Genomic DNA, 55623 nt, shown 5'->3' with positions numbered 1-55623 from the left:
TCTCCGAGCGCGGCGTCATGCGCACCTACACCGTGCGCGCCCTGCGCGAGGAGGGCGGCGAGCGGCTGCTCGACGTGGACCTCGTGCTGCACGGCGTGGGCCCGGATGGCTCGCTCGGTGAGGGCTGCGGGCCCGCCGCCGCGTGGGCCGCCTCGGCCGCGGTGGGCGACGTGCTCCACCTCCTGGGACCCAACCGCGCGCTCACGGCCGTCGGCTACGGCGGGATCGACTACCGCCCGGGCGCCGCCTCGCACCTGCTGCTGGCCGGCGACGAGACCGCAGCGCCCGCGCTGTGCTCCGTGCTCGATGCGCTGCCGCGCTCCGCGCGCGGCGTGGCGCTCATCGAGGTGCCGGACGCCGGGCAGGTTCAGCCGGTCTCGGCGCCCGACGGCGTGAGCGTGAGCTGGCTGGTTCGCTCGCCCGGGCAGGGCGTGGGTTCGCTGCTGTTGCCGGCGGTGCGCGCGGAGGCGGCGGCGTGGGTGGCCGACTCCGAGGGGTGCACGGCGGGGGCCCCGGCGGCGCGCGGCGCCGAGCCGGAGGACGTGGACGTGGACGAGGTCACGCTGTGGGAGGCGCCCGTGGACAACGCCTCGGACGACTACGCCTGGATCGCCGGCGAGGCAGGAGTCATCAAGGAGATCCGCCGTCACCTCGTGCGCAACCTCGGCGTGGACCGCACGCGGATCGCGTTCATGGGGTACTGGCGCCAGGGCCGCGCGGGGCACTGAGGGGCTGCTCTCCGGCTTTGCCCGCCGTTGTGGTGCGCTGCCCCGAGGAACCCTCGCGGTCAAGCGCGACAACCGGGGGCACGCCGTGGTGGCTACGCGGGGCCGAGCGGGCGGCCAGGCACGGGGCTCGAGTACACCACGTTGGTGGTGATCCCGCCGAGCGTCGCGAGCCGTCCCGTGATGCGCTCGAGGTCAGCCATGGAGCGCGCGTGCGTCTTAATGATGAAGCAATCGGCGCCCGTGACGTGGTGCGCCTCGACGATCTCCGGGGTCACCGCCACGAGGTCGTGGAAGGGCTTGTAGTTCCCCGAGGGGTAGGCCAGGCGCACGAACGCCGTGATGGGGTAGCCCAGCGCCTGCGGGTCCACCGTCACCGTGTGGCCCGTGACGACGCCGGCCTCGACGAGCCGGCGCAGCCGCTCCGAGACGGCGCTCGGGGAGAGCGAGACCTCGCGGCCGAGTGCGGCGATGCTGGCCCGGCCATCGGCCTGGAGCGCGCGGATCAGGGCCTGATCGGTCGCGTCGAGCTCCGGCGGTTGATTCGTTGGCATGGGACAGAGATTACCGCTGAATGCTCGGCCTGGGCGGCCGAACGGCGCGGATGAGGCCTTCTGAGACGCCGCCGGTGCCGGTGGAATGGAGGCATGACAGAACCGCTTTCAGCCGCCGCCTTCTACGCCGCCAAGCTCGCCTACGAGACCGATCCGGCCGACCTTGCCGCCGCCCGCGCCGCGGGCGCGGCCCCGCTCGTGATCGACGTCCGCAACGCCGTCGAGTGGGAGCAAGGCCATCTTCCGCAGGCCCACCACGTGCCCCTCGCCGAGCTGGCCGGGCGCATCGGCGACCTCGCCCCCGATCCGGCCACCGCCGTCGTCGTCTATTGCTGGGGGCCGGGCTGCAACGGCAGCACGCGGGGGGCCCTCGCGCTCGCCGAGCTCGGTTACACCAACGTGCGCGAGCTGATCGGCGGCTACGAGTACTGGGTCCGCGAGGGCTTTGACGTGGTGGGGGCCGAGGGGCGCCGCCGCTCGGCGCCGGACCCGCTCGCGGCCCCCGTGGGCTGAGGGCGGGGCGGAGGGGCCTCGCGCCCGGCCGGAGCCGTGAGATATTTCAAGGGCGTCGTCCGCGCCGAATCCCTGGAGGACCCCCTGATCCGCACGCTGCTCTCCATGGGCACCTCGCTCGTGCTCTCCGCGATCGCCCTGCTCCTCGCGGGGTGGCTCATCGAAGGCGTGCGGCTCGAACCCGCCGGCTTCGTGATCGCCGTGGTGATCTTCACCGTGATGCAGGCGATCGCCGCACCGATCGTCACCAAGCTCGCGCAGAAGTACGCGCAGGCGATCGTGGGCGGCGTGGGACTGGTGTCCACGCTCGTGGCCCTCATCGTCGCCACGCTCTTCCCCGGCGGGCTGCACATCTCGGGCGTCGCCTCGTGGATCGCGACCCCCGTGCTGGTGTGGCTCGTGTGCGCCGTGGGCGCGCTGCTCGTCGAGAAGTTTGTGCTCAAGGGCTGGTGGGACCGCCGGGCCGCCGCCAAGAAGCTGGCCTGATCGAGGCGGGGCGGTTAGGCGGCGGGGCACGACGGCGCGTGGTCACCACGCGCCGTCGGCCGGCCGGGGGCGGCGGGGGCTAATCGCCCCCGCCGCCGCCTCCGCCACCATCTCCGCCGCCTCCGCTGTCTCCACCACCGCCGGAGTCTCCCCAGCCGCCGTCTCCGGAGCCACCGCCGAAGTCGCCGTGGCTTCCGAAACCGCCGAGATCGCCCGTCCCAGCGAAGGATCCGGCGTCGCCGCCCCACGCACCCGTGTCGCACCACGCGTCCGCGCTGCCGCCCGAGGGCGTCCCTGCGGGGCCGCACCCCGGGTCCTGGGGCACTCCGTCGTCGAACCAATGCGCACCGCCAAGCACCACGGTGTCGCCTCCGCCCGTGTCGCGGCGGGCCGGCTTGGTCTCCGTGGGGTCGAGCGCCTCGCGCCAGCGGTTGATGGCCAGGCGGAGCGGAGGGGCGTAGTCCTCGCGGCTCACCGCACGCAGGCCGCCCGCGGCGCGAAGGGCAGCAAGCAGATCGTCGATGCTGTCCAAGGTGCCGCGCGCGATGAGCAGGCCGGCACGCGTGCGGGCCCGGCGCCAGCCGCGCCGGCTCCCGTCCAGGGCACTCTCCCAGTCCTCGCGGGCCAGGCGCAGGGTCTGGCGAGGCGGCGCAGGAGGAAGGCGAAGCTGAGGAGGAAGAGCGCAAGAACGGGGATCGTGAAGTACGGCATCCAGGCCGGCGCGGGGCGGGGGCCCCAGAAGGTGGTGAGGGAAACGAAACCAAAGATCGATGTGGGGATCATGCCCGCAACGGGGCCGGTCAGGGAGATTGAGCCGATCTTCTCCGGAGCCTGGCCGTCCACAGGCGTGTTCACCGGCGCGCTCACAGCAGCAGATCGGCGAAGCGGAACATGGGCTGCTCCAGCGTCACGAGTTCCCCGAACTCGACGGTGGGCGGCTTCATGAAGCTGCGCTTGACCTCGTAGGGGAGGGCGAAGGCGAGCGTGCGCCCCTCGGCGTGCTCACCCTCGAGGATCACCACGGTGCCGAGGCTCTGGTGGCGCGCGGCGTGGAACACCACCCCGCCCACGAGCCCCTCGAGCTCCGCCGCCACGACGTCGAAGAGCCGCTCGGCCGTGTCGGCGTCGCCGGAGCCGGCCAGCTCCGGGGCCACGAAGGGTTCAAGCGAGGTGGTGTTGCCCGCGTGCTCGCGCAGGATCAGGCCGCCCGGGATGAGCGGCTCCTTCGCCGCGACGGCCGCCGGAAGGGCTTGAGAGAGCATGTCGAGGCACTGCGAGAAGAGTCCGCCGAGCTGTTCGGCGCTGTGGTCCTGGCTCATGCATCACACGCTAACGGCGTTCGCGTTGCGCCGGGCATAGTGCACCAAAGGTATGTGCGCGGGGCGAGCGGCGCCGGGCGCGCGGGCGGCGCCTCACCACCCCTCGTCCTCCTCGGGATCCAGCGCGGTGAGGATCGCCTCGGTGTCGACCTCCTCGGCCGTGGCCGGGTTCCAGGCCGGGGCGTCGTCCTTGTCGATGATGCGGGCGCGGATGCCCTCGGCGAGGTCGGGGTTCTCCATCATGAAGGCGGCTGCCCGGTGCTCGCGCTCGAGGGCGCCGCGCAGCTCGTCCTCGTCGCGGGCGGCGCGGACGAGCTCGATGGCCGTGGCGGCGGCGAGCGGTGAGTTGGCCAGGATGCGCTCGCGCGCCGCCTGGGCGGCGGGCCAGGCGGAGTCGCCGAGCTCGCTCAGGATGTCGGCGAGCTCCGGGGCCGCGTAGCAATGGTCGATCCAGGCGCGCGATCCGCTCAGCGGCCGCGTGGTCGCCGGGGCCTGCACGCCGTGCAGCACCTCGAGGCCCACGCCGATCTCGCCTGCCCCGAGCTGGGCCAGGTCGGCCAGCGTGGCCAGGACCTCGGCCTCGGCGTCCGGGGCCATGCAGAAGTCGGCCAGACCGAACTCGACGGCGTCTCCCGCCCCGACCGTGTCGCCCGTGGCGGCCAGGTGCTCGGCCACGCGCCCGGGCGCGCGGCCCAGGAGGAGGCTCCCGCCGACGTCGGGCACATAGCCGATGCGCGCCTCCGGCATGCCGAGCCGGGAATCCGGCGTCACGATGCGCACGGAGGCCTGGCCTGCCAGGCCGAGCCCGGCGCCGAGCGTGAGGCCGCGCATGATCGAGACGATGGGCTTGGGGTAGGAACCGATCTCGGCGGCGAGCTCAAATTCGGTGGCGAGGACGTCGAGGAAGGCGTCCTCACGGCCGTCCACCAGCGCCTCGTGGAAGCCTGCCAGGTCGCCGCCGGCGCAGAAGCCGCGCTCGCCCTCGCCGCGCAGCACCACGGCGTTGACCTCGGCGGCGTAGCGCCAGGCGCGCAGCGTCTGGCCGATGGCCTCCACCATGCCGGGCGTGAGCGCGTTGATCTTGGCCGGCCGGTTGAGCGTGATGAGGCCGAGGCCGTCCGCGATCTCGCTGTGAACGTGGGTCTCCACCGGGGCCTCCTGCGCCAAAGAAAAGGATGAGTCGACCGTACCGCAGGCGGGGGCTTGCCCTAGCGCCGCGGCGGGTGAATGATCTACCATGTTCATTAAGAGAACACGCGTTCGCACAGCGAACAAACGACGCGAGGAGTTCCCGTGGCAGAGGCCTTTGTGTACGACGCCGTCCGCACCCCCTTTGGGAAGATCGGCGGCGCCCTGTCCGGGCACCGCTCGGACGACCTCGCGGCGCACGTGGTGCGCACCCTCGTGGGGCGCGCACCGGGGCTGGACGCCGCGGCGATCGATGAGGTCACCTTCGGCAACGCGAACGGAGCGGGCGAGGAGAACCGCAACGTGGCGCGCATGGCCTCGCTCCTGGCCGGCCTGCCCGTCTCGATCCCGGGCTCCACGATCAACCGCCTCTGCGGCTCCTCGCTCGACGCCGCCATAGCGGCCTCGCGCCAGGTGGCCGTCGGCGACGCGGACCTCGTCTTGGTGGGCGGCGTGGAGTCCATGTCCCGCGCGCCCTGGGTGTTGCCCAAGACCGAGCGGCCCTTCCCCATGCAGGACCTACAGCTGGCCAACACCACCCTCGGCTGGCGGCTCGTCAACCCGCAGATGCCGGCCGCCTGGACCGTCTCCCTCGGCGAGGCGACGGAACAGCTGCGCGAGAAGCACGGGATCTCCCGCGAGCGCCAGGACGCGTTTGCCGCGCGCAGCCACCGGCTCGCCGCCGCCGCCTGGGACGAGGGCAACTACGCCGGCCTGGTGAGTCCCGTGGCGCCCGTGGGGCGCGGCGCGCTCCTCGAACGCGACGAGACCATCCGCCCGGAATCCACGCCGGAGTCCCTGGCCGGGCTGCGCACGGTCTTCCGCGGCGCGGAGGACGGCACCGTCACGGCGGGCAACGCCTCGCCCATGAGCGACGGCGCCTCGGCCGCCTGGATCGGCTCGGAACACGCAGCCACGCTGCTCGGGCGCGAGCCGCTCGCGCGCATCGTCTCGCGCGGCGCGCACGGCAACGAGCCCCAGTACTTCGGCGAGGCCCCGGTCGAGGCGGCCAACCGCGCGCTGGCCAGGGCGGGTCTGAGCTGGAACCAGATCGACGCGGTGGAGCTCAACGAGGCGTTTGCCGCCCAGGCCCTGGCCTGCGTGGACGCCTGGGGCATCGACGAGGAGAGCGTCAACGCGTGGGGCGGCGCCATCGCGATCGGGCACCCGCTCGGCGCCTCCGGGCTGCGCGTGCTCGGCACGCTTGCCGCGCGCCTGAAGGCCAGCGGCGGCCGCTACGGCGTGGCCTCCCTCTGCATCGGCGTGGGCCAAGGCCTCGCCGTCGTTCTCGAAAACACCGACGCCGCCTAGGCGGCCCCGCACCCCTCAGGAGGAACCCCGTGGCACCTCGCATCGCGTCCAGCCCGGCCGAGGCCGTCGCCGGCATCGCCGACGGCTCCACCGTCATGATCGGCGGCTTCGGCAACGCCGGTCAGCCCATGGAACTCATCGACGCCCTGCTGCAGGGCGGGGCCACGGGCCTCACGGTGGTCAACAACAACGCCGGCCAGGCGGACGAGGGTCTCGCGCTGCTCATCAAGGAGCGCCGGGTCGCCAAGATCGTCTGCTCCTTCCCGCGGCAGTCGGACTCCTGGCACTTCGACGCCGCCTACCGGGCGGGGGAGATCGAGCTGGAGCTCGTGCCCCAGGGAAATCTCGCCGAGCGCATCCGCGCCGCCGGGGCCGGGATCGGCGCCTTCTTCACGCCCACGGGCTACGGCACGCAGCTGGCCGAGGGCAAGGAAACGCGCACGATCGACGGCGTGAACTACGTCCTGGAGCACGCGCTCAAGGCGGACGTGGCGCTCATCAAGGCGCTGCACGCCGACGACAAGGGCAACCTGGTCTACCGCAAGACGGCGCGGAACTTCGGCCCCATCATGGCCACGGCGGCCAGCCGCACCATCGCCCAGGTCGAGGAGATCCTGCCCGTGGGCTCCCTGGATCCCGAGCACGTCGTCACGCCGGGCATTTTCGTCGACACCCTCATCCGCGTGCACGCCGCGGCGACGGCTGTGTCCCAGCAGAAGGAATCGGCATGAACACCGCAGCGCCCCTGTCCAAGCATGAGATCGCCGCGCTGGTGGCGGCCGACATCGAGGCCGGATCCTTCGTGAACCTGGGGATCGGCCAGCCCACGCTCGTGGCCGACCACCTCACCCCGGAACAGGACGTCACCCTCCACACCGAGAACGGCATGCTCGGCATGGGCCCGGCCGCGCACGGCGACGAGGTGGACCCGGACCTCATCAACGCCGGCAAGATTCCCGTGACCGAGCTGCCGGGCGCCGCGTACTTCCACCACGCCGATTCCTTCGGGATGATGCGCGGCGGCCACCTCGACGTCTGCGTGCTCGGGGCCTTCCAGGTCTCCGCCGCCGGCGACCTCGCAAACTGGTCGACGGGCGCACCGGACGCGATCCCCGCCGTGGGCGGGGCCATGGACCTGGCCATCGGCGCCAAGCAGACCTGGGTCATGATGAGCCTCTTCGCGAAGGACGGGGCGGCCAAACTCGTGGAGACGCTGGCCTACCCCGTCACGGGACTGGGCTGCGTCACGCGCGTCTACACCGAGTCCGCCGTCTTCCTGCTGGGCCCGGACGGGGTGAGCGTCCGCTCGACGCACGGCATCACGCTCGAGGAACTGCGCGCCCGCGTGCCCGTCCCGCTCGCTACGATCGAGGCATGAGCACAGCTTCGCCTCAGCCCGGTGCCGCGGCGCCAGGGGAGGGGGCGGCGGCCGCCGACTCCTCCCTCTTTGTCCAGTCCCTGGCGCGCGGCCTCGCCGTCATGGCGGCCTTCGACGCCGAGCACCGTGAGCTCACGCTCTCGCAGGCCGCCGCGCGCGCCGGGCTCTCACGGGCGAGCGCCCGCCGCCTCCTGCACACGCTCGTGGAGCTGGGCTACGCGTGCACCGACGGCTCCAGCTTTGCGCTGACCCCCAGCGTGCTTCGCTTCGGCTGGGCCTACCTTTCAGGCCAGCCCTTCGCCGAGCTCGCGCGGCCCGTGCTGCAGCGGCTCTCCGACTCCCTCGGGGAATCGGCCTCGGCCGCCGAACTGGACGGCACGGAGGTGGTCTACGTGCAGCGCGTCGAAACCAAGCGGATCATGCGCGTGGACATCCGGCTCGGTACCCGATTCCCGGCCGCATGGACGAGCATGGGCCGGGTGCTCCTGGCCGGCACCGAGCCGGCCGCGTGGCCGGCCCTCGTGGAGGCCTCCCTGCCCGCGGCGCCCCCGAGCGCCAGGGTCACCGAGGTCGGTGCCCTCATCGCGCTGCTCGAGGACGTGCGCGAACGCGGCTATTGCATCATCGATCAGGAGCTCGAGCCCGGGCTGCGCTCGGTCGCCGTGCCCGTGCGCGGGCCGTCCGGCCGCGTGGAGCACGCCCTCAACGTCTCCCTGCGTTCGGCCCAGGACGAGAGCGCCGAGCGCGCTGGCGAGCGGGTCCTGCCGGCCCTGCTCGCCGCGGCGGCCGAGCTGGAGGCCGCCCTCGGGCTGAGCTGAGCCCTCACGCAAGGCGAGGCTGGGTGGTGCACGACGACGTCGTGCACCACCCAGCCTCGCCTCCCCTGAGGGGCGGGGCGCCGCAGGGGCGCCCTGGCCTCACCACTCCGGGTCGTCGTCGTCCTCGCCGAGCACCTCGATGTGGGAGCCGGAGCCGGCCAGATCGCCGATGTCCTCGCCCGCGAGGCGCTCGCGTCGGCGCAGCGGATCGTATTCGTCCATGGACTCCGGGGAGTCGGAGGATCCGGCGGCCGGCGAGCCGTCGCGGCCGTCGTCCTCGCCCTCCCAGATCTCCTCGCGGATCATGGCGTCCTCGCCCTCCGGGGCGATCTCGTCCTCCCAGAGTTCCTCGTCCTCGTGCTGGGACATGGCGCACCTCCCGTGGCGTTCGTGGCCGCCCCCAGTGGCGGCCGGTGCGTCCATCCTTGCACCGGCGGGCGTCGACGCGCCATGCCTGCGCCCGGCGGGTTGCGCCCGCCCGGGGAAGGACGCGGACGCGCTACGCGGCCGGCTGCTCCCGGTGCCGCCAGGCCTCGGCCGTGAGGCGCAGGGACTCGAGGCGCGTGGCCTGATCGAGGGCATGGTGCACCGTGATGAGTTCGGCCGCGCCCGTCGAGGCGGCCATGCGGCCCAGCTCGGCCGCCACGCGCTCCGGGGTGCCCACGGCGCTGAAGCGGATCGAGGAGAGGATGCCGCGGCCCTGGGGCGTGTCGAGGATGAGGTCCACCTCGTCCTCCGTGAAGGGGGTGTCGCGGCCCCGGCCCAGCATGTCGCGCACGCGGGCGCGGCCCACGGCCTCGAAGCGGCGCACCGCCTCGGCCGGGTCCTCGGCCGCGACGACGCCCACCGCCACGATGGGGCGCGGGGCCTCCAAGCGGGCCGAGGGGCGGAACTCGCGCGTGTAGACGTCCAGGGCCTGCTCCAGCGCGTCGGGGGCGAAGTGGGAGGCGAAAGCGAAGGGAAGACCCATGCGGGCCGCGAGCGTGGCGCCGAAGAGGCTCGAGCCCAGGATGGTCACCGGCACGCGGGAGCCGCGGCCGGGGTAGGCGTGGACGCCCGGGATGCGGCCCTCGTCATCGAGGTAGCCGAGCAGCTCGGCCACGTCGGAGGGGAAGTGCTCCGCGGCGTCGGGGGAGCGGCGCAGCGCGCGCACGGTGGCCTGGTCGGTGCCGGGAGCCCGGCCCAGGCCCAGATCGATGCGGCCGGGGTGCATGGCCTCGAGCATGCCGAACTGCTCGGCGATGATGAGCGGCGCGTGGTTGCTGAGCATGACCCCGCCGGCGCCCACGCGGATGGTCTCGGTGTGCGCCGCCACGTGGGCCATGAGCACCGCCGTGGCGGAGGAGGCGATGACCGGCATGTTGTGGTGCTCGGCGTACCAGAGGCCGCGGTAGTCGGCGGCCTCGGCGGCCCGGGCCAGCTCCACGGCGTCGGCAAAGGGCTGGCCGGCCGGCTGCCCGGGGCGGGTGGGGGCGAGGTCGAGGACGGAGAGTTCGGGGGAGGTGCTCACCCAGAGGGCAACCCCGCGCGGCCGCGAGCTATTCCGCGGCGGCGTCCCCCACCGGAGAACGAGCGACGCCGCCGTTCCCGCCCGGAGGCGGGTACGGCGGCGTCGGCCCTTGCCTAGGGGAGATCAGGCGACGGGGCGGATCTCCGTGGCCTGCAGGCCCTTGGGGCCCTCGGCGACCTCGAACTCGACGCGCTGGCCCTCTTCGAGCGTGCGGAAGCCGTTCGACTGGATGGCGGAGTAGTGGGCAAAGAGATCCTCGGAGGAATCATCCGGAGCGATGAAACCGAAACCCTTGTCGGGGTTGAACCACTTCACGATGCCAGAAGCCATGGGGCATTTCCTTCTCTTTTGGCCTCCCGGGTGCGGGAGGAGCCGGTGACCACCCGGCGGGATGCGGGGCGGGTGTTCGGTCCTTTGTGCTGCGTAGGACCGGTGCCCCGGGCCACTTTTCGCTAAGAACTAGGAACTACGGCACCCAAGCTACGTGATCACCTTCACAAGTGAAAGGGATTTGTGCACCCAAACGCGCAAATTTACTCAAACGACAAGTGCACTTGGGCTCGCGTGAACTCAGTCGTCCGATCCGGGATTCCACGACGAACGCAGGCGGTCGAGTTCGCGGCGATCCTTCTTGGTGGGGCGGCCGGCGCCGCGGTCGCGGATCGGGACCTGCGGGATGAGCACCTTGGGCTTGGGCGGGGTGCGATCCAGGTAGGCGGCCTGGGCCAGCGGCGCGGAGACGCGCTTGGAGAGCAGACCGGCAACCTCGAGATCGCGCTCCTCGCCGTTCTTGCGCACTCGGAGGCGATCGCCGGGCACCACGGTCTGCGCGGCCTTGGCCGGGGAACCGTTCAGCCGGACGTGTCCGGCGCGGCATGCGGCCGTGGCCTCCGAACGGGTCTTGTAGACCCGCACGGCCCACAGCCACGCGTCAACGCGGACGCGGGCCTTCTCAGGCATGCGCCCCGCGGGAGGGGGCCGGGACCTCGAGGCCGGCGATGAGGCGGCCCAACGCGTCCTCGAAGAAGCGATCGGCGCCGGCGTCTCCGCCGAGGCGGGCGAGCGTGGGGTCGAGGACGCCCACGAGCTCGAGCGACACGATGCCGTGCAGGGAGGCCCAGACGGTGACCGCGAGCGCGGCGGCGTCGGAGGCCGGGCCGGAGAACGTGCCGTCGGCCAGGCCGGCCTCGAAGGCCTCGCTCAGCGGGGCGAGCGAGACGTGCCAGGCCTCGTCGACCGAGTCGAGGAAGACGTCGGGGGCCGTGATCGGCACGGTGGGCGCGGCGGCCGCGGCGCGCGGGGCACCGGCGGGGGCGCGGCGCACGGCCAGGCCGAGGGCGTCGGAGAGGATCGAACGGTACTCGTTCGGGTGCTCGAGGGCCCAGGTGCGGTAGGCGTGGGCCAGCGCGAGCAGGCGATCGGCGGGGTTGCCGTCCTTGGCCACGGCCTCGAGCGAGGAGCCCAGGTCCTGCAGGGCCTGCGCCGTCAGGGCCGCTCTCAGGGAGTCCATGCCGCCGAAGAGCGTGTAAATGGCCGCCGTGGTGGTGCCCGACTGCGTCGCGAGTCGGCGGGCGGACAGGGCCAGGGGCCCCTCGGTGGCGGCGATCATCGCGGCGTCCTTCAGGAGGCGTTCCCGGACTGCTGCGTCATATCGGCGTGGTCGTGGCATGACCTCAGTGTTCCAGCCGAAGGCACCGCGTGCCAGTTGACACAGCGGTAAACCCTCAAGGTGTTATTTGTTCATGTCGCGAACGCCGCTAGAAAATCAGGCCAGCCTTGCCTGCATTTGCACGAAAAGCCAGGCGTGAGCGTGATCGCCGGGGCCCGGGCAGGGCAGGCTTTCCTTGGATGCGCGGCCGGAAATATGCCCTTAGTGTTCTGGACATGGAACTCACTGGAAAGCTCGAAGAGGCCTTCAACCGCCAGGTCACCCTGGAACTTGAGGCCGCCATTACCTACCGCCAGCTCGCCATCGACATGGACCTCATGGACCTCCCCGGCCTCGCCGGCTGGTTCAAGGCCCAGGCCGAGGAGGAGCTGGAGCATCGCGACAAGTTCATCACCCACATGGTGGACCGCGGTTCCCGCCCCGTCTTCCAGGCCATCCCGGCGCAGGGCCTGGAGATCACCACCGTCCTCGAGGCCTTCGAGGCGTCCCTGGCCCACGAGGTCAAGGTCTCCGAGGCCATCCGCGACCTCTACCGCCTGGCGCTGGAGACCGGCGACATCGACTCGCTGCCGCTCCTGAACTGGTTCGTGGACGAGCAGGTCGAGGAGGAGGCCACCGTCGGCGGCATCATCGGCCGCATCAAGCGCGTCGGCGGCGACGGCTCCGGCCTGCTGGCCCTGGACCGCGAGCTCGGCGCCCGCGGCCCCGAGGACGAGCACTGACCCCAGCCCCCACCGGGCGCGCAAGCACCCCGCCTCCCTGACAGGGAGGCGGGGTGTTTTTGCGCGCTGTGGCGGCCGGACACCGCCGTGCCTTCTTCGAGTTGAGGCGCGTTGTGCGCTGTGAGGCCCGAAAACCCGGCCTCAATGCGCGTGTCTCGCCTCAAAGCTCAGGGGGAAAGCACCGGGCAAGGCACGACGGCGCGTGGCCGGGCGTCGCCGCCCGCCTCGCCTTAGGAGGCGAGGGCCTTGGCGCGCGCCTTGGCGAGCTTGCGGACCTTGCGGCGGCGCTTGCGCTCGGCCGGATCGTCGTCGGGGGTTTCGCGCCCGGAAAAGACCTTGACGATGGCCCAGGCGGCGGCCACGAGCGGGACCGAGATGAGCGCGCCCACGATGCCGCCGAGGATGGAGCCACCGGTCAGCGTGATGAGGATGACGAGGCCGTGCAGGTGCAGGGTGTTGCCCATGACCACGGGCTGGAGCAGATTGCCCTCGAGCTGCTGGATCACGACCGTGGCGATCGCGACCACGAGCGCCTGCCACACGCCGGAGCTGACGAGCGTGACGAGGACCGAGAGCACGCCGGCCACTGCGGCGCCGACCATGGGGATGTAGGCGCCGAGGAAGACGAGGATCGCGAGCGGGAAGGCCAGGGGCACGCCGATGATGACCATGACCAGGCCGATGCCGATGGCGTCAACGGCCGCCACGATCGTGGTGCCGCGCAGGTAGCCGCCGAAGACGTCGCGGGCCCGGGCGCCGGCGCGGTCCCACGTGGGGCGCACGCGCTCGGGGACCCAGCTCATGAAGAACTTCCAGATGGTGTCGCCGTCCTTCAGGAAGAAGAACAGGGTGACGAGGAGCGTGCCCGCCCCAACAAAGAAGTTGCCGGCCGCCGAGAGCCCGGAGAGCGCTCCGGCACCGAACTGCGAGCTGGTGAGGAACTCGGTGGCCTTGCCGATCCACTCGTTGAGCTGGTTCTGATCGATCTGGATGGGCAGGTCCTTGAGCCAGCCCTGCACCTGCGAGAAGCCCTGCTGGGCCTTCTCGGACAGCGTTCCCCACTGCGAAACCACCGAGATCACGATGCCCGTCACGATGCCGCCCAGGATGAGGAAGGCGCCCAGCAACACGATCCAGGCGGCCAGCATGGGCGAGAGCCAGCGGCGCAGCAGTCGGATGAGCGGCCACAGGGCGCAGGCGAGGATGACGCCGAGCAACAGCGGCAGGATCACGAGGGAGAGCCGCGTCATCGCGAAGACCACCGCGGCGGCGAGGACGATCACGAGGATCACCTGCAGCGAGCGCGTCCCGGCGGTGCCGAGCCCGTCGCTCCACAGGTGCACCAGGCGGGAGGAGCCCGGGTCCCTGGGGACCGGGTCGTTGGCGCCGAGGACGGGCTGCGGCGTGCGAGCGGCCTGGGGCCGGTTCGTCCCGCCGGCTCGCGCGGCGTCCGGCTGCGTGCGCGGCTGCTTGTTTCCGGTGGTCGGCTTCTTGCCGAAGATCACTGCTTCCCCCTTGGGTGGCGGTTCCGGCGGGTTCCCCCGCCCGGCACGTTGGCGCCCATTGTGTCAGGTGCCGGGGCCGCCCGGCGCTGCTGGGCGGCTCAGCCGATGGGGTCGCTGCCCCCGGCACGGATCCGCTTGGCCAGCCACGCGTAGGCCCACGTGAAGAAGCCCACCGCGAGGGCGCCGATCAGCACGGGGGCGATGAGGTAGCTCCAGTGCTCCTGCGCCAGCACGATCGCGAGCGGGTTGCCGCCGGCCGGAGGGTGAAGCACGCCCAGCAGGGCCATGACGAGCATGGAGAGCAGCACGGCGAGGATGGCGCTGAACCAGCCCGCCGGGAGGAGGAAGCGGACGGTCAGCCCGCAGACGCCGGCCACGAGGTGCCCGCCCATGACGTTGATGGGATGGGCGAGCGGGGCGCCCGGGAGCATGAACGCCAGCACGCACGAGGAGGCGAAGCCGGCCACGAGCAGCTGTGATCCCGTCAGCGCGCCCACGACGCCGAGGAAGCCGAGCGTGGCCAGCGTGGCCAGGGCCCCCAGCAGAGCGGTGCGCAGCGTGATCTTCGGCTGGCCGGGGCGGCGGAACGCCCTTCTGCACAGGGCGGCGAGGCGGGAGGTGGGGCCGTTGTCTGGCGAGGGGGACAGCACAGGGTCCTTGGGTGGGAGGAGAGGAAGTGCCCGACGGCGCGGGGCCGCCCGGGTGCCCCAGTTTAGTTTTGCGCCGGGTGGGCCCGCGAGTTCGCGTCGAGCGCAGGGGCTTGCCCCGGGGCGGGCCGCGCGGCAAGGGTAGGGGCATGCGTATCACCTTCATCGGAGGCCACGGCAAGGTGGCCCTCTTGACCCTTCCGCTCCTGACCCAGGCGGGCCACGAGGTCACGGCCTGGATCCGCAACCCGGAGCACGCCGCGGACGTCGAGGCGACGGGAGCAAAGGCACTCGTGCTCTCCATCGAGGAAGCAACCACCGAGTCCATGGCGGCCGCCCTCGAGGGCTCCGAGGCAGTGGTGTTCTCCGCCGGCGCGGGCGGCGGCAACCAGGCGCGCACCGCCGCGGTGGACCGGGACGCCGCGATCCGTTCGGTGCACGCGGCCGAGGAGGCGGGCGTGCGGCGCTACGTCATGGTGTCCTATCACGGCGCCGGGCGCGTGCGCCGAGTCGATCCGGACCACGGCTTCTACCCATATCAGGAGGCCAAGCTCGCGGCCGACAAGGTTCTCGCCTCCTCGGCGCTCGAGTGGACCATCCTGGGTCCGGGGACGCTGAGCCTCGAGCCCTCGCCGGGCGGCGTGAGCCCCGCGGCGGAGGGAGCGGAGCACGCCCCCACGAGCCGCGAGCTCGTGGCCCACGTCATCGCCGAGGTGTTGGGTGGGCCGGCAGCAGAGGACTCGGTCCGCCGCACCCTGGACTTCCACGACGGCACGTTGCCGATCCCCGCGTGGATCGAGGCCGTCGCCGCGGGGGAGCTGCCAGGCGCCGAGGGCTGAGCCTGCCGGTCACCGCGGCGCGGCGCGGGGCGGACGGCGCCTGGCCCGCGCCCGAGGTGGCCCGCGCCCGGCGTGAGCCGGGGCACCCGCGGCACCGATCGCCGTCGGGCAGGTCCTAGAGTTGAAAGCATGGCCGATGCTTTCAATCCCGTGGACGGGACCCGGATCTCCTACGACGTGGCGGGGGAGGGCCCGGCGCTCGTGTTCCTGCACGGCTCGGCGCTCTCGCGCGTGGTGTGGCGCGGGCTCGGTTACCTGAAGGGCCTGCCCGGCTACACGCACATCCGCATCGACGCGCGCGGCCACGGCCGCAGCGAGAAGCCCCACGATCCGCAGGCCTACCGCCCCGAGCTCATGGTCGGGGACGTCCTCGCCGTGCTGGACGAGCTCGGTATCCGGCGCGCCGGCGTGGTCGGCTACTCCATGGGCGCGCGCACGGGCTGGCAGCTCGTGACCTCCCACCCCGAGCGGGTCTCGGCGTTCGTGGCGATGGGCGGCACGCACCGCGCGCAACACGGCGAGATCTCGCGCATCTTCTTCCCCGGCTACCTGGAGACCCTGCGCGCCGGCGACATCCAGGCGTTCGTTGAGGGCTTTGGCCCGGGGCTGGATCCCAACACCCGCGCGGCGTTCAGCAACAACGACGCCCTGGCACTCGGCGCCTTCTTCGAGCTCACGGAGTCCGAGGACACGGGCCTGCCGGACCTCGCGGTGCGCGGCGTGCGCGTGCCAACCCTGCTGGTCGCCGGCACGGCCGACGAGCGCCGTTACGCCGACGCCCTGGACGAGGCCCGCATGCTGCCGAAGGGCCGCTTTGTTGGCCTGCCGGGCCGCGGCCACGCCGGGACGCTGGCCTCGGCAGGCGACGTGCTGGCGGCCGTGAAGCCCTTCCTCGACGAGGTCTACCCACCGCAGGCCTGAGGCTCTCCCGCACAACAGAATCGGAGTGGGTTTCGTCCGGTTTTCTGCCGAAAAGCGGACGAAACCCACTCCGATTCTGGGGAGGCGGGGCAAGCGCGCGGGTCAGCCCCTACGCCGCCTTCCTCTGCTTGGCCGCCTTGCGCTCGAGCTGGTCGGCGCCCGTGAGCCGCTGGGAGAGGTACACGGGGATCATCGAGACCAGGATCAGCACGGCGGCGATGACGTTGACGACGGGCGCCTGGTTGGGGCGCGCCATGTTGTTGTAGATCCAGATCGGCAGGGTCTCGGTGCCCGGCGCCGCCGTGAAGGTCGTGACCACCACCTCGTCGAAGGACAGGGCAAAGGCCAGCAGCGCGCCGGCCACGAAGGCGGCCCGGAAGCCGGGGAAGGTCACCTGGAAGAAGGTGCGGAACACGTTGGCGCCCATGTCCATGGCCGCCTCCTCGAGCCCGCGGTTCATCTGCCCAAGCCGGGCCTGCACGTTGTTGAAGACCATGACGATGCAGAAGGTCGCGTGGCCCACGATGATCGAGAAGAGCCCCAGGTTGATGCTGAGCGGCTCGAACACGTTCTTGAAGGTGTTGGAGAACGCCACGCCCGTGACGATGCCGGGCAACGCGATCGGCAGCACCACCAGCAGGTTCACGGTGTTGCGCCCAAAGAAGCGGTAGCGGGACAGGGCAAACGCGACCATGGAGCCCAGGATGAGCGCAATGAGCGTGGCCCAGAACGCCACCTTGACCGAGGTCCACAGGGCCTCGCGGACGCCCTGGTTGTTCCAGGCCGCCACCCACCACTTGGTGCTGAACTCCTGCACGGGGAAGGAGGAGCTGGTCGCGGCGTTGAAGGAGTTCATGATGACCAACGCGAGCGGCACGTAGACGGCCGCCATGATGAGCGCGGTGAGCGCGCGCAGCGTGTTCTTGCTCAGGGATGAGAAGCGCATGTTGGTGCCTCCTAGAAGTGCTTCAGGGCGCCGGACTTGCGGGCCAGGAAGAGGTATAGGACCACCACGAGGATCGGGACCGTCGCGAAGGCGGCCGCGAGCGGCGGGTTCAGGTTGATGTTGGAGGCGATGACCGTGCCGATCACCTGCGTCTTGCCGCCCACGAACTGCGCGGCGATGTAGTCGCCAAGCGAGAGCGAGAAGGTGAAGATGGAGCCGGCGATGAGCGCCGGCTTCAGGAGCGGCAGCGCCACCGAGAACACGGTGCGCCAGGCCTTGCCGCCCAGGTCCGCGCTGGCCTCGAAGAGGTTGTCGGGGATGGAACGGAACGCCGTGTAGACGGGCACCGCCATGTACGGGAACCACAGGTAGGCCAGCGTGATGACGAGCGCCGTGGTGCCGTAGCCGGGGCCGGAGAGGCCCAGCGGCGCGAGCAGCCACTCAAGCGGCCCGCCCTCGGAGAAGGTGATGCGCCAGGAGAAGACCTTGACGAGGTAGCCGGCCCACAGCGGCAGCGTGATGCCGATGGCGAGCCAGGTGCGCACGCGCGGCGAGGCGATCTTGGCCATGTACAGGCCGAGCGGGATGGCGATGACGGCGCAGAGCACGGTCACGGCCAGCGCGATGCCGATGGTGCGCAGCGCCGTGTCCCGGTACGCTGCCACGGTGAGGATCTCGCTGAAGTTCTCCCACGTGAACGCCGGGATGACCTGCGAGGTGAAGGAATCGGTGGTCCAGAACGCCGTGATCAGCAGCAGCGCGAGCGAGCCGAGGTACAGCACGCCGAGCCACAGCATCGGCAGGCCGAGCAGCCCGAGCAGGCGGAGCCAGGCGTGGCGGTAGAGGACGGTGGAGAGCCGATCGCCCAGGCCGGCGCGGGGCCGGGCCGGCGTCGGCGCGGGCGCCGGGGAGCCGGCGGGCGCGGCGGGCGCGGGGTTGGTGGTGGTGCTCATGCGGCGCGGGCGCCGGTGGCGCCCCTCCCTCCCAAGGGTGTGTCGTGCGGGGCCCGACGGCGGGTGGTGACCACCCGCCGTCGGGCATCAGGCAAGGGCGTCAGCCCTTGATTTCGGTCCAGGCCTTGGTCCATTCCTGGTAGTTGGTGCACTGGACGTCGGTGCGCCCGTCGATGCACTGCTCCACAGGGGTGGTCCACATCCACACCTGCTTGTAGTACTCCTCATCCGTGGCGTGGAACGTGGCGCAGTGGCTCACGTTCTTCTCCGAGCCCTCGCAGGCCTTGGCGTTGGCCGGGGCCATGCCGAAGTTCTGCGCGATCTTGGCGTTCACCTCGGCGGAGGAGGCATAGTCCATCCACTTGTAGGCGCAATTGGGGTTCTTGGACTTCGCGGAGATCATCCAGGTGTCGGACCAGCCGGTCGCGCCCTCCTTGGGGAGCACCGACTTCACCTTGGCGCCGTCGCCCTGGGCGATGTTGACGATGACCTGCCAGCCGGTGCCGAGCGCGGCGGTGCCGGAGGAGATGGAGGAGACGGCCTTGAGGGCGTCGTTCCAGTACTCGCCGGCCACGCCGTTCTGGGTCTTGAGCAGCTCCACCGCGGCGGCGAGCTGATCCTTGTCCAGGGCGTAGGGGTTCTTGATGTTCAGCTCCGGCTTGGTGGCCATGAGGTACACGGCGGCGTCGGCGATGAAGATCGGGGAGTCGTAGGCCATGATGGCGCCCTTGTACGGGGAGTCGGCGGACCACGTGTCCTTCCACGAGGTGGGCGCCTCCTTCACCTTGTCGGTGTTGTACATGAGGACGTTGGCGCCGCGGCCGATCGGGACGCCGTAGCTCTTGCCGTTGAGCGTGTCGTAGATCTGGCCCTTCAGGCCCTCCACGATGTTGCCGAAGTTCGGGATGAGGTCGGTGTTGATGGGGGCCACGTCGCCGCCGGCGATGAGGCGCAGCGAGGCGTCGCCGGAGGCCGAGACGAGGTCGTACTCGCCCGTGCGCATGAGCTGGACCATCTCATCCGAGGTGGCGCCAACCTTGCGGTTGACCTTGCACTGGGTGTCCTTCTCGAACTGCGTCACCCAGTCGGCATCCGGGTTGGTGGAGCCGTCCTCGACGAAGCCGGCCCACGCGACGATGTTGACCTGGCCCTCGCCGTCGCCCACCGAGGTGGCGGCCGGGAGATCGGGGACCTTGATGCCGCCGGAGGCGGTGGTGCCGCCGCCGGAGCTGGAGCCGCCGCAGGCGGTCAGGGCGAGGGCCGCGGCCGCGGCCATGGCGGCGAAGCCGGTGAGGCGTCGTGACGTACGCATGAGTGACCTCTTTCTGGTGGGGTGATGATGGGGTGCTGCCGCGCCGTGGGTGGCGCTGGTTTGTGGGGTGCAGTGGTGACGGGCGGGGTGCCCGACGGCGGGTGGTTCAGTCCCGCGGGACCGCGTAGGCGGCCTCGCGGGGCCAGGCGAGCTCGAGGCGCTCGCCGCGGGCGGCCGAGGAGCCGGGCGCGCCGTGGGGGACCTCGGCGAGGAGCGAGTGCTCGGGGAAGCCGTCCGGCGTGACGAGAAGGCGGCGGCCGGGGCCCGTGAAGACGGACTCGGCGACGACGCCGGCGATCCCGGCCTCGCCCTCGGCGGGGGCGCCGACGCGGACGCGCTCCGGGCGCAGGGAGACGAGCTGTTCGGTGCCCGTGAGGGCTGCGGCGAGGGCGCCGTCGATGAGGTTGGTGGAACCGAGGAAGCCGGCCACGAACTCGGTGGCGGGGCGCTGGTAGAGGTCCTCGGGGGAGCCGACTTGCTGGATCTTTCCCTCGTTGAAGACGGCCACGCGGTCGGAGAGCGTGAGGGCCTCCTCCTGATCGTGGGTCACGAAGACGAAGGTGATGCCGACCTCGCGTTGGATCTGCTTGAGCTCGATCTGCATCTGCTCGCGCAGCTGCTTGTCGAGGGCGCCGAGCGGCTCGTCGAGGAGCAGCACCTCGGGGCGCAGGACGAGCGCGCGAGCGAGGGCCACGCGCTGGCGCTGACCGCCGGAGAGCTGGGAGGGCAGGCGGTCCGCCACGTGGGGGAGGCGGATCATCTCGAGGGCCGCGGCGACGCGGGCCTTGCGCTTCGCGGCGGGGACGCCGTGCAGCTTGAGGCCGTACTCCACGTTCTTGGCGACCGTGAGGTGCGGGAAGAGTGCGTAGTCCTGGAAGACCGTGTTGACGTTGCGCTCGAAGGGGGCGGAGCGCGTGACGTCCTTGCCGCCCAGGAGGATGGCGCCGGAGGTGGGCAGTTCGAAGCCCGCGATGAGGCGCAGCACGGTGGTCTTGCCGGAGCCGGAAGGGCCCAGGAGGGAAAAGAACTCGCCCTGGCGGATGTCGAGGTCCAGCTCGTGGACGGCGTGGACCTGGCCGAAGGACTTGCCGAGCCCCTGCAGGGAAATGGCGGGGGTGGCCTGGGCGGTGGGCGCCGGCGCGGCGGTGGTGGCGCTGCTCGTCACGGTTGACCTCGTTTCGGTGCGCCCCGTGGCCTCGGCGGGAGGCGGTGGGGCTGGCTGGTTCGGTGCGAAGAATCTGTGGCGTGGACCACAACTGAGTAGTTAAACTATGAAAGCAGAGGTCATATGTCAATGGTTTAAATCTTGTGTTTCCGTCGCGCTACCGGCGCCCGAGCCAGTGAGAGGATGAGACCCATGCCGTACTCCACGTCGCCGCAGCGCCGCCTGCGCGCAGCCGTCTTCTCCCCGCTGATCGAGGGAGGCAAGGTGGAACTCGTGGAGGACCGCATCGTCCGCGGCATCGCCTCCGGCGCCCTGCACGAGGGCGATCGGCTGCCCAGCGAGGCGGACATGGCCGCGTCACTGGGCGTCGCCACCGTGACCGCCCGCGAGGCGCTCGCCGGCCTGCGTCGCCGGGGCTTCGTCGCCACGCGCCGCGGGCGCGACGGCGGCTCCTACGTGACCATGAACCACCGGGACCGCAGCGAACTCGTGCTGGCGCAGCTGGCCGAGACCACGCTCGTGGACCTGCGCGATCTGGCGCTGCACTACGGCGTCATCGCCTCCGCCGCCGCGTTCGTGGCCGCCTCCATGGCGGACCCGGACGACGTCGACGGCGTGCGCCGACTCGCCGCGGCCGATCGCGGGGGCGAGGAAGCGGATCCGGGCGCCCGCGCCGCGGACCTGCTCCTCGAGATGGCGGCGCTCAGCCATTCGGCGCGCCTCACGCGCGAGTTCGTCCAGCTGCACGCCGAGTTCGGCTCTTACCTGCGGCTGGCGCACGAGGACCCGGAGTTCGACACGTGGTCGCAGGCGTGGGGGGACACGCTCGTGGAGGCGCTCGCCGGCGGCGACGGGGACGAGCTGCGCCGGCTGGTCCAGGACTACACGCGCCGCGCCGTGGCGCTGCTCATCACCCGCCGCGACGCGCTCGTGGCGCCCAACGAACCGGCCCGAGCCGCAACGAACTAAAGCCCACCCACGCACACCCATCACTCGTGCAACCCTCAAGAGGAGGCGTCAACACCGTGCCAAGCAACGCAGCTACGCAGGCCGCCGAGTCGTACTTCGGCGCCATGATCGACGCCGTCCAGCCGTGGGTGCCCAGCATCGCCCGGCTCTTCACGCCCGCGAGCCCTCCCACGCGCCGCGTGGTTGACGCCGCCGTCGAGGAGCTCGCTTCGGCCGCCCTGCGGCGCGAGGGCTCCCAGCTCGTGGGGGCCGGCTTTGTCGCAGCGCCCGGCGTGCTCTCCGATGCGCGCTGGCACATGGCCTGGTGGCAGGGGGCCAGGGCGGAGCGCCTGTTGACCGACGGCGAGGACGCGGCGGGCGAGGCCTACGCCCGCCGCGAGTGGTTCGTGCGTCCGCTCGAGGAGGGCATCCCGCACCTCACGGGGCCGTATGTCGACTTCCTGTGCACCGACGAGTACACCGTGACCGTGACTCTCCCCGTGGTCGTGGCAGGGCGCAATGTGGGGGTCGTGGGCGCCGATGTGCTCGCCGCGACGCTCGAGCGCGGCCTCGGCCCGCGGCTGCGCGACGTCTCGCCCAAGGCGGCCCTGCTCAACAGCCACGGCCGCGTCATCGTCTCCGCCGACCCGCTCGTCGCGGCAGGCACCCTCCTGCGCGAGGGCGCCGGCGAGCGGATCGCCTCCGACTTCCTCGGCCTCTCCGTGGTGGTCCCGGCCGCCTGACGCGGCACGACGGCGGGTGGTGACCACCCGCCGTCGTGCTCACTTTTTCCCGGTGTGACCGGGCGGACCTCAGCCCGTGAAGGTCGAGTGTCCAGTGATGGAGCGGCCGATCAGGAGCGCCTGCACCGTTTCGGTTCCCTCGTAGGTGTGCAGCGCCTCGACGTCGGCAAAGATGCGCGCCGCGCGGTTGCGGACCAGGATGCCGTTGCCGCCGAGCAGATCGCGGGCGTTGGCGGCGATGGAGCGGGCGGTGCGGGTCGCGGTGAACTTGGCGAGCGAGGCCTGCGCGCCCGTGAGCTCGCCCTTGTCCTCGAGGGCAACGCAGTGGCGGGCGAGCAGCTGGACCTGCACCAGCTCCGATTGCATGCGGGCCAGGCGCTCGTTGACGATCTGGTTGGCGCCGAGTGGGCGACCGAACTGCTCGCGCTGGCGGGCGTAGGCCACGGCCGTCTCGTAGGCACCCATTGCGGCGCCCACGGCGCCCCAGGCCACGGAGAGGCGCGTGGAGAAGAGCACGGCCGAGGTGTCCTTGAAGGAGTTGGCGCCGGGCAGCAGGTTCTCGTCGGGGACAAAGACGTTGCGCAGCGTGATGTGCGCCTGCCAGATGGCGCGCAGGGCCAGCTTGCCCGTGATGGTCTCTGCGGAGTAGCCCTCGGCGTCCTGCGCCACGGCAAAGCCGCGGACCTGGCCCTCGCCGTCGCGCGCCCACACCACGGAGAGCGCCTCGAGGCCCAGGGCCGGGCCGAGCGAGCCGTTGCCGATCCACTTCTTCTCGCCGTTGAGCACCCAGCCGCCAGCCACCTTGGTGGCGGTGGTCTGCAGGCCAACGGAGTCCGAGCCGTGCGTCGGCTCGGTCAGGGCGAAGGCGCCTGGCAGGGTGCCGTCGGCCATGCGGCCGGCCCAGCGCTCGATCTGCTCTGGGTTGCCGCAGTCCATGATGGAGCGCAGGGCGAGGCCGCCCTGCACGCCAAGGATGGTGCCGACCGAGCCGTCCACGCGGGAGAGCTCGGCGTTGACGAGGCCGGCGGCGAGGCGGGACTGCTCGGGGCGGCCGGGCATCTGCACGCCGTCGCGCAGCAGGTCCAGCTCGCCGAGGCGCTTGACCAGCTGCAGCGGGTAGTCGGCGCGGTCCCAGTAGTCGTCGATGACGGGCGCAACCTCGTCCAGGGCGAAGGTGCGGGCGCGTTCGCGGTACGCGGCGTCCTCGGGGGAGAGGTCGGCGAAGACGCGCGCAGGGTCCACGTCGACGGCGTGCTCGCCGCGGCCGTAGAGCTCGTACTCGGGCTCGGTGACGCCCTCGGGGAACGGGGCCTCGAACTCGGACATGACTCCTCCTGGGTCTGCAACTGACGCGTGATTGCGTGGTGACTCAAGAGTAATGGAACTCAGTCTCAAATCAAGACACCGAGTCTCATGGGCGATGGGGGCGCACGACGGCGCGCGGCCGGATGCCAGCGCGGGGCGCGCCGGCGGCGCGGATCAGCCCCGTTCGCGCAGCGCCCGCTCCACCTCGGCGGCGACCTCGTGCGGGCCGCCGGCCGCGGTCACGACGACCACGGTGGAGCCCGTCGCGCGCGGCCCGGTGCCGGCGGCCTCGTGCCCGTGGCGCTGGACCAGGCCCTGCAGGGCGCGCTCGAGCGCAGGGCGGACGTCGCCGCCCTGGCTGCGCAGCCAACTACGCAGGAAGTCGTTGTGGACGGAGACCACGGCGGCGGCCAGCGCCACGGCGGCCACGCGCCGGCGATCGGGGCGCGGCGGCACCTCGCCCTCGGCGGGCCGGGGCACGTCGGAGAGCAGGTGGTCGCGGAAGAGCCGCTCGAAGCGGTGCGTCGAGACGAGCTCGCGGTCGCGCAGGGCCGGCACCTTGTGCATGAGCCGCCAGCGCAGGCGGGCCAGCTCGGGGTCGGCGGTCTGGGTGTCGAACACGGTCAGCGCCGCGTGCACCACGGCCCCCGGCCCCTCGTCGGAGTGCCGCACCAGGGCGGCGCGGGCGGCGGCGAGCCGCTCGTCCTGGTCGGCGAAGACCATGTCCTCCTTGGAGCCGTAGCGCCTAAAGAAGGTGGAGCGGGAGACGCCGGCGGCCTCGGCCAGCTCCTCGACACTCGTGGTGTCGTAGCCGCAGCTCAGGAGCAGCTCCAGGGCGGCGTGCGGGACCCGGTGGTCAACGCTCACGAGCGAACCTCCTGTGAGGCGGCCTCGGCGACGGCGGAGGCGCGGGGTCGGAAGCACAGCGCGGCGAGGCAACCCACGGCCGCGGCGATCGCGGGGAGCAGGACCGACTGGCCGTAGGCCGTGGCGAAGGCCGCGTGCAGGAACGAGGGAACGGCGTCCCCGCCCGTACCGCCAGCCGCACCGGACGCACCGCTCGCGGCGGCGCCGCCCTGGCCCGCCATGGCCGCCGTGACCTGCGCCTGGATGGCCGCCTGCATGACGAGGGCGATGAGCGCCGAGCCGATGACCGAACCGATCTGGCGCGTGGTGTTGAAGACGCCCGAGCCGGCGCCGGCCTCGGACGGTCGCAGATCGCGCGTCGCGGTGAAGGACACGGAGGGCCACACACCGGCGGAGCCGATGCCCATGACGGCGGAGGCGAGCAGGATCTCCCACAGCGCCGCCTGGTGCCCCACGAGCCACGCCATCCAGAACATGCCGACGGAGAAGAGGAAGAAGCCCGGGACGGCGAGGCGCTTGGGGTCCCACTGGCTCACGAGCTTGCCGGTGATGGGCGCCAGGATGATGCCGGTGAGGGACATGGGCGCCAGCGTGAGGGCCGCCTGCGTGGGCGTGAACTCACGCACAGTCTGCAGGTAGAGCACCACGGGCACGGCAAACGTCGTCACGGCGATGCCCATGCACGTGATCGCCACGTTGGCGAGCGTGAAGTTGCGCTCCTTGAACAGGTGCAGCGGCAGCAGCGGTTCCTTCTTGTTTTTGGCCTGCCACAGGACAAACAGCGCCAGGACCACGAGGCCGCCCACGATGAACTGCCACGCGGTGATGGGACCCCAGATGGCGCCCCACTCGTGGCTCTCGCCCTGCTGGATGCCGAACACGAGCAGGAAGATGCCCACCGCGGAGAGGAACACGCCGAGGAGGTCGAAACTGTGCGAGGCGATGGGCAGCTTGGGCACCCACAGCACCACGAGCACAAAGCACACGATGCCCACCGGCACGTTGACGAAGAAGATCCACTCCCAGCCGATGCCGTCCACCAGGACGCCGCCGAGCAGCGGGCCCACGAGCGTGGCGACGCCGGCCGTGGCGCCCCACAGCGCCATGGGCGCGCCGCGGTGCTCCGGCGCGAACATGCGTGTGATGAGGGACATCGACTGCGGCGTGAGCAGCGCGGCGCCCAGGCCCTGCACGGCGCGGGCCGCGATGAGCGCGCCCACCGTGGGCGCCAGGCCGCAGGCGAGCGAGGCGAGCGTGAAGATCGTCAGGCCGATGAGGAAGAGGTTCTTGGGGCCGAAGCGATCACCCAGGCGTCCGCCCACGAGCAACGGCACGGCGTAGGCGAGCAGGTAGGCGCTGGTCACCCATACGCCGCCGTTCAGGTCGGCGTCCAGCTCCTCCATCAGCACGGGCAGCGCCGTGGTCACGATCGTGGTGTCGATCAGGATCATGAAGAAGCCAAGGATCAAGGCACTGAGGGCCTTCCACGCCTGGCGGGGGGACACGGCGACGCGCTCGTCTGCAATACTCACCGGCCCATCGTAGTGCGGCACCCCGTCCCACGGGGTGGGCTGTGACCGCGCCCTCGCCCGGCGGGGCCGCGGCCGGAGCGCGACGGCGCGGCCCGGGTGGGCGCGTGATGAGGAGGGTGCCCGACGGCGCGGCCCGGCAGGGTGCCCGAGGGGCCGACGGCGCGGGGCCGGCTTGGGTGGGCCCGTGCGCCGCACTGCGCGCGCACGGTGGCCTGTGGGAACCTTGGGCACATGGCGCTTTTGACTGCTGTGCTGCACCACCTCTCCGCTGCCCCCGCCGCGGGGGCCAGCCAGACCCCCTCACCCAGCCCCACGCCGTCGGGCACCGATCCCTCCATGCCGAGCCTCGAGCCGGCGTTGGAGAGCGCTCCCGACTTCCTGCGCCCGTGGCTCTCCGTGCTCATCCCCGTGGCGATCGCGGTCGTGGCGACGTGGCTCGTGTGGAGCGTCCTGGCGCGCGTGCTGCGCTCGCACGAGCCGCTCCTGAAGCAGGTCAAGCGCCTGCGGATCCCCGTGTTCTGCTTGCTGCTGAGCCTGGGCCTGCTGATCGGCACCAACGGCCTGATCCCGAGCGAGGGGTGGGCCACGGCCGTGGACGCCGCACTCAAGGTGGGCTTCATCGCCTCGGCCACCTGGCTCATCGTGGTACTCATCTCGGTGTTCGAGGCCTCGCTCCTGGAGCACTACGACACCGAGGACGCCGACACCCGGCGCCTCGCGAAGATGAAGACGCAGGTCACGCTGCTCAAGCGCGTCGTCACGGCCGTGGTGCTCGTGGTGGGCGTGGCGATCGTGCTCATGATGATCCCGTCCGTGCAGCGCCTCGGAACCACCATCCTCGCCTCGGCGGGCCTGATCTCGGTGGTGGTGGGCCTCGCGGTGCAGGGCGTGCTCGCCAACGTCTTCGCCGGCCTGCAGGTGGCGTTCACCGACGCGATCCGTGTGGACGACGTGGTGGTCGTGGAGACGCAGCAGGGCCGGATCCAGGAGATCACCCTGACGTACGTGGTGGTGTCCATGGCGGACGGGCGCAACATGATCCTTCCCTCCACCTACTTCACGACCAAGCCCTTCGAGAATTGGTCGCGCAACAGCTCCGAGCTCAACGGCAATGTGCTCATGGACCTGAACTGGAACGCGCCCGTGGACCGCATCCGCCACCGCGTCACGCAGCTCCTGGAGGCCTCGGATCTGTGGGACGGCCGCACCGGCACCACGCAGGTCACGGGCGCGGAGGGCGGCATCATCAAGCTGACCATCACCATCAGCGCCCGCAACTCCGGGGACCTGTACAACCTGAAGAACGAGATCCGCGAGAAGATCGTCGCCGAGCTGCAGGCCAAGCACCCCTCGGCCCTGCCGCACCAGCAGCACCCGCCCGTGGCCTGAGCAGTGGCTCCACCCACGGGATGAGGCCGGGAGCGGCAGGTGCCGCCCGCGGACCGATGCCCCGGGGTGGGGCCCACGGGCACGCTGGAGGCATGACTGAAAGCTTCATGCCCCAGGCCCCCGCCGTGCAGCCCGCAGCGCACCCCGCCGCTGGCGGCGAACGCGCGTCCGAGGTGCGCCTGCGCGCCACGGGCCTCACCAAGTTCTTCGGCGCCACGCGCGCCCTGGACGGCGTGGACGTGGGCGTCAAGGCCGGCGAGGCGCTCGCCATCATGGGCCCCTCGGGCTCCGGCAAGTCCACGCTGCTGCTGGCCCTGGCCGGCATCGAGCGCCCCGACGCCGGCTCGGTGATCTACCGCCCGGACGGCGGCCCCGAGGTGGACGTCGCCGCGCTGCCCGACCGCGAGCGCTCCCGCCTGCGCCGCGGCGACTTCGGCTTTGTCTTCCAGCAGGGCCTGCTCATCCCCGAGCTCACGGCCGAGGAGAACGTGGCCCTGCCGCTCATGGTCACTGGCGCCTCCCGCCAGGCCGCGACGGCCACGGCTCGGGACTGGCTGGGCCGCCTGGGCCTGGCCGGCATGGAGGGCCGCCGCATGGGCGAGCTCTCCGGCGGCCAGGCGCAGCGCGTGGCGATCGCCCGCGCGCAGGCCGGCGGCTCCACCGTCACCTTCGCCGACGAGCCCACGGGCGCCCTGGACTCCGCGACCTCGCGCGAGGTCATGGATCTGCTCCTCGAATCCACCGTGGGCCGCGGCGCCGCCCTGGTCCTCGTGACGCACGATCCCCAGGTCGCCGCTCGCTGCGATCGCACGCTGAGCCTGCGCGACGGCAGGGTGGAGCACCAGTTCTTCCGCAATCCCTCCACGGGCCAGCAGCCCGTGGTCCCGGCGCCCTCCGGTCACCCGAGCCTCGGCAGGCCCGGCCGCATCCTGCGCGGGGGCACGCTGTGACGATCCTGCGCCTCGCCTGGTTGCTGCGCAAGGCCGGCGACGTCCGTGCCTTCCTCGTCGGTGCCACCGCCTACGCCCTCGTGACGGCCCTGCTGCTCATCACGCTCTCCGGCGGCTGGGCCTTCCTGGGCTGGGCGGACGAGATGGCCGGCGCCTATCAGATGCTGGCCTGCGTGGCCCTCGTGCTGCTCGTGGTCCCGCTCGCGTACCTCGGCGCGGCGGCCGCGCGGCTCTCCGCCCGGGCGCAGGACCGCCGCCTCTCGACGCTGCGGCTTGTCGGCGCCACGGGACCGCAGGTGGCCGGCGTGACCGTCCTCGGCGCGGCGGGGGAGGCCCTCGTGGGTGCCCTCGCCGGCACGGCCCTCGCCGCGGCGCTCACCCCGCTCGTTGGTCTCGTGCCCTTCCGGGGTGCCCCGCTCGGCGCCGCCCTCTGGATGCCCGCGTGGCTCGTCGCCGCCGTGGTGGCGGGGGTGGTGCTGCTCGGAGCCGCAAGCGCCGTGGCAGGACTGCGCCGCGTGCTCGTCACGCCGCTGGGCGTGCGCACGCGCAACGCCGTCCCCGTCCCCTCGTGGGCCCGCCTCGTGATCGCCTTCGCGCTCGTCGTGATCGGGATCAGCGTGACCCAATCCACCGGGGCGATTGGCGAGCTGCTCGGCACCGCCGGCGTGTTCGTGGCGATCCTCGGCGTCTTCCTCGCGGTGCTCGTGGCGATCAACGCCCTGGGCCCGTGGGTGCTCAAGGTGTGGGGGCGCAAGCGCGTGGCCAAGGCCTCGACGCCGCACGCCCTACTGGCCGCCCGCACCGTACTGGATGACCCGCAGGCCACGTGGCGCCAGGTCTCCGGCGCAGCCATGGCCGGCGTGGTGGCCGTGGTGGGCGGCGTCGGCGCGGCGCTCAGCAACGGCATCCCCGGCGACGCGAACGCCGCCGACGCGCTCCTGGGCGCGGACATCATGACGGGCGTCATCGTCACGCTCATCATCGCCTTCGCGGGTGTGGCCGGCACGGCGCTCGTGTCCCAGGCCGCCACGGTCCTGGACCGCGAGGAGCTGGGCCGGGCGCTAGACGCCATGGGCATTCCCGCCGGGCTCACGGCCAAGGCCCGCGTGGCCGGGCTGCTGCAGCCGCTCATCCTGGTGCTGCTCGTGGGCATCGGCGCCACCGCGGTGATGCTCTTCCCGCTCGCGGGGCTCGCGCTCCTCGCCTCGCCCACCACGGTGGCCGTGGTGCTGCTCGTGTGCGGCGCCGGCGTGCTCTGCGTGTGGGGCGCCGCCCGCCTGGCCGGGCGCGTGGCACGCCCCGCCGACGTCGCACGGATGTCGGCGCTCTAGCGCTGGCCCGGCGGCCGCCGCCTGAACCACAAGAACGACGTCGGGTGCTCACCTTGGGGGAGCACCCGACGTCGTTCTGGGGGGGGCTGGGCCGGCCGGGGCCGTAGCCCCGGCGTCAGGAGATGCGCGCGCCCTGCGGCGAGCCGAAGTAGAGGCCCAGGCGGGTGCCGTCCACCTCGTGGATGGGGATGCGCATGTCGTAGACCGACTCGAGGACGTCGGTGTCCATGATCTGTTCGGGGCTGCCGTGCGCCACGAGCGCGCCGCGCTTCAAGGCCAGGAGCGAGTCCGAGTAGGAGGAGGCGAAGTTGATGTCGTGCATGACGACGACCACCGTCTTGCCGTCCTCGTCCACGAGGGTGCGCATGAGCTGCATCATCGCCACCGAGTGCTTCATGTCCAGGTTGTTCAGCGGCTCGTCCAGGAGGACGTAGTCGGTGTCCTGGGCCAGCACCATGGCGATGAAGGCGCGCTGGCGCTGGCCTCCGGAGAGCTGGTCGAGGTAGCGATCGGCGAGCGAGGTCAGGTCCAGACGCTCCAGCGCCGCCTCGACGTGCGCCCGGTCCTCGGAGGTGGGGTGCCCGCCCGTGTGGGGGAAGCGCCCGAAGGTGACGAGGTCGCGCACCCGCAGGCGCAGCGAGACCTGGTTCTCCTGGCGCAGGATCGCCAGGGTGCGGGCGAGCTGCTTGGACGGCGTGGAGCTCACGTCGAGGCCGCCCACGCTCACGCGGCCGGACTGCAGCGGCTGCAGGCGCGCGATGAGCCCGAGCAGCGTGGACTTGCCCGCGCCGTTGGGGCCGATGATGCTCGTCAGCCCCGGGCCGATCTGGGCGCTGACGTTGTCCACGACCACCTCGGCGTCGTAGGACTGGCTCACGTTCTCGATGCTGATCACTTGAGGGCACCCTTCAGGAGCAACAGGATGAAGACGATGCCGCCGGCGAACTCGACGACGACGGAGAGGGTCGTGGAGTTGCCCGAGAGCTGCTCGACCACGAACTGCCCGGCCACGAGCACGAGCGTGCCGAGCAGGGCGGAGATGACCACGAGGCGGCCGTGGCCCGCGCCGGGGACCAGCTGGTAGGCGAGCGAGACAACGAGCAGGCCGAAGAAGGTGATGGGTCCGACGAGCGCCGTGGAGGTGCCGACGAGCACGGCCGAGAGGGCCAGGACCATCGTGGTCACGCGGCGGTGGTCCACGCCGAGGCTCACGGCGGTGTCGCGGCCCAGGGCCATGACGTCGAGGGTGTGGCGCAGGCGCCAGAGCACGGCGATCGAGGCGGCGATGATGAGCGCCGCGACGGCCAGGAGGGTGGGGTCAACGCGGTTGAAGGACGCGAAGGAGAGGTCCTGCAGCTGCGTGTACTCGCTGGGCTCGAGGAGCTTGCCGAGCAGCGCAGTGACGCCGCGGAAGAGCGTGGCGAGCACGATGCCGACGAGCAGCATGAGGTGCAGGGCGCCGGGCTTGGACGTGAACATCCAGCGGTAGAGCAGGAGCGAGAAGCCCACCATGAGGGCCAGCTCCACCACGAAGCGCACGGGCTCCGGCGTGGTGATCCATGCGGTGGCGCCGAGCGAGAAGACCATGACGGTCTGCAGGAGGGCGTACAGCGCGTCCATGCCCATGATGCTCGGCGTCAGGATGCGGTTGGCCGTGACGGTCTGGAACGCGAGCGTCGAGACGGAGATCGCGATGGCGCACAGGATGATGGCGCCGATGCGCGTGCCGCGCAGCGTGAGCGCAAAGGCGAGGTTGCCGAGCAGGCTCCACGTCAGGAACAGCGCGATGGCGAGCACCGTGGCGACGCCGAGGCCGATGGCCCAGCGTCGGAAGCGGGCCTCGGGGGACAGGTGGGCGCGGGCGGTGCCCGACGGCGCGTGGCTCAGGAGATCAGGCATTCTTGCCTTCCGCGGTGGTGACGGTGGCGGGCCGCGCCTTCGGCGCCGTGCGCGCGGAGGCGCCCCCACGCCGTCGGGCACTCAAGAGCACCAGGAAAACGGCGGCGCCGACGACCGACATGATCATGCCGATCGGCGCCTCGTAGGGCTGGCGGATGAGGCGGCCCAGGATGTCGCAGGCCAGGACCATGCCGGCGCCGATGAGGGCCGTGAGCGGGACGGCGCGGCGCAGGTGATCGCCCACGAGCAGCGAGACGAGGTTGGGGACCACGAGGCCGAGGAACGGGAGGGCGCCCACCGTGGTGACGGTGACGGCGGAGATGATCGCGACGATGCTCATGCCCAGGCGCACCGTGGCCTTGTAGTTCATGCCGAGGTTGGTCGTGAAGTCCTCGCCGAGGCCGGCCACGGTGAAGCGATCGGCGGCGATGTAGCCGAGCACGCAGGCGCCGGCCACGATCCAGAGCAGCTCGTAGCGCCCGCGCAGGATGCCGGAAAGGTCGCCGATCATCCAAGTGTTGAGCGTCTGGAGCAGGTCGAAGCGGTAGGCGAAGAAGGTGGTCGCGGCGGCGACCACGCCGCCAAGCATGATGCCCACGAGCGGAACGAGGAGGGTGTCCCGCGTGGGCAGGCGGTTGATGAGGGCGAGGAAGAGCGCCGTGCCGGCGAGGGCGAAGAGCGTCGCGACGCCCATCTTGGCCAGGATGGGCGCGGCCGGAATGGCCACCGTGATGACCAGGATGCCGAGCGTCGCCGACTCCGTCGTGCCCACCATGCCGGGGTCAACGAACTTGTTGCGCGAGAGCTGCTGCATGATGAGGCCGGCCACCGCCACGGCGGCGCCGGCCAGGACCGCGGCGAGCGTGCGGGGGAGGCGGGAGATCCACACGAGGTCCCACGCCTCGGGATCGCCGGCCAGGAGCCTGGCCGGGTCGATGTCGGCGACGCCGACAAAGAGGGAGAAGCCGGACAGAAGGACGAGGGCGCCGAGGCCCAAGCAGAGCGCGACGACGCCGCGGCGGCCGGGGCGGGCGAAGCGCCCGGAACGCGCGGAACCCGCGGCCGCCTCGGTGGCGGCCGCGGGTGCGGCGGTGGTGTTGCTCATGCTGCTGCGGGGTCGATGCGGGGGCTCAGAGGCCCTTCGCGACCTCGTCGATCATGGTCGGCACCGAGCGCAGGCCGTAGCCCACGAGGTACCAGGTGCTCGAGTCCAGCGAGACGATCTTGGAGTTCTTGGCGGCGTTCGTGGAGTTCACGAGCTCGTTGTCCAGGACGCTCGTGGCGGCCTGGCCACCCTCGGTGCCCACGGCGGTGTCGCGGTCGATCACGTAGAGGATGTCGGGGTTCTTCTCCTTGATGTACTCGTTGGAGATGGACTCGCCGTGCGCGCCGTCCACCTTGACCTCGGCGACCGGGGTCACGCCCAGGACGTCGTGGACGAGGCCGAAGCGGGAACCCGCGCCGTAGGCGGTGAGCTTGCCGCCGGAGACCATGGTGATGAGGGCCGTGGAGCCGGAGGCCTCGGCCTTCGTCTTGGTCTCGGCGATCTTGGCCTCGACGGCCTTGAGCTGCGTCTCGACTTCGTCGGATTTCTCGAAGATGGTGCCGATCGAGCGGGCATTGGCCTCGAAGGACTCGAGCGGCTTGGTGGCATCCGAGGAGAGGTCGACCGTCGGGGCGATCTTGCTCAGGTCCTCGTAGGAGTCCGCCGTGCGGCCCGAGATGATGATGAGGTCCGGCTTCTCGGCGGCGACCTTCTCGAGGTCGGGCTCCTTCATGCCGCCGATCTTGGTGAACTTCGCGTCGGAGTACTTGGAGAGGGAGGTCGGGAACTCGGCCTCGGGCACGCCCTGAGCCTCGAGGCCGAGGGCCTCCAGGTTGTCGAGGGCGGCGAGGTCATAGGTGAAGACCTTCTTGGGGTTGACCGGCACGGGGGTGGAGCCCTGCGCGTGCTCGATGGTCACGGTGGACTCGGAGGCGGCGGGCGTGGCGCTCGCTCCGCAGCCCGTGGCGGCGAACAGCGTGGCGGCCGCAGCGGCGGCACCCAGAACAAGACGGAAGCCGGACTTCATCGTTGATTCTCCCAGTAGTGACGGCGAATTAGCTTAGGAATTTATGACCTAATCAACAAGAACGACGTTAGGGCATCCTGTTGGCAGAGTGCAAATCGAGTGCGTCTTTTGGTGGGGGCGCCCGGAAGCATTTTTCTCACGCTGTGTGGATTGTGAAGCCAAACCCTGTTAGCGTCAGTCGTGGCAGGGTGGTGGGGCGTTGTTCCGTCGGATCGTTAGGTCCGGTCGCGGAGCAACGCCCCACACTTCTTCCAGCGCGGACTCGAGGGCCTTGGGGGCTCGCGAGAAGCAGGCGTCCCCGCCGCAGGATAGGCGGGCGAACGCGAAGCACCCCCGCTCGCAGGCGCGAACGGGGGTGCTATTGTGGTGGGGGTGCTTGCTGGACCGCCAGATCAACCCCACCGGTAGGCGGCAGGCTTCCCTAGTCCCGCTGAGACAAGGGCCGTGCGGCGGCGGCCACGAGCCCGCCCTTTTCGAGCGACACCAGCACCATCCAGCCTCGTCCCACGGGGATGTCTGATCCCAGCGTCATGCGCGTCCTGCCGGTCGGGACCTGCGAGATTCGCTGGCCCCGCACCGTGCTGCCATCCCACAGATACGCGCGCGCCGTCCCGCCCGTGCGGCTCGAGAAGTCGACGTCGATCGAGCGTCCGCGGGCGCGAACCTCAAGTCGTTGCACACCGCCCTCGAGTGCCGCATGCCCGCCCAGTGGGACTCCACCGAGAGCTGATTGTAGGATCGACTGCGGCGACTCGACTGAGGCGGCAGCGGTGTCGGGCAGCCGCGGAGCCACGGGCTGACTGCCCCGGTCGCTGAGCCCGGGCACGGAAAGTTCGCCCCAGCGCCAGGGATCGGCGCGCATGCCCGGGTAGGTGGACCAGGCCGTCCTGGTTTGGGCCGCCTTGTTCTGTGTGTCGGAGTCGTTGATGACCACGTTGAAGCCCATGCGTGCCGGGTCAACACGATCCGGCAGCACTGAGAACGGGATGAGTGCCTCCAGCTGATACCCGCGGTACGCGTCCTGGGTGCCGGCCATCTTCACCGCCACACGCACACCTGGGGCGGTCACGCGGGCCTCACCCTGATAGTTGTCGCGATCGCGGCCCACGCCTGGGGCTCCCGTCATGGAGTCCATGGACGGCATGATGCCCAGGATGAGGGTCTGCGCGGTGTTGGCCGCCGTGCCGCGGGGGTCGAAGTAGATCTCGACCGAGTCGGTGCGCCGTTGTCGCTTGTTGTCGCTCGCGGGAAGGATGGTGCCTCGGATGTCGTCAACCACGTCAACGAAGACGAGGAAGTTCTCGCCTGAGCGGCTGATCCAGGCCGAGCCCGAGACATCTTCCGGGGTGGTCTTGGCTCCGTCCCACACGGCACTGATGTCGAGTTTGTCGCCTGGGTACTTGGCCGCGTCCCAGACGGCGTCCACCGTGGGGGAGGCACTGATCGCGGGAACCGTCCCGGAGGGGACCAAATTCATCACGACTGAGCGCGAGACCGTCTGGTTTCCCACCGTCGCCTTGATCTGGACGGGCCACACGCCGGCATTCGGGGCCGTGTTGGCCACGGGGATGGAGGCATCCGAGTTGCGGGCCGTGAAGTCCAGCGTGGAGCTTGCCCCTCCGCGGAGCCCGGAGAAGCTGCGCTGAGCAGGCTCAACGCCAAAGCCCGCGGGCAGCTCGACGGCGACGGTGCCGCTCGCGTCGCTCTTGCCATGGTTCTCCACCTGGATGCCGAGTGCCCGCGTCCGGCCGGAGGGGACCGCAAAGAGTTCAGGTACAAGTGCGTCCAGGTGCTGGATGTTCAAGCGCTTCGTCCAGGCCCTGAACTGGGCGATCTCGGGCAACGGCACAATCGTGGCTTCCACGGCACCCGCCACGCGCAGGGGTGCCATGCCCCGGCCCGCCCCGTGCTTGCTGGTGACCTCGGCCCACACCTGAACGTGCGTCCCGGGTGCCGCGTTGCTGGGGGCGGTGACCGTGAACGTGGCGGTCTTGCTGCGACCGGAGGCCAGCGTTCCGAGGTCCTGCGCCTTCGACACGCTCCAACCTGGGGGCACGCTCAGTTTTGCTCTGGCCTGGGGGAGGGCGCCGGAGGCAGGCGCGCTCACAGTGACGTCGATGCTTTCCTCCAGGCCGATCACAGCGGCATGGCGGCGCGGGCGGACCTCGATCCGTGACCCTAGCGGGAGTCCTCCCTTGGCCTGTCGCACCGCGCCGAGCAGTGCGGCGTCGTCGCCTGAAGTGGGGTTGGCCAGAGGCCCCCGGCTCAGGAGAGTCGTCAGCCATGTGGCGGGGATCTTGTCCGGGTCGCTCGGCGGATCGGCGAACTCGGCCCAACCCTGGGTCACGTACTCGCGCTGGGCCTTGACCATGATCTCTGACCAGCGCTGGCCCGTGGCGCTCACGGTGCCGTTCCAGCAGCCAAAGACGACGTCGCTAGCAATGGTCGGGGCATATCCGGCGCTGATGGCGCCGGGCCCGGTGGTGCCCTTGCCGTTGGCGCCGCTGCGGAAGAGGCGAAGCGGGGTCCACGGCTGCAACCCCTCCTTGCGCTGTTCAGGGAACTTCTCGGGATCGCCGGCGAAGAGGTAGGCCTCCACAGCAAACATCGCGGCCTGCTGGTGATTCCCGTGGTTGCCCTCCACGGCAGAGGGGTTCATGGTCACGATGATTTCGGGGCGCGTTGCCCTGACCACGCGGACGATGCGTTCAAGAACGTCGTCGCCGCCCCAGACCTGGTGCGAAAGCGGGGCGCTGGCGGTGTAGTAGAAGTCGAGACCGTCGAGATTGAAGACGTCGTCGATCCCGGCGGTGCCCACGGCCAGGCGTTCCTCCGCCTCGCGCAGCAGTCCGAGCGGAGGGCCCTCCTCGAGGCCGACGGCGTTTCCACCGCCCTCGCCTCGCGTCACGGTGATGACGCCCGACCGGGCGCCGAAGCGTTCCTTCCATTGGCCGAGTGCGGCCAGCGTGCTGGCCTCGTCGTCCGGGTGGGCTCCAATGAAGAGCACGTTCAACTTGGTGCCGTTGCCCGGCTTGCTGAGGCGTTGCTCCGCCACGCTTCGAGGGGTGCCGGCGCCGATGGTGAGCGCGAGCCCGAGGCTTGCGATGCCACCTGCGCGCAGGACCGTTCTGCGTGAGTGTCCAACTTGTGTCTGCTCCAACATGACCTTCACCTTTCCGAGAAGCGAGTGAGCCACTTCATAGTTCACTTCTCGTATAAAAGGCACGTCAAGGGGGTGAAGGAAGGTGGCCGCTCGTGCTTTGAAGACTGAACTGGCCAGTAATTTCGGTCATTTCAGCCCGTCCCCTTGTTGCGATCACTTCCTTTAGTCTATAAAGAATCTATGTCATCGATGTCACACTCGTTGCAGCCGGCGGTCTCACCGGCCGGCGGGGCCAGCCTCCGCGGCAGCCGCCTGCGCACCGCGGCCCGGCTCCTCTTGGACGAGGGACCCCTTTCTCGGGCCACTCTTGCCCGGCGCTCCGGCTACTCACCGGCCTCCATGACCGCGACGATCCGAGACCTCGTGCACCTGGGCCTCGTGATGGATACCGGCAAGGCCAGCACCACCGGCGGTCGGCCGGCTTCGCTCCTCGGGTTCGATCGCTCGGCGGTGCTCATGACGCTGCTCTCGTTTACCGACCATCGGCTCACGGCCTCACAGATTGATCTGAGCGGCCATGAACTCGTCCGTATCGTTCGGGACGTTAAGCACCTCGACACGCCCGGCGTCCTGACGGAGGCTCTTCACACCCTGTCCGCCGCCGCCGCCAAACCCTCGCGCTGCGTTGCGGTGTCGCTTCCGGGTGTGGTGGCCGCGGACGGCTCCGTCTCCAGTGCCCCCGCTGTTGGGCTCAAGAGCTCCATGGAGCTTCGCTCTCACTTGGGCGAAGTGACAGGCCTCCCCGTGCTGATCGAAAACGACGTGAATCTCCTGGCACTGGGGGAAGCAGCCCGCGGGGCCGCCAAGGATCGCGACGACGTGGGGCTCGTGTACATCGGTGCCGGCATCGGCGGCGCCGTGGTTCGGGAGGGCAAGATCGAACCCGGGGCCACCCGTTCGGCAGGCGAGATCGGCTTCCTTCCCTACGGCGGGGTCTGGGCGGCCCCGGGCGACACGGAGGGACCGTTCGAACGGGAATGGTCGCTCGCCGCGGTGAACGCCCGACTGATCAGGGACGGACTCGACTGGGAGTCCGTGACCGCCGCCACACCCGTTGTCGACGCCGCGCTCGACGCGTGGAGCTATGCGGCCCTCGTGACGTGCTGCGTCGCCGACCCCGCGACCATCGTTTTCGCCGGAGATGTGTGTGAGCTGCCGCAAGGGGTGCTTGACGAGCTCACGCGCCGCGTGACCTCGCGCTCCCCGCACCCCGTCGACGTGGCCTTCGCTTGGCTTGGCCAGGGCGGGGTGGCTGCCGGCGTCGTTGAACTGGTCAGCTCCAACGCGGAGCTGTTCCTCCCCGACCCTTCCCCGACGAATCACTTGTACCCCTGAGAAGAAAGAAGGAGACCGTTATGAGCAAGTTGACGACGACCCGTTCCAAGTTCATGGCCGGCGTGGCCATGGCCGCGGCGCTCACGCTGAGCGCGTGCGGCCTGGACGACGGCGGCTCCAAGCCCTCGGCAGAGGGCTCGGACGCCGCTGCGGCCTTCACGATATACACGGCGCGAGATAAGGCGCTGGCTGAGGGCGTCGTGGCCGATTTCGAGGCCGCCAACCCCGCCTACAAGGGCAAGGTCACGATCCTGACGCTCGGCGCGCAGGAAGCCCTCGAACGCATCCGCGGCGAGAAGTCCAACCCCCAAGGCGACGTCTGGTGGGGCGGAACCAGCCAGCAGATGACCCAAGCGGCCAACGATGATTTGCTGGACAAGGCCCCCACTGCTGTGGTGGATGCGATCCCCGCGGAAGCCCGTCACCCCGAAGGCCTGTGGGTGGGCGAGATGAAGCTGGCCGAACTCTTCATGATCAACACCGACATGATGCCGCTCGACCAGGCTCCGTCGGACTGGGACGACCTGCTCAAGCCGGAATACAAGGACAAGATCGCGATCCGCGACGTGGAACCCTCCGGCACCATGCGTTCCATCTACTCCGCCATGATCCAGAACAAGGTCGCTTCGGGCGAGAACGTTGAGGCCGGCTACACCTGGCTCAAGTCGCTCGACGCCAACACCAAGGTCTACGCAGCAAACCCCACGGACCTCTACCAGCGCATGAGCCGTCAAGAAGCACCGATCTCACTGTGGAACCTGCAGGACATCATGTTGCAGAAGAGCGGCTCCTTCAAGATGCTCTCGCCCAAGGTCCCGACCTCCGGCGCCCCGATGCTGATCGACGGTGTGGCGAAGGTCAAGGGCGGCCCGAACGGCGCAGGTGCTGATGCGTTCCTGTCGTTCCTGCTCAGCAACGAGGAGCAGGCCAAGCTGGCCGAGAAGCACTTCCAGATCCCCACGGTGAAGCTGAAGTCCGAGCCGAGCTGGCTTGCGGAGCTGAACCTGAAGGAGATGAAGCTCGACTGGAACGCCATCGCCTCCAATGAAACCGAGTGGATCTCTTACTGGGCGTCCAACATCAAGAACAAGGGCTAATCGCCAGCGGCACCTAGCCCGTGGCGGCCGTTGGTCCCGACCAGCGGCCGCCATCTTTCTCCCGGAGGAAACACCATGACCTCGGTTGTTCTCGACAACGTCACCAAGCAATACGCAGATGCGGCACCTTCCGTCGCCGGTATCGATCTACACATTAAGGACGGCGAGTTCTTCACGCTCCTGGGCCCGTCCGGTTGCGGTAAGTCCACCACCTTGCGCATGGTCGCAGGCTTTGTGGTGCCTACGTCGGGAACCCTCCGATTTGGCGAGCGCGACGTCACGACCGTCCCTCCTTACAAGCGCGACACCGGCATGGTGTTCCAGAACTACGCTCTCTTTCCCCACATGGACGTGGCCACGAACGTGGCCTTCGGGCTTCGCATGCGCAAGACCTCGAAGTCCGAGCGCGGTCAGCGCGTCGCTGAGGCCCTCGACGTGGTCGGGCTCACCGGCTACGGCGAGCGGCGCATCGACCAGCTCTCGGGCGGCCAACAGCAGCGCGTTGCCTTGGCTCGGGCGTTGGTCATCAACCCGAGCGTGCTCCTGCTGGACGAACCGCTGAGCAACCTGGACGCCAAGCTGCGCGAGGAAACGCGCGCCCATATCCGTTCCATCCAGCAGGCCTCTGCGACCACGAGCCTGTACGTGACGCACGATCAGGCCGAAGCCATGGCCATGAGCGACCGCATCGCCGTCATGAGCGCGGGGCACCTGCACCAGGTGGGCACGCCGCGCGAGGTCTATCGCCGCCCAGCGACGTCCTTCGTGGCACGGTTCATCGGGCGCTCCAATGTGCTGGCCGGCACCTTACTGGGACGAGACGAGCGCACGCACACCGTGCGCCTGAGCAACGGCGAGCTCCTCACGGTGCCAAACACCGAGAACAGCCCCACTGCGCACATCGGTGTCGAGGAAGACATCGCCGTGTCGATCCGCCCGGAGGACCTGCGCGTTGTGTCGACCGGGTCGACGGACGCGGGAACGCTGCGGGGGAGAGTCAGCGCCGTGGAGTACACGGGTGCGTCCTGCACCGTGACGCTCAACTATGGGGAAACGCAGTTGTTGGCCACCGTTCCAGACGGCCCAGATATTCCGGCCGTGGACGAGCTGGTCTCCGTGCAGCCGGCCGTGGATCGGCTCTGGTCGGTGGCGCCATGACCGCGCTAGCGACTCCTCCCAGCACCACCACGCCGTCACGTGCCAAACGGCGCCGCGGGGTCGGTTGGAAGGGGCTGAGCTCCTCCGATCGCTTCGTGTACGCCCTCGCGTTGCCGCTCGTGGCGATCCTGTTGGTCTACGTGGTGCTCCCGATGTTCGCCACGCTCTTCTCCTCGTTGGAGGACGGCGGCGAAGCCTACGAGGCCTTTGGCGCCGGCGGTACGGCCTGGACCGCGCTCCTGCTCTCGGTGGGGATTTCGCTGGCCTCCGTGGTCTTGGCCGGCATCGTTGGATCCGGCCTGGCCGTCCTGCTCTCGCGTTTCGATTTCCCAGGGCGCCGCGTCCTGCGGGTGGTGGCCTTGTTGCCCATGGCGCTGCCTCCCCTCATCGGCGCGCTGTCGTTTTACTACCTCTACGGCGCTTCGGGCATCGTGCCCCGCTTCATGGAGTCCGTCACGGGCATCATGGCGTCCACTTTCTCGGCAGACGGTGTGGCGGGTGTGCTGCTCGTGCACACCATGACCATGTACCCGTACTTCTATCTCGCGGTGAGCGCTGGCCTCGCCGGCTCGGACGCTTCCCTCGAGGAAGCCGCCATGAACCTGGGAGCCAACCGCGTCACGATGTGGCGTCAAGTGCTCATGCCGATGCTGACGCCCGCCCTGGTCTCGGGAGCGCTGCTGACCTTCATGGTCTCGATGGCCTCGTTCACAGCCCCACAGTTCTACAACGTCAACACCCTGACGATGCGCATCGTGGCAGCCAAGACCTCAGGGGACTACCCCTTGGCCGCCGCCCAATCGACCGTGCTCTCGCTCGTCTCCATCGCGTTCCTGCTGCTCATGCGCTGGTACCAGGGCCGGCGTTCAACACGCAGCGCGTCCAAGGGAACCCCGCAGGCCCTGAAGTCGGTGCAGGGCACCTTGCCGCGAACCCTCGCGGCCGTGGGCTCCGTTGCCGTGGTGGCGGTCCTGGCCGCACCCGTCGTGACGATCATCCTGCTGGCCTTCACAGTGGATGGCACCTGGACCACGCAGATCCTGCCGCCGCAATACACCGTGGCGAACTTCGTGACCATCTTCTCCGATCCTGTCTCGTTGCGCCCCTTGCTGGTCTCGTCTCAAATGTCGGGTCTCGCGATGCTGGCCTCCATCCTGGTGGGCGTGCTGACCGCATGGGTCGTGGCGAGATGGAAGGGGAGGGGTGCCGGCTGGCTCGATGTCATGATCATGCTGCCCTGGGCACTCCCCGGGACCGTGGTGGGCATCAACATCGTCACGGCGTTTGCCAGCCCCACCCCGTTCAACCTGGGCCAGGTGTTCGTCGGTTCGCTGTGGATCCTGCCGCTGGCCTACTTCATCCGCTTTGTGCCGCTGGTCTTCCGCAACGCGGCCGCGTCGCTGGCGCAGATCGATCCCTCGGTGGAGGAAGCGGCTCAGAACCTGGGAGCCGGGCCTCTGCGCACCTTGCGCCTAGTCACGCTTCCTCTGATGACCCGCGGTGTCATCGCCGGAGCGCTCATGGCCTTCGTGCAGGGCTTTGGCGAATACGTCGCCTCGGTGGTGGTGTACCCGGCGCGCTTTGCCCCGCTCTCGGTGGAGATCTACAACCGCCAGTACGCCAATGAGATCGGCTCGGCGTTTGCCTACGGCGCATTGCAAATGTTTGCCATTTTGATCGTTCTGCTCCTCGCCGACTTTCTGGAGAATCCGCGGCGGCGCCGCTCCTCCACGAAAGCTGCCTCACTCACCGAACCCCCGACCCGAAAGGTCTCGTGATGACTGCCCCGGAACGCGCGCGCTTGCGTGATCGTGATGACCTCTCCGTCTACTGGGACAACCACCTGCGGGTGGCGTTTGAGGAGTCCGCTCCGCACGATCTGCCTGCGATGGTTGAGGCTTCTCTTGCCCACGTGCAGATGATGAAGGAGCGCGGGGTGCTACCGGAACGGCGCGCCGATCTGCTGCTGCGCGGCCTGCACACCCTGATTCAGCGCTGGGGCTGGGGCGAGGGTCGCGGGACCGGCTATCACGGGCCCCGCCACCTGGACTTCACCTCGCAGGCCGAGGACCCGTACTACCGCTTGGAATGCGAGCTGGCCAAGGCCTGCGCGATCCCCACATCGGAGCTGGACGTGCAATTGGCTCGCAGTCGCAACGACCTGGACGCCGGTGTCTTCCGGATGATCCTGCGTAGGGACGTCCTGGATATCACGGACCTCTTGCTGCAGACAGCCCAGGACACACTTGCCGTTGCGAGCAACGGCGTGAAGTGGCTGCTGACGGGGCACACACACCGCCGCCCGGCGCAGCCAACCACGGTGGGGCACGTACTCTCTGGCTTGGCGGAGAGCATGCTCTCCCAGGCCACGGAGCTGCTCTCGGTGTACGACGAGCTCAACGTGTCTCCCTTGGGCTCCGCTGCCTTTGCCGGGACGGACATTGAGATCGACGCCGCGCGCGTGGCGGATCTTTTGGGTTTCGACTCGAGCTTTATCGCCTCCTACGAAGCCGTCGCCGGCGCGGAGCACTTCATGCGCCTGGCCGCGATCTACGCCCGGATCTCCGCCACCACGGCGCGCTGGGCCCGTGTGCTCCAGGAGTGGATGAACTTTGGTTGGGTCAAGACGCCCGCCGAGTTCTCGCAGGGCTCCTCGATCATGCCGCAGAAGCAGAATCCCGTGGTGTTGGAACACATGGTGTCCATGTCGGGGGCCAGCAACGGCGATCTTCTCTCCACCATGACAACGATCGCCGCGGGCTGGTACGAGGACTCCAACAACGCCACGACGGATGTGCAGAAGCACCTGTGGGCATCCGGCGATCGCTTGGTGCGTCTGTTGCGCCTGCACGACGGCGTGATGCGTGGATTTGAGATCGGCGCACTTCCGAGCGCACAACAGATGGTCGAGGCCGGCATCACGACGACATCGGTGTCCGAGGCCCTCGCCACGAAGGGCGTCCCGTGGCGCGCCGCGCACGACATTGTGGGCGGGCTCTTCCGCTCGGGCTCCCCGCTGACGTGGTCTCTGGCTTCGGTTCAGCAGGCCCTGCTGGACGCCGGTGCCGACCCGGAGCTGGCCGAGCTCGTCATGAGCGCTGGCCTGCATCCCGAAGCCGTGCTCGCGCGCGTTCAGGCGGGTTCGCCCGGCGTCGACGCCGTGAAGGCGGCCGTGGCGCAGCAACAGGGCCGCCTGGCCCAGCTACAAAGCGGCGGCGACGTCCGCCGCGCGCACCTCGCCGAGGCCCGCAAAGCCCTCATGGAGCTGACTCGCCAGAGCCTGCCCCCGGCTGTGCATGTCTTTGGCGATGCCAATCTGGACGTGGTGGTGCGGGGCGTCTGCGCCTTGCCAGAACCCGGTACCGAGGTGTTGGTGCGCGGCATTGCCTCTCGCCTGGGTGGCAGCGCGGCCAACTCGGCCACGCACGCGGCGAGGGCCGGAGCCCGCACGTTGCTGAGCGCGGTTGTCGGTGAGGATGCCACCGGGCACCTTTTGCGCGATGTGCTGGAGCAGGAAGGCGTGCTGCTTGACATGGATCCCACTGCCTCGGCTCCCACCGGGGTGACCGTTGCCGTGGAAGACACGGGACGCGATCGGGCCTTCCTCTCCAGCACCGGTGCCGCGGAGGCGATGACGTTCGAGCGGCGAGAGCTGCCGGACGCCGGCACATACGTGCTGTTTGCCGGCTACTTCTTGGTTCCCGCGCTACGGGAGGGGACGGGGCTGAGCTTCCTCGAAGCCGCCCGCGCCGCAGGCTGCCACACGGCCCTGGACACGGGCCATCCCGCGCAGGGCTGGGGGGCAGCCGAGCAACGGCAGCTTCTGGAGGACGTTCTGCCGCAGGTGGAGCTCTTTCTCCCCAACGAGTCCGAGGCGTGCGGTCTGGCAGGTATGGAGGACCCGGTCGACGCGGCGCGCAGCATCGCGGCCCGGACCGGAACCACCGTCGTGCTCAAGCGGGGCGCGCGCGGCGCCAGCGTCTTTGCTGGCGGGGAGCAGCATGATTTCCCCGCGCCGCGCGTTGAGGTGGTGGACTCAACCGGTGCTGGCGACAGTCTGAATGGAACGCTGCTCGCGGAACTGGCCGCGGGGTCCTCGCTGGCGGTGGCGACGGAAAGGGCCGTGGCCGCGGCGTCGCGGCACGTGAGCTCAACCAAGTCATAGCGAAGGACGGCGCCGGTGGAGGGAACTCTGATCCGGGGCGACAGCGGGGGTGGGCGGCGAACGCCCACCCCCGCTGTCATGACAACGGCACTTAGCTGCGCCGGACGATCTTCTCCACGGTCTTGGCCGGGAGCACGCTCGCCGCCAGGCGCGCGATCTTGTACCGCAGCGAGGGGATGCTGAGGGACCGGCCGGCGGCGGAATCGGCGAGCCCCTGGCGCACCACGTCCTCGGCCTTGAGCCACGCGAGCCTGGGGAAGGCCTTGGTGTCTTGGCCCATGCGCTCGTGGAACTCGGTGCGCGTGAAGCCCGGGCACAGGGCCGTGACGACGAGGCCGTCCTCCGCGTGATGCAGCGTGGCCCACTTCGAGAAGTTCACCATCGCCAGCTTGGACGCCGAGTAGGTGCCGCGCGGAGTGAACGCGGCCACGGAGGCCACGTTGATGATGCGCCCGCCGCCGCGCTCGCGCATGGCTTGCAGGGCCGCATGGGCCAGCCGGAGCGGGACCTCGGTATGGATGCGCCAATGGTCGCGCTCCTCGTCCCACGTGTTGTCGGCGAAGCTGCGCACCAGGCCGTAGCCGGCGTTGTTGACGAGCAGCTCCACGGGATCCACGTGGCTCAGGAGGCGCTCGATCACCGCCTCCTGGCTCGCCTCGTCCAGCAGATCGGCCACGATCGACTCCGTGTGGATGGCGTAGCCGCCCTCCAGCTCGGCCGCGACCGCAGCGAGGCGGTCCCGGTCGCGGGCCACGAGGATGAGGTGGCGGCCCTGGGCCGCGAGCTGGCGGGCAAACTCCAGCCCGATCCCGCTCGTGGCACCCGTGACGAGGGCGGTGCGGTGGGGAGCCTCCGGCTCGGTGCTGCTCATGGAACGAGGGTAGGCGCGGGCGGACTAGATGTCGCCGCGCCGCGCCAGCAGCGCCAGCTGGGCGGAGACGGTGTGCTCGGCGGCCCGCCGGACGGAGGGGTCCACCTCCGCGTAGACCACGTCGGCGACGGCCGGGACCGTGGGCTCGAGGCCGCGCTCCAGGAGCCCGGCCGCCGCGGCCCGGACTTGTTCCAGGCGCATGAGCCGGTGGTCGAGGTACTTCTGGGCGAGCGCGTCCACCGGACCGGGGAAGCCGCCGTGGGCCGGGAGCGTCTCCACGGGCCCGAGGGCCCGCAGGGCCTCGAGCGAAGCGAGGTAGTCCTCGAGCGTGCCGTCCGGGTGGTCGATGATCGTGGTGCCGTAGCCGAGGATCGTGTCGCCCGTGAAGACGGCGACGTCCGCGCCGTCCCGCAGCAACACGAGGCTGATCGAATCCCCCGTGTGACCCGGCGTCGCGAGCACGCGCAGGGCCAGGCCCTGACCCAGCTCGATCAGCTCGCCGTCCGCCAGCGGGGCGGCGCCGACGCTGAACTCGGCTGCCGCGCCGCGCGATGGCGCGCCCGTCAGCTCGCGCAGGCGGGGCAGCCCGCCCACGTGATCGTGGTGGCGGTGCGTCACGAGGATGAGCGCCACGGGGCCCAGCGCCGACAGCGCCTCCTGGTGTGCTGCGTCGTCGTCCCCTGGATCGATGACCACGGCGCCGCCAGGCGCCGCGATGACGTAGCTCTGCGTGCCCTGGAGGGTCATGGGCCCGGGATTGTCCTGACGCAGGACGCGCACGCCGGCGACGGGGGAGTCGAGTTCGCTCATGCTTGAAGTATGCCGTGGGATCCGCCGATGCCGCCGCCGTCACAGCGGTGGGGCCGGGCGTCGACGTAGGATGGTGAGTTGCCGTGCGCGCGTGCCAACCGGCCGCCGCGGGGCCACCATCGTTACAGGAGGAACCGTGTCCACCACCGCCCCCCGCCCGCTTCGTTCGCGCCTCGCGCTGGCCCTCGCCGGCGCGCTCGCCCTGCTGGCCGCCCCGTTCATTGCGGCGGCTCCGGCGCAGGCGCACGACCAGTTCCTGGGCGGCACGCCCAAGGCAGGCAGCGCGATCGAGGTGGCACCCGACACGATCACGCTGACCTTCTCCGCCGAGATCAAGCAGATCGCCGGCACCTCCAACGCCATCTCGGTCACCGACCGCGACGGCAAGGAGTACGCCACGGGAGACGTCAAGATCGACGGCGCCAAGCTCTCCCGCGCGCTCACCGCGCTGCCGGCCGGCACCTACGACGTCTCCTGGTCCGCGCTGTCTTCTGATGGGCACCGCATCCACAGCAACGACGACTACGCCTTCACGGTGACGAAGGGCGAGAAGGCCAAGCCCGCCGCGTCCTCCGGCGCCGCGAGCTCGGCCAAGGCCACGGCCGCTCCGGCCAAGAGCCCCGCCGCCTCGGCCAGCGCGCAGGCCTCCGGCGGCGCCGACGTCGTCGCCGAGACCGCGCCGACCGTCATGATCATGTGGATCGTGGCCGGCTTCCTGGTCCTGGCGATCGTTCTCGGCATCATCCTGCAGCTCACGCGCAAGAAGCCAGGAAGCGACGAGTTCTAGCCGCCGCTCGGCCGGCCCCGCGTCGCCGGGCATGCCGCCCAAAAACCGAGCCCTCCTGAACACAACGCGCACTCGAGTGCGCGGAAAGTCCAGGAGGGCTCGGTTTTTTGTCATCGTCCCGTGCTTCTCGCGGGGCTCGGCGCGCGCCTAGCCTGGGCGGATCGGTGATCCGCTCTGGCAAGGGAGGCAGCCATGAAGGCACGACGGCGGGTGGTTGGCTCGGGCGTTCGGCGCGCAGCGGCGGTGGTGTCCGCTGTGGGCGTCTTCGGCACCGGTGCGCTGGGCGGCTGCTCCGTGCGCACGTTCCCCGGTGTCTATCAGGAGTGCCCGTCCAACGGTTCGTGCGTGGACACCGGCGCCCCGCAGGGCGGAGCGACGGCCGGCCCCGTGCGGCGCTACACGGGGGACGATCCGGTGGATGCGGCGAGGGCGCTCGCGGTGACGCCCGCGTGGGCGGCCGCACCGCGGGGCAAGGACTGCGGATCGGTGGCGCTCACCGACACCTTGGCGCTGGAGTCCGCCCAGCGGGCGTGCTTCGCGGCGGCCATCGAAGCCGGGGAGCCAGCCCACACCGGCTGGTGGGCCACCACCACCGAGGGCGACCCGATCGTCACGCTTGCACAGACCGACGGCGCGCGGCTCAAGGTGGTGGAGATCACCGCGTTTGACTCGTACGGGGGAAGCACCAGCGCGCCCGCGCAGGGTTTCACGTGCATCGCTGCGGCCGGTTACGTGGCCGAGCCCGGCTCGCAGCAATCAGCGCGGAACCCTGGGAAGTGCATGCGGGACTAGGGGCAGCGGCGCGGTGCGCGTGCACCGGCCGAGCGTGGCCGGCACGCTCCGGACTGGCCCGGTGTGCGCGTTCGCTCGGCGAGCGGCGCCGCTCACCCAGCCGCCACCGCTCGCCCAGCCCGGCCCGCTCGCCCAGCCCGCTCGCCCAGCCCGGCCCGCCAACCCAGCCGGCCCGCCCGCCCAGGCCGGCCACGCGCCGTCGTGCACCGCCGCCCAAAAACCGAGCCCTCCTGAACGAAACGCGCACTCGTGTGCGCGGAAAGTCCAGGAGGGCTCGGTTTTTAGTTGTGCCCCGGCCGGCGGCTCAACGGCGGCGGTGCAGCCCGCCGCCCCCGCCGCGGCGCGCGCCCTCGGGGCGCGGGTGCGCCTCCAGCAGCACGCCGAGGATGCGGGTGAGCTCGGCGCGGTCGGCGTCGGAGAGGATCTCGAAGTAGCCGGCGCTGCGCTCGGAGCGCATGGCGTGGACGCGGCGGTCGAGGTCCTTGCCGGACTCGGTGGCCTCGAGGAGCACGGCGCGCTTGTCGGTGGGGTCCTGGCTGCGCGTGATCCAGCCGGCGGCCTCGAGCTGGGCGATGACCTCGGCGGCGGAGCGCGGGGCGATGCGCAAGGCGTTGGCGACGTCGCGCTGGCGGGGGAGGTCCTCGCCGTGCTCGGCGTGGGCCGCCACCGTGTGCAGCGCGCGCCACTGGTGCGGGGAGATGCCGAAGGGGGCCAGGTCCTCCATCCAGCTCCGGCGCAGCCCGTGCGAGACGGAGTGGACCAGGTCCGAGAGTTCGGGGGGAACGGGCGTCATGGCCTCGATCCTAGGCGCAGCGGGAACAAACCCCAAGGTGTGGAGGTTACCTCTTTACATGAACGTATTGGTGAGGTAACCTCATTAATGAGGCGGGCGCTGAACGCGACGCCACCCCAAGAGAAGAGGAGGGCCACGCATGACACACGGTCCTGCACTCCATGGTCCTGGCCCCGGTGGGGGCCGCGGCGGGCACGGTCCCGCCAAGGTCAGCAAGGCTGACCGCAACCAACTCAAGCTTCATCCCGTGAGCCTGCGCCGCATCGGCGCGCTCTTTACGCCTTACAAGGGCCCCCTGCTGCTCGTGGTGCTGCTCATCACCGGCAGCTCCATCGTCTCCCTGTTCCAGCCGTTCCTGGTGCGCGGCGTCATCGACGACGCCCTGCCGCACGGGAACGTGCCGCTGCTGACCTGGCTCGTGATCGCGATGATCGCGGTCGCCGCCGTCACCGCCGTGATCGGCGTGTGGCAGACCTGGATCTCCACTCGCGTGGGCCAGGGCGTCATGCACGATCTGCGCACCCGGCTCTTCGGGCACCTGCAGCGCCAGTCGCTCGGCTTCTTCACGAGGACGCACGGCGGCGAGGTGCAGTCCCGCATGACCAACGACATCAACGGCATGCAGAACCTCGTGACGAACACCGCCACCTCGGTGGCCTCCAACGTCACCACGGCCATCGGCACCATCGTCGCCATGCTGGTGCTCTCGCCCTGGCTGGCCCTGATCTCCCTGCTCGTCATCCCGCTGGCCGTGTGGGTGGCCCGCCGCGTTGCGGTGCTGCGCCGCGACATCACGGCCAAGCAGCAGGCGCAGATGGCCCAGCTGCAGACCTACGTCGACGAGGGGCTCTCGGTCTCCGGCATCCGCCTGGCCAAGACGCTCGGCACGCAGGATCGCGACGCCGCGCGCTTCAGCGACGCGAGCCAGGAGCTCGTGGAGCTCGAGATGCAATCGCAGCTCGCCGGCCGCTGGCGCATGGCGACCATGCAGGTCATCTTCGCGGCCATCCCGGCCGTCATCTACCTGGCCGCCGGCTTCCCCCTGGGCGGCGACGGCCTGTCCATCGGCACCGTGGTGGCCTTCACGGCCCTGCAGGCCAACCTGTTCCGCCCCGTCATGGGCCTCATGTCGGTGGGCGTGCAGTGGGTGACCGCCATGGCGTTCTTCTCCCGCATCTTCGAGTGGCTGGATCTGGTCCCGGACATCAAGGAGCCGGCGAACCCCGTCCGCATGGACCCTGCCACCACGCGTGGCGAGGTGCGCTTCGAGGGCGTGAGCTTCGCCTACGGCGAGGGTTCCCCGGTGCTGAAGGACGTTGATCTCACGATCGCCGCCAGCACTACTACGGCCCTCGTGGGCCACACCGGCTCCGGCAAGTCCACGCTGGCCTCGCTGGTGCCCCGCCTCAATGACGTCACCTCCGGCCGCGTCACGATCGACGGCGTCGACGTGCGCGACATGAGCTTCGCCGACCTCGCCTCCCTCGTGGGCGTCGTGAGCCAGGAGACCTACCTGGTCCACGCCTCGGTGCGCGACAACCTGCGCATGGCGGCCCCCGAGGCCAGCGACGAGACGCTGTGGGAGGCCCTCGAGGCCGCGCGCATCGCCGAGCTGGTCCGCCGCCTGCCCGAGGGGCTCGACACCCTGGTCGGCGCCCGCGGTCACCGCTTCTCCGGCGGCGAGCAGCAGCGCCTGGCGATCGCCAGGACGCTCCTGCGCAACCCCCGCGTGCTGGTTCTCGACGAGGCCACCTCCGCGCTGGATAACACCACGGAGGCCGAGGTCCAGGCGGCCCTGGATCACCTCGCCTCCACCCGCACCACGCTCACGATCGCGCACCGCCTCTCCACCGTGGAGGACGCGGAGCAGATCGCGGTGTTTGAAAACGGACGCGTGTTGGAGCGCGGCACGGCGGTTCAGCTGCGCGCGGCGGGCGGGGCGTTTGCCCAGCTCTCCGAGCGCCAGGCCGCCGGCCTGCCGCTGGAGGACGCCGCCCCTGAGGGCGCGGAGGACCACCAGCACGACGACGCCGCCTCGCCCCGGGCGGGCGGGCGCGGCTCCCGCGGCCACGGGCACCGCGAGGGAGTGCACGCGCACTAGGCGCGTGCGCCCTCGCCGGCGCCCGCTGACGGGCCCTCGAAACGGCCGGATCGCTTCAGAACTGCTGCAACCTTCGCGCAGTCTTGAAGCGATCCGGCCGTTTGCGTGTGTGCCGCCCGCCGCCCGTCGCGGGCACGCAGCTTTGAGGCGGGTTTCGCGCTTTGAGGCGGGGAATCCACGCCTCAAAGCGCAGAACGCGCCTCAAAGCATGCGGCGAGGCCGAGCGGGTCTCAGCGCGAAGCGCCGGTCGGACCTCTCGTGATGTCGCGCCACTCGTCGCCGCCGGCCTCGCTCCAGGTGCGCAGGCGACCGTTGGCCTCGCTCGGCGGCTCCTGCTCTGGCGGAAAGCGGAGCCAGTACGTCTCGTCTGGATCCCAGCCGGTAATCGCCGAAAAGCCGTGACCGGGTACCTCGATGGGCCGGGTGGCGCAGGCGAGATAGGCACCAACCGTCAGATGGACCGCGTCGTACTCCCGCGCAGCCTTCCCCCAGTCCGGGATCACCCAGGTGGTGGCCCGGGGCTCGTCCACGAGGTAGAGCGCGAGCCTCGCCTGCGGCCCGTACGAACGGCTCACGTCCAGCGGGAACGCGGTGCACGCGGACACCCACGCCGCCTCCGAGTCGATCTCCAGGACCCGGGGAGCGGCCTGGGGCAACAGCCTTCCCGCCTGCATCAGTGGCCCCACCGGCCCGCTGTCCTCCTGGATGAGGAAGCCCGTGGGGGTGCCAGCCACCGCCAGTTCCGCATCGCCGTGGGGCCGCTCTGCCGGGGCTCCCGATGCATCGCACGCCGCGCTGGGCAAGGTGCCGTGGGTGATGGGCGGGGAATCCTGGCCGAAGGTGACGGGTGAGGTCCACCCGGTGCTTGAAAAGCCCTCGGCCTCCTCCTCAGCGCGGTGCTGAGCCCACTCGTCCCACACCTTGCGGATGTTTCCTCGAAGCCGCCAGCTCCAGGCGGAACCGTCGCTTTCTTGTAGCTCGATCCACTGATCCGGCGGATCCATGCCCCGCGACCACCAGTCCACGGCAGGGCTGTTCGTCACCGCCTGAGCCACGGGGCGCAGCGCGGAGACCAAAGCCGGTTGGGCGAGAAGCACGTCGATACCGGCGGGAGCCTGCCAGCCGCGTGCCGCCCCGGCGGTGTCGGCCAGCGCCCACAAGAGTGTCCCGGGCAGTGGAACACGCGCGGCAATGCTCTGGCATGCCCTGGCCGCCGTGGCGATCAAGGCCTCGGCGTCTTGCCTCGCCCGTCGACGGGCGGCCAGTGGCTGTGCCCAGGCGGCGTCGATGTCCTCGAGCGCCAGCGCCCGGTTCTCTTCGGGGTAGGGCAGGTTGTAGCTGGAGCCACGCGGGTCCGGATCCAGGGCGGCGTCGGCTTGCCAGACGGCATCGGACAACGGGAGCCGGACGGGGCACACGGGCGCGGCGACCAGCGAGCGCGCCGCTGACGCCGCCGCCGCTTGCGCCTGCGTTTCCTCCCAGGCGAGCGCGAGGTTTAAGCACAGCAAGCGGCCCCGCGGTCCGGCCAGCAGCTCCTCGACGGTGATTCCCATGGGGGCACGCTACCGATCGCCGCCTTCAAACGGCCGGATCGCTTCAGAACTGCTGCAACCTTCGCGCAGTTTCGAAGTGATCCGGCCGTTTACGTGCCCGCCGCCCGCCGCGGGCCCGCAGCTTTGAGGCCGGTTCTGCGCTTTGAGGCGGGGAATCCACGCCTCAAAGCGCAGAACGCGCCTCAAAGCGCCGGGGTGGCAAGTCGCCGGGCGCCGTGCCAACTCGCAGTGCGCCGCCCGGCTCAACCACACGCGGGCGCCGCACCCCACTTCTACTGCCGGTAGAATGTGCGGTGGCCTGCCCGAGCATCGCCACGAACCACAGCGCACCGAAGGAGGAAGCATGCACAACCGCCTGCGTCCCCTCTTTCGCGCGTGGGGCGCCTCGGGCGTCGCGGTCTCGATCGCGGTGTTCTCGCACCTGATGGCGGGCGGTCACGCGCCGCAGCCGCTCCTCGTGGGCATGGCCTGGGCCCTCGGCGCCGTCGTGGCGCTGCCGTTCACGCGGACCAAGCCCTCGCTGATGCGCCTCGCGGGCCTCCTGCTCCCGAGCCAGCTCATCTACCACCTGGCCTTCGGCGGCGCCCACGCCGGCCTGCACGCAACCACGCAGGCGGCGGCAACGACGGCCGGCGGCGAACACGCCGCCCACCTCGCGGAGGCAGCGGCGCTCGCCGCGCGCAGCTTCGGTTCGCTCGGCACCTCCGATCCCGGCTCCGGCGCCCTCGCCACGGGCTCGCTTCCGGCCGAACTCTTCGGCCAGGCGGCGCAGGCGGGCCACGGCATGATCCTGGCGCACCTGCTCTCCGCCCTGGCCTCCGTGCTGCTCATCCGCCACGCCGAGCGCGGCCTGGCTAGCGCCTGGCGCTGGTGCACCGTGCGCCTCACGGCCGGCGGACGCCTGCCCACGGTGCCGGTGGCACCCCGGCGACCGGCCGCGGTCGTGCCCTCGGTACGCCTCCCGCGCCCTCACCTGTTGGGGCTGCCCCTCGCCGCGCTGCGGCACCGCGGCCCGCCCGCGCTCCCCGCGTTCGCCTGACCGGCCCCGGCCGGTCGCAGGCGACGCTCTCGCACACCCACTGAACCCCTGCGGGCCGCCTTCGCGCGCCCGCTGGCCGGGCGCGCCCGGCCGCGCGAGACACGGGAGAAACCCATGCGCAAGAACCTCACGACCACCCTGATCGCCCTTTCCGCCGCCGCGGCGCTCGGCCTCACGGGCTGCGGCGCCAGCACCTCCAACGCCACCGGCACGGCCGCCGCGACGAGCACCCAGGCGGCCCACGACTCCGTCATGATCGCTGACGCCTGGGTCAAGGCCTCCACCCAGAAGGACGGGATGAGCGCGCTCTTCGGCGTCGTCACCAACCACACGGGCGCCGAGCGCACCATCGTCAAGGCGAGCTCCGACGCGGCCGGCATGGTCCAGCTGCACACCACGGTCACCACGGCCGGCGGCGGCACCGAGATGAAGGAGAAGGAGGGCGGCTTCCCGCTCGCCGCGGGCGCCTCCGTCACCCTCGAGCCCGGCGCCGACCACGTCATGCTCATGGGCCTCAAGCGGGACCTCGAGGCGGGCGACACCGTCGACGTCACGCTCACCCTGGACGACGGCACCGAGGTCAAGGTCTCGGCCCCGGTCAAGGCGTTCTCGGGCGCGCAGGAGTCCTACGCGCCCACGGGCGACAGCTCCACGGGCGAGTCCTCGCACGCGGGTCACTGACGTGGGCGCCGAACTGGGACGCCGCTCGCTGCTGCGCGGCGGGCTCCTGCTGGCCACGGGCGCGGCGGCCGGCGCCGCCGGGGGCGTGGCCGGCGGGGCGGCGCTCGCCTCCTCGCTTGGCTCGTCGATGCCCGACGGCGGTGCGCCGGGTTCCGCCGGATCCGTCGCCCCGGGCGGGGCGCCCGGTTCGGCGGCCACGGTTGCCTCTGGCGGCTTGGGGGCGTCCACCGCGGCCGTCCCCGCCGCCGGGCGGCAGCCCGGGGTGGCGACGCCGCCCGGGGCGCACGCCGTCTACCGGGCGTTTTTGCTTCGAGAGGGGACCACTGCGGCCAAACTGCGCGGCTGGCTCGCGCTGCTCGGCGACGACATCGAGCGGCTCATGTCCGGGCGACCCGTCCTGGGCGATGTTGAGCCGGAGCTCGGCGAGGCCCCCGCCTCCCTGACGATCACCGTGGCGCTGGGGCGCGGGGCGGTGACACGTGCCGGGGTCGAGGCCCCCGCGTGGCTCGCGCCGCTTCCCGCCTACAAGATCGACAAGTTGGAGGAGCGCTGGGGCGAGGCGGACGTGCTGCTGCAGCTCACGTGCGACGACCCGCTCACGCTGGCGCACGCCGACCGCGTGTTGCAGCGCGAGAGCGCGCCTTTCGCCACGGTGGCGTGGGTGCAGGAGGGCTTCCGCTACGCGCGGGGCGCCCGGCCCGACGGCACGACGATGCGCAATCTCTTCGGCCAGGTGGACGGGACGACCAATCCAGTGCCCGGGAGCGAGGAGTTTGAGGGCGTGGTGTATCGGAGCGGGGCCGGGCCGTTCGGTGACGGTTCCACGTCCCTGGTGCTGCGGCGGATCTCCATGGACCTGGACCTCTGGGACGAGGTGGATCGCTCCGCCCGCGAGGATGCCGTGGGCCGCACGCTGAAGGACGGCGCGCCCATCACGGGCGGGGTCGAGAAGGACGAGGTGGACCTCGCCGCCGAGAAGGGCGGCTGGCCCGTGGTGGCCGACTTCGCCCACGTGCGCCGGGCCCGCCCGGCTGCGGCGGGGGAGAAGATCTACCGGCGCGGCTTCAACTACAACAACCCCGGCGCGTCCGGTGCGGACCGGGCAGGGCTGCTTTTCGTGAGCTTCCAGGCCGATCCGGTGAAGCAGTTCCACCCGATCCAGGCCCGGCTCGCCGAGCTGGACATGATGAACGAGTGGACCACGCCCGTGGGCTCCTGCGTGTTCTGGGTGCCGCCCGCGTCCGCGCGGACCGCGGCCGAGGGCGGCTTCCCGGGCGACGTCCTCTTCGCCTGAGCACCGCTCCACACGTTTCCTTCAATTCCACTGCAATCCCCGTGTGGAACTGAAGGAAACGTGTGGAGCCGCCGGGGTGGGGCCGGGGTGCACGGGGTGTGAGTGCCCGAGCGGGCGGTGGGGTTAGCCTGTCCGCATGAGCCAGCCGGAGCACGCAGCGGACAACACCGAGTTCCCGCGCGCGATCGGCCGCCCGGCCGCCGGAGCGCTGCTGCACGCTGGCGTTTCGACGTGGGCGGCGCTCGCCGCGTGGTCTCGCACGGACCTCGCGGCCCTGCACGGCGTGGGTCCCAAGGCCCTCGCGGTCCTGGACGCCGGCCTCGCGGAGCAGGGACTCTCCTGGCGCGAGGCCTAGGTGTTCTTCCCACGGTGGTTGTGGTCAGCGTGGCCTGACGGGATGAGGTGAGGACCTCCGGTATCGATGTGGGTTACCACACTCACTCGATCCACGGAGGTCCTCGTGTCCT

General features: G+C 70.8%; 54 protein-coding genes (1 of these 54 only partly in view). 27 read left to right on the top strand and 27 right to left on the bottom strand.

Annotated elements, in window-relative coordinates; translation table 11 throughout:
- Positions 1-728 carry the 3' portion of a siderophore-interacting protein gene (locus DWB68_RS01220; RefSeq protein ID WP_119423320.1) on the top strand. It extends 307 nt beyond the left edge of the window, so 728 of the gene's 1035 nt are visible here — the last part of the coding sequence; its start codon lies off the left edge, out of view; it ends in the stop codon at positions 726-728.
- A gap of 92 nt (positions 729-820) precedes the next feature.
- On the opposite strand, the gene DWB68_RS01215 is transcribed toward DWB68_RS01220, so the two are convergent.
- Positions 821-1279, bottom strand: coding sequence for an Lrp/AsnC family transcriptional regulator (locus tag DWB68_RS01215; RefSeq protein WP_119423319.1), 459 nt, complete (start codon positions 1277-1279; stop codon positions 821-823).
- A gap of 93 nt (positions 1280-1372) precedes the next feature.
- Between DWB68_RS01215 and DWB68_RS01210 the strand changes: the two genes are divergently transcribed.
- Positions 1373-1792, top strand: coding sequence for a rhodanese-like domain-containing protein (locus tag DWB68_RS01210; RefSeq protein ID WP_119423318.1), 420 nt, complete (start codon positions 1373-1375; stop codon positions 1790-1792).
- 36 nt (positions 1793-1828) lie between these two features.
- Positions 1829-2278: a phage holin family protein gene (locus tag DWB68_RS01205; protein WP_233548543.1), complete on the top strand. Its 450-nt coding sequence runs from the start codon at positions 1829-1831 to the stop codon at positions 2276-2278.
- A gap of 79 nt (positions 2279-2357) precedes the next feature.
- On the opposite strand, the gene DWB68_RS01200 is transcribed toward DWB68_RS01205, so the two are convergent.
- The 3 genes from DWB68_RS01200 to DWB68_RS01190 all read right to left on the bottom strand — a co-directional run bounded on the left by DWB68_RS01200 (position 2358) and on the right by DWB68_RS01190 (position 4746).
- Positions 2358-2810, bottom strand: a complete 453-nt coding sequence (locus DWB68_RS01200; protein ID WP_119423317.1) for a hypothetical protein — start codon at positions 2808-2810, stop codon at positions 2358-2360.
- A gap of 331 nt (positions 2811-3141) precedes the next feature.
- The gene (locus tag DWB68_RS16105) at positions 3142-3597 is read right to left on the bottom strand and encodes a hypothetical protein (protein WP_158588169.1); all 456 of its coding nucleotides are present in this window, start codon (positions 3595-3597) and stop codon (positions 3142-3144) included.
- A 93-nt stretch (positions 3598-3690) separates the two neighbouring features.
- Positions 3691-4746: an enoyl-CoA hydratase/isomerase family protein gene (locus DWB68_RS01190; RefSeq protein WP_199700341.1), complete on the bottom strand. Its 1056-nt coding sequence runs from the start codon at positions 4744-4746 to the stop codon at positions 3691-3693.
- Positions 4747-4890: 144 nt separating this feature from the next.
- On the opposite strand from DWB68_RS01190, the gene DWB68_RS01185 reads away from it, so the two are divergent.
- The 4 genes from DWB68_RS01185 to DWB68_RS01170 are packed head-to-tail and all read left to right on the top strand — an operon-like array spanning position 4891 to position 8292.
- Positions 4891-6096, top strand: coding sequence for a thiolase family protein (locus tag DWB68_RS01185; protein ID WP_119423316.1), 1206 nt, complete (start codon positions 4891-4893; stop codon positions 6094-6096).
- Positions 6097-6125: 29 nt separating this feature from the next.
- Positions 6126-6827 (top strand): 3-oxoacid CoA-transferase subunit A, encoded by a 702-nt coding sequence (locus tag DWB68_RS01180; RefSeq protein ID WP_119423315.1) that lies wholly within the window; start codon positions 6126-6128, stop codon positions 6825-6827.
- Positions 6824-7474 carry a 3-oxoacid CoA-transferase subunit B gene (locus DWB68_RS01175; protein ID WP_119423314.1) on the top strand — a complete coding sequence of 217 codons (651 nt, stop codon included), beginning with the start codon at positions 6824-6826 and terminating at the stop codon, positions 7472-7474. The genes DWB68_RS01180 and DWB68_RS01175 overlap by 4 nt, the downstream gene beginning before the upstream one ends.
- Complete coding sequence (locus tag DWB68_RS01170) at positions 7471-8292, top strand: IclR family transcriptional regulator domain-containing protein (RefSeq protein ID WP_119423313.1); 822 nt, start codon at positions 7471-7473, stop codon at positions 8290-8292. Before DWB68_RS01175 ends, DWB68_RS01170 begins: the two co-directional genes overlap by 4 nt.
- 99 nt (positions 8293-8391) lie before the next feature.
- On the opposite strand, the gene DWB68_RS01165 is transcribed toward DWB68_RS01170, so the two are convergent.
- The 5 genes from DWB68_RS01165 to DWB68_RS01145 all read right to left on the bottom strand — a co-directional run bounded on the left by DWB68_RS01165 (position 8392) and on the right by DWB68_RS01145 (position 11471).
- On the bottom strand, positions 8392-8661 hold the full coding sequence (locus DWB68_RS01165; RefSeq protein WP_119423312.1) for a hypothetical protein: 270 nt from the start codon (positions 8659-8661) through the stop codon (positions 8392-8394).
- Between the two features lie 130 nt (positions 8662-8791).
- The gene (locus DWB68_RS01160; RefSeq protein WP_119423311.1) at positions 8792-9802 is read right to left on the bottom strand and encodes an LLM class flavin-dependent oxidoreductase; all 1011 of its coding nucleotides are present in this window, start codon (positions 9800-9802) and stop codon (positions 8792-8794) included.
- Positions 9803-9925: 123 nt separating this feature from the next.
- Positions 9926-10132 carry a cold-shock protein gene (locus tag DWB68_RS01155; protein ID WP_119423310.1) on the bottom strand — a complete coding sequence of 69 codons (207 nt, stop codon included), beginning with the start codon at positions 10130-10132 and terminating at the stop codon, positions 9926-9928.
- 240 nt (positions 10133-10372) lie between these two features.
- Complete coding sequence (locus DWB68_RS01150; RefSeq protein WP_119423309.1) at positions 10373-10762, bottom strand: RNA-binding S4 domain-containing protein; 390 nt, start codon at positions 10760-10762, stop codon at positions 10373-10375.
- Positions 10755-11471, bottom strand: coding sequence for a TetR/AcrR family transcriptional regulator (locus DWB68_RS01145; RefSeq protein WP_119423308.1), 717 nt, complete (start codon positions 11469-11471; stop codon positions 10755-10757). Before DWB68_RS01145 ends, DWB68_RS01150 begins: the two co-directional genes overlap by 8 nt.
- Positions 11472-11686: 215 nt before the next feature.
- Between DWB68_RS01145 and DWB68_RS01140 the strand changes: the two genes are divergently transcribed.
- Positions 11687-12193, top strand: a complete 507-nt coding sequence (locus tag DWB68_RS01140) for a ferritin (RefSeq protein WP_119423307.1) — start codon at positions 11687-11689, stop codon at positions 12191-12193.
- Between the two features lie 230 nt (positions 12194-12423).
- Here DWB68_RS01140 and DWB68_RS01135 read toward each other — a convergent pair whose 3' ends face one another.
- The gene (locus DWB68_RS01135; protein ID WP_119423306.1) at positions 12424-13698 is read right to left on the bottom strand and encodes an AI-2E family transporter; all 1275 of its coding nucleotides are present in this window, start codon (positions 13696-13698) and stop codon (positions 12424-12426) included.
- Between the two features lie 98 nt (positions 13699-13796).
- A complete protein-coding gene (locus tag DWB68_RS16370; RefSeq protein WP_199700340.1) occupies positions 13797-14348 on the bottom strand; it encodes an HPP family protein in 552 nt (183 codons plus the stop codon).
- A 146-nt stretch (positions 14349-14494) separates the two neighbouring features.
- On the opposite strand from DWB68_RS16370, the gene DWB68_RS01125 reads away from it, so the two are divergent.
- Together DWB68_RS01125 and DWB68_RS01120 are read left to right on the top strand one after the other, a co-directional pair.
- A complete protein-coding gene (locus tag DWB68_RS01125) occupies positions 14495-15184 on the top strand; it encodes an SDR family oxidoreductase (protein WP_119423305.1) in 690 nt (229 codons plus the stop codon).
- A 129-nt stretch (positions 15185-15313) separates the two neighbouring features.
- The gene (locus tag DWB68_RS01120; protein WP_119423304.1) at positions 15314-16105 is read left to right on the top strand and encodes an alpha/beta fold hydrolase; all 792 of its coding nucleotides are present in this window, start codon (positions 15314-15316) and stop codon (positions 16103-16105) included.
- Between the two features lie 109 nt (positions 16106-16214).
- On the opposite strand, the gene DWB68_RS01115 is transcribed toward DWB68_RS01120, so the two are convergent.
- The 4 genes from DWB68_RS01115 to DWB68_RS17225 all read right to left on the bottom strand — a co-directional run bounded on the left by DWB68_RS01115 (position 16215) and on the right by DWB68_RS17225 (position 20481).
- The gene (locus DWB68_RS01115; RefSeq protein ID WP_119423303.1) at positions 16215-17051 is read right to left on the bottom strand and encodes an ABC transporter permease; all 837 of its coding nucleotides are present in this window, start codon (positions 17049-17051) and stop codon (positions 16215-16217) included.
- 11 nt (positions 17052-17062) lie between these two features.
- A complete protein-coding gene (locus DWB68_RS01110) occupies positions 17063-18004 on the bottom strand; it encodes an ABC transporter permease (protein ID WP_119423302.1) in 942 nt (313 codons plus the stop codon).
- Positions 18005-18104: 100 nt separating this feature from the next.
- On the bottom strand, positions 18105-19316 hold the full coding sequence (locus tag DWB68_RS01105; RefSeq protein WP_119423301.1) for an extracellular solute-binding protein: 1212 nt from the start codon (positions 19314-19316) through the stop codon (positions 18105-18107).
- A gap of 106 nt (positions 19317-19422) precedes the next feature.
- Entirely contained in the window at positions 19423-20481 is a 1059-nt protein-coding gene (locus DWB68_RS17225) for an ABC transporter ATP-binding protein (protein ID WP_119423300.1), read from the bottom strand.
- Between the two features lie 192 nt (positions 20482-20673).
- Between DWB68_RS17225 and DWB68_RS01095 the strand changes: the two genes are divergently transcribed.
- Both DWB68_RS01095 and DWB68_RS01090 read left to right on the top strand, forming a co-directional pair.
- The gene (locus DWB68_RS01095) at positions 20674-21450 is read left to right on the top strand and encodes a FadR/GntR family transcriptional regulator (protein WP_158588168.1); all 777 of its coding nucleotides are present in this window, start codon (positions 20674-20676) and stop codon (positions 21448-21450) included.
- Between the two features lie 56 nt (positions 21451-21506).
- On the top strand, positions 21507-22172 hold the full coding sequence (locus DWB68_RS01090) for a PDC sensor domain-containing protein (RefSeq protein WP_119423298.1): 666 nt from the start codon (positions 21507-21509) through the stop codon (positions 22170-22172).
- Positions 22173-22241: 69 nt separating this feature from the next.
- Here the strand turns inward: DWB68_RS01090 and DWB68_RS01085 are convergent, their stop codons facing one another.
- The 3 genes from DWB68_RS01085 to DWB68_RS01075 form a co-directional block, all read right to left on the bottom strand.
- Positions 22242-23498, bottom strand: a complete 1257-nt coding sequence (locus DWB68_RS01085; RefSeq protein ID WP_119423297.1) for an acyl-CoA dehydrogenase family protein — start codon at positions 23496-23498, stop codon at positions 22242-22244.
- A gap of 153 nt (positions 23499-23651) precedes the next feature.
- Positions 23652-24344 carry a TetR/AcrR family transcriptional regulator gene (locus DWB68_RS01080; protein ID WP_158588167.1) on the bottom strand — a complete coding sequence of 231 codons (693 nt, stop codon included), beginning with the start codon at positions 24342-24344 and terminating at the stop codon, positions 23652-23654.
- Positions 24341-25876, bottom strand: a complete 1536-nt coding sequence (locus DWB68_RS01075) for a DHA2 family efflux MFS transporter permease subunit (protein WP_233548542.1) — start codon at positions 25874-25876, stop codon at positions 24341-24343. The genes DWB68_RS01080 and DWB68_RS01075 overlap by 4 nt, the downstream gene beginning before the upstream one ends.
- 231 nt (positions 25877-26107) lie before the next feature.
- On the opposite strand from DWB68_RS01075, the gene DWB68_RS01070 reads away from it, so the two are divergent.
- From DWB68_RS01070 to DWB68_RS01060, 3 genes are all read left to right on the top strand, one after another.
- Positions 26108-27265: a mechanosensitive ion channel family protein gene (locus DWB68_RS01070; RefSeq protein ID WP_119423295.1), complete on the top strand. Its 1158-nt coding sequence runs from the start codon at positions 26108-26110 to the stop codon at positions 27263-27265.
- 92 nt (positions 27266-27357) lie between these two features.
- Positions 27358-28215, top strand: coding sequence for an ABC transporter ATP-binding protein (locus DWB68_RS01065; RefSeq protein WP_233548541.1), 858 nt, complete (start codon positions 27358-27360; stop codon positions 28213-28215).
- A complete protein-coding gene (locus DWB68_RS01060; protein WP_119423294.1) occupies positions 28212-29546 on the top strand; it encodes a permease in 1335 nt (444 codons plus the stop codon). The genes DWB68_RS01065 and DWB68_RS01060 overlap by 4 nt, the downstream gene beginning before the upstream one ends.
- Before the next feature lie 115 nt (positions 29547-29661).
- Here the strand turns inward: DWB68_RS01060 and DWB68_RS01055 are convergent, their stop codons facing one another.
- The 5 genes from DWB68_RS01055 to DWB68_RS01035 all read right to left on the bottom strand — a co-directional run bounded on the left by DWB68_RS01055 (position 29662) and on the right by DWB68_RS01035 (position 36572).
- Positions 29662-30441, bottom strand: a complete 780-nt coding sequence (locus DWB68_RS01055) for an iron ABC transporter ATP-binding protein (protein ID WP_119423293.1) — start codon at positions 30439-30441, stop codon at positions 29662-29664.
- Positions 30438-31445: an iron chelate uptake ABC transporter family permease subunit gene (locus tag DWB68_RS01050; protein ID WP_119423292.1), complete on the bottom strand. Its 1008-nt coding sequence runs from the start codon at positions 31443-31445 to the stop codon at positions 30438-30440. The genes DWB68_RS01055 and DWB68_RS01050 overlap by 4 nt, the downstream gene beginning before the upstream one ends.
- Entirely contained in the window at positions 31438-32550 is a 1113-nt protein-coding gene (locus DWB68_RS01045; RefSeq protein ID WP_119423291.1) for an ABC transporter permease, read from the bottom strand. The genes DWB68_RS01050 and DWB68_RS01045 overlap by 8 nt, the downstream gene beginning before the upstream one ends.
- Before the next feature lie 25 nt (positions 32551-32575).
- Complete coding sequence (locus tag DWB68_RS01040; protein ID WP_119423290.1) at positions 32576-33517, bottom strand: siderophore ABC transporter substrate-binding protein; 942 nt, start codon at positions 33515-33517, stop codon at positions 32576-32578.
- A gap of 421 nt (positions 33518-33938) precedes the next feature.
- Positions 33939-36572 (bottom strand): PIG-L family deacetylase, encoded by a 2634-nt coding sequence (locus DWB68_RS01035; RefSeq protein ID WP_158588166.1) that lies wholly within the window; start codon positions 36570-36572, stop codon positions 33939-33941.
- 447 nt (positions 36573-37019) lie between these two features.
- On the opposite strand from DWB68_RS01035, the gene DWB68_RS01030 reads away from it, so the two are divergent.
- From DWB68_RS01030 to DWB68_RS01010, 5 genes are all read left to right on the top strand, one after another.
- Positions 37020-38015, top strand: a complete 996-nt coding sequence (locus DWB68_RS01030; protein ID WP_158588165.1) for an ROK family protein — start codon at positions 37020-37022, stop codon at positions 38013-38015.
- Positions 38016-38035: 20 nt separating this feature from the next.
- Positions 38036-39112 carry an extracellular solute-binding protein gene (locus DWB68_RS01025; protein WP_119423288.1) on the top strand — a complete coding sequence of 359 codons (1077 nt, stop codon included), beginning with the start codon at positions 38036-38038 and terminating at the stop codon, positions 39110-39112.
- Between the two features lie 75 nt (positions 39113-39187).
- On the top strand, positions 39188-40270 hold the full coding sequence (locus tag DWB68_RS01020; RefSeq protein ID WP_119423287.1) for an ABC transporter ATP-binding protein: 1083 nt from the start codon (positions 39188-39190) through the stop codon (positions 40268-40270).
- On the top strand, positions 40267-42048 hold the full coding sequence (locus tag DWB68_RS01015; RefSeq protein ID WP_119423286.1) for an ABC transporter permease: 1782 nt from the start codon (positions 40267-40269) through the stop codon (positions 42046-42048). The genes DWB68_RS01020 and DWB68_RS01015 overlap by 4 nt, the downstream gene beginning before the upstream one ends.
- Positions 42049-42119: 71 nt before the next feature.
- Positions 42120-44435, top strand: a complete 2316-nt coding sequence (locus tag DWB68_RS01010; protein ID WP_199700339.1) for a PfkB family carbohydrate kinase — start codon at positions 42120-42122, stop codon at positions 44433-44435.
- 91 nt (positions 44436-44526) lie between these two features.
- On the opposite strand, the gene DWB68_RS01005 is transcribed toward DWB68_RS01010, so the two are convergent.
- Both DWB68_RS01005 and DWB68_RS01000 read right to left on the bottom strand, forming a co-directional pair.
- A complete protein-coding gene (locus DWB68_RS01005; RefSeq protein ID WP_119423284.1) occupies positions 44527-45306 on the bottom strand; it encodes an SDR family NAD(P)-dependent oxidoreductase in 780 nt (259 codons plus the stop codon).
- Positions 45307-45330: 24 nt separating this feature from the next.
- Positions 45331-46116 carry an MBL fold metallo-hydrolase gene (locus tag DWB68_RS01000; RefSeq protein WP_119423283.1) on the bottom strand — a complete coding sequence of 262 codons (786 nt, stop codon included), beginning with the start codon at positions 46114-46116 and terminating at the stop codon, positions 45331-45333.
- Between the two features lie 136 nt (positions 46117-46252).
- Between DWB68_RS01000 and DWB68_RS00995 the strand changes: the two genes are divergently transcribed.
- Together DWB68_RS00995 and DWB68_RS00990 are read left to right on the top strand one after the other, a co-directional pair.
- On the top strand, positions 46253-46903 hold the full coding sequence (locus DWB68_RS00995; RefSeq protein WP_158588164.1) for a copper resistance CopC family protein: 651 nt from the start codon (positions 46253-46255) through the stop codon (positions 46901-46903).
- A 192-nt stretch (positions 46904-47095) separates the two neighbouring features.
- Positions 47096-47695, top strand: a complete 600-nt coding sequence (locus DWB68_RS00990) for a hypothetical protein (protein ID WP_147391542.1) — start codon at positions 47096-47098, stop codon at positions 47693-47695.
- Positions 47696-47999: 304 nt separating this feature from the next.
- Here the strand turns inward: DWB68_RS00990 and DWB68_RS00985 are convergent, their stop codons facing one another.
- Positions 48000-48488, bottom strand: a complete 489-nt coding sequence (locus DWB68_RS00985; protein WP_119423280.1) for a MarR family winged helix-turn-helix transcriptional regulator — start codon at positions 48486-48488, stop codon at positions 48000-48002.
- Positions 48489-48627: 139 nt separating this feature from the next.
- Here DWB68_RS00985 and DWB68_RS00980 point away from each other — a divergent pair, with 139 nt between their 5' ends.
- Positions 48628-50589 (top strand): ABC transporter ATP-binding protein, encoded by a 1962-nt coding sequence (locus tag DWB68_RS00980; RefSeq protein WP_119423279.1) that lies wholly within the window; start codon positions 48628-48630, stop codon positions 50587-50589.
- A 230-nt stretch (positions 50590-50819) separates the two neighbouring features.
- Here the strand turns inward: DWB68_RS00980 and DWB68_RS00975 are convergent, their stop codons facing one another.
- Positions 50820-52142, bottom strand: a complete 1323-nt coding sequence (locus DWB68_RS00975) for a hypothetical protein (RefSeq protein ID WP_119423278.1) — start codon at positions 52140-52142, stop codon at positions 50820-50822.
- 343 nt (positions 52143-52485) lie between these two features.
- Between DWB68_RS00975 and DWB68_RS00970 the strand changes: the two genes are divergently transcribed.
- The 4 genes from DWB68_RS00970 (at position 52486) to DWB68_RS00955 (ending at position 55511) form a co-directional block, all read left to right on the top strand.
- Positions 52486-53181: a hypothetical protein gene (locus DWB68_RS00970; RefSeq protein ID WP_119423277.1), complete on the top strand. Its 696-nt coding sequence runs from the start codon at positions 52486-52488 to the stop codon at positions 53179-53181.
- A gap of 114 nt (positions 53182-53295) precedes the next feature.
- Positions 53296-53862, top strand: a complete 567-nt coding sequence (locus DWB68_RS00965) for a copper chaperone PCu(A)C (protein ID WP_119423276.1) — start codon at positions 53296-53298, stop codon at positions 53860-53862.
- A gap of 1 nt (position 53863) precedes the next feature.
- Positions 53864-55156: a Dyp-type peroxidase gene (locus DWB68_RS00960; protein WP_233548539.1), complete on the top strand. Its 1293-nt coding sequence runs from the start codon at positions 53864-53866 to the stop codon at positions 55154-55156.
- 136 nt (positions 55157-55292) lie between these two features.
- Entirely contained in the window at positions 55293-55511 is a 219-nt protein-coding gene (locus tag DWB68_RS00955; RefSeq protein ID WP_119423275.1) for a helix-hairpin-helix domain-containing protein, read from the top strand.
- Positions 55512-55623 lie beyond the last annotated feature (112 nt).

This window comes from Galactobacter valiniphilus, assembly GCF_003575975.1.
In the GTDB taxonomy this organism is placed as follows: domain Bacteria; phylum Actinomycetota; class Actinomycetes; order Actinomycetales; family Micrococcaceae; genus Galactobacter; species Galactobacter valiniphilus.
This window is presented reverse-complemented; position numbering and strand designations above follow the sequence as displayed.

Bases quoted from the DNA above. Each gene is read 5' to 3' on its own strand.
- DWB68_RS01125 (WP_119423305.1), top strand. From the start codon at position 14,495: ATGCGTATCACCTTCATCGGAGGCCACGGCAAGGTGGCCCTCTTGACC.
- DWB68_RS01155 (WP_119423310.1), bottom strand. From the start codon at position 10,132: ATGGCTTCTGGCATCGTGAAGTGGTTCAACCCCGACAAGGGTTTCGGT.
- DWB68_RS01215 (WP_119423319.1), bottom strand. From the start codon at position 1,279: ATGCCAACGAATCAACCGCCGGAGCTCGACGCGACCGATCAGGCCCTG.
- DWB68_RS01045 (WP_119423291.1), bottom strand. From the start codon at position 32,550: ATGAGCAACACCACCGCCGCACCCGCGGCCGCCACCGAGGCGGCCGCG.
- DWB68_RS01000 (WP_119423283.1), bottom strand. From the start codon at position 46,116: ATGAGCGAACTCGACTCCCCCGTCGCCGGCGTGCGCGTCCTGCGTCAG.
- DWB68_RS01110 (WP_119423302.1), bottom strand. From the start codon at position 18,004: ATGAGCACCACCACCAACCCCGCGCCCGCCGCGCCCGCCGGCTCCCCG.
- DWB68_RS01085 (WP_119423297.1), bottom strand. From the start codon at position 23,498: ATGTCCGAGTTCGAGGCCCCGTTCCCCGAGGGCGTCACCGAGCCCGAG.
- DWB68_RS16105 (WP_158588169.1), bottom strand. From the start codon at position 3,597: ATGAGCCAGGACCACAGCGCCGAACAGCTCGGCGGACTCTTCTCGCAG.
- DWB68_RS01165 (WP_119423312.1), bottom strand. From the start codon at position 8,661: ATGTCCCAGCACGAGGACGAGGAACTCTGGGAGGACGAGATCGCCCCG.
- DWB68_RS01210 (WP_119423318.1), top strand. From the start codon at position 1,373: ATGACAGAACCGCTTTCAGCCGCCGCCTTCTACGCCGCCAAGCTCGCC.
- DWB68_RS01050 (WP_119423292.1), bottom strand. From the start codon at position 31,445: ATGCCTGATCTCCTGAGCCACGCGCCGTCGGGCACCGCCCGCGCCCAC.
- DWB68_RS01145 (WP_119423308.1), bottom strand. From the start codon at position 11,471: ATGCCACGACCACGCCGATATGACGCAGCAGTCCGGGAACGCCTCCTG.
- DWB68_RS01015 (WP_119423286.1), top strand. From the start codon at position 40,267: ATGACCGCGCTAGCGACTCCTCCCAGCACCACCACGCCGTCACGTGCC.
- DWB68_RS01175 (WP_119423314.1), top strand. From the start codon at position 6,824: ATGAACACCGCAGCGCCCCTGTCCAAGCATGAGATCGCCGCGCTGGTG.
- DWB68_RS00955 (WP_119423275.1), top strand. From the start codon at position 55,293: ATGAGCCAGCCGGAGCACGCAGCGGACAACACCGAGTTCCCGCGCGCG.
- DWB68_RS00965 (WP_119423276.1), top strand. From the start codon at position 53,296: ATGCGCAAGAACCTCACGACCACCCTGATCGCCCTTTCCGCCGCCGCG.
- DWB68_RS01030 (WP_158588165.1), top strand. From the start codon at position 37,020: ATGACCGCGACGATCCGAGACCTCGTGCACCTGGGCCTCGTGATGGAT.
- DWB68_RS00980 (WP_119423279.1), top strand. From the start codon at position 48,628: ATGACACACGGTCCTGCACTCCATGGTCCTGGCCCCGGTGGGGGCCGC.
- DWB68_RS01040 (WP_119423290.1), bottom strand. From the start codon at position 33,517: ATGAAGTCCGGCTTCCGTCTTGTTCTGGGTGCCGCCGCTGCGGCCGCC.
- DWB68_RS01140 (WP_119423307.1), top strand. From the start codon at position 11,687: ATGGAACTCACTGGAAAGCTCGAAGAGGCCTTCAACCGCCAGGTCACC.
- DWB68_RS01120 (WP_119423304.1), top strand. From the start codon at position 15,314: ATGGCCGATGCTTTCAATCCCGTGGACGGGACCCGGATCTCCTACGAC.
- DWB68_RS00975 (WP_119423278.1), bottom strand. From the start codon at position 52,142: ATGGGAATCACCGTCGAGGAGCTGCTGGCCGGACCGCGGGGCCGCTTG.
- DWB68_RS00985 (WP_119423280.1), bottom strand. From the start codon at position 48,488: ATGACGCCCGTTCCCCCCGAACTCTCGGACCTGGTCCACTCCGTCTCG.
- DWB68_RS01005 (WP_119423284.1), bottom strand. From the start codon at position 45,306: ATGAGCAGCACCGAGCCGGAGGCTCCCCACCGCACCGCCCTCGTCACG.
- DWB68_RS01170 (WP_119423313.1), top strand. From the start codon at position 7,471: ATGAGCACAGCTTCGCCTCAGCCCGGTGCCGCGGCGCCAGGGGAGGGG.
- DWB68_RS01095 (WP_158588168.1), top strand. From the start codon at position 20,674: ATGCCGTACTCCACGTCGCCGCAGCGCCGCCTGCGCGCAGCCGTCTTC.
- DWB68_RS01115 (WP_119423303.1), bottom strand. From the start codon at position 17,051: ATGCGCTTCTCATCCCTGAGCAAGAACACGCTGCGCGCGCTCACCGCG.
- DWB68_RS01150 (WP_119423309.1), bottom strand. From the start codon at position 10,762: ATGCCTGAGAAGGCCCGCGTCCGCGTTGACGCGTGGCTGTGGGCCGTG.
- DWB68_RS01020 (WP_119423287.1), top strand. From the start codon at position 39,188: ATGACCTCGGTTGTTCTCGACAACGTCACCAAGCAATACGCAGATGCG.
- DWB68_RS00970 (WP_119423277.1), top strand. From the start codon at position 52,486: ATGCACAACCGCCTGCGTCCCCTCTTTCGCGCGTGGGGCGCCTCGGGC.
- DWB68_RS00990 (WP_147391542.1), top strand. From the start codon at position 47,096: ATGAAGGCACGACGGCGGGTGGTTGGCTCGGGCGTTCGGCGCGCAGCG.
- DWB68_RS01105 (WP_119423301.1), bottom strand. From the start codon at position 19,316: ATGCGTACGTCACGACGCCTCACCGGCTTCGCCGCCATGGCCGCGGCC.
- DWB68_RS01065 (WP_233548541.1), top strand. From the start codon at position 27,358: ATGACTGAAAGCTTCATGCCCCAGGCCCCCGCCGTGCAGCCCGCAGCG.
- DWB68_RS01070 (WP_119423295.1), top strand. From the start codon at position 26,108: ATGGCGCTTTTGACTGCTGTGCTGCACCACCTCTCCGCTGCCCCCGCC.
- DWB68_RS01025 (WP_119423288.1), top strand. From the start codon at position 38,036: ATGAGCAAGTTGACGACGACCCGTTCCAAGTTCATGGCCGGCGTGGCC.